Below are 56907 nucleotides of genomic sequence, written 5' to 3'. Positions count from 1 at the left end.
GGGGCCGGCAGCGACACGCTGGACGGCGGCGCGGGAAGCGACACGGTCAGCTACGAAGACGCCGATCCCGTGGGGGCGATGAGCTTCCTGATGATCCATCTTGGCGGCTCGGCCTGGGAGCTTGGTCCGACCCCCAGTCCATGGTCGGACAAGCTGGTGTCGATCGAGAACGCCATCGGCTCGACGGGCGTGGACTGGATGGTCGGCACGACCGGCGACAACAAGCTCTATGGCGGCGCGGGCAATGACAAGCTGGAAGGCAAGGGCGGCGCCGATGTGCTGGACGGTGGCGACGGCAATGACGCGTTGAGCACCGACAGCTACTTCGATCCGACGCAGCCGGGCTCGTTGATGATCGGCGGCGATGGCGACGACAGCCTGGGCAGCGGCAATTCCAACGACACCATGCTGGGCGGCGCCGGCAATGACAGTCTGAGCGTCAGGAACTATGCGACGATCCGCGTCGTCGACGGCGGGGCGGGCGTGGACACGCTGTCCTTTACCGACGACATCTTCAAGAGCTTCTCCGGCGGCGTTGTCGTCGACCTGGGCAAGACGGGTAGCCAGACGGTCGCCTCGGGCGTGGCGCTGACGATCAGCAACGTCGAGAACCTGACCGGCTCCAACGCCGGCGACACCCTGATCGGCGACGCCAACGACAATGTGCTGAACGGCGGAGCGGGGGCCGATACGCTGCTCGGCCGTGACGGCGATGACAGCCTGCAAGGCGGTGACGGCGACGACCTGCTGATTGGCGGCGCCGGCTACGACACGTTGGACGGCGGCGCCGGTAGCGACACGGTGAGCTACGCCGAAGCCGGGCCGCCGCCTATGTTTGGCTACCTGTTGATCAACCTGGCGGGCCAATACGTCTCGACCATCGGGCCGGGCGGCGCGCCGGTGGACATCCTGGCCTCGATCGAGAACGCGATCGGCTCGAACTATGACGACTGGATGGTCGGCGACGGCGGCGACAACCATCTGTCCGGCGGCGCGGGCAACGACGTGCTCGACGGCAAGGGCGGCGTCGACGTGCTGGATGGCGGCGACGGCAACGACAATATCGTGACGGGCGGCGTCTTCGGCGCCGCGGCGCCGGGCTCGTTGTTGATCGGCGGCGATGGCGACGACAGCCTGGGCAGCGGCAATTCCAACGACACCATGCTGGGTGGGGCTGGCGACGACGCCCTGTCGGTCACCAACTACGCAACGACCCGCATCATCGACGGCGGCGCCGGGACCGACCTCTTGGCATTCTCTTCGCCCAGCTTCACCGGCGGCGTGATCGTTGACCTGAGCAAGACCACCCAGACCATCGCGCCGGGTGTCGTGATCACCCTGACCAATGTCGAGAACCTCAACGGCTCCGAGGCCGGGGACGTCTTGATCGGCGATGCCAACGCCAACGTCATGTATGGTTGGGGCGGCGACGACTGGCTGTACGGCGGTGACGGAAACGATGCGCTCAACGGCGTTGAAGGCGACGACCATCTCGTTGGCGGCGCCGGCCAGGACGGACTGTATGGCGACGTAGGGGCTGACGCCTTCGTGTTCGCCGCGGGCGATAGCGTCTACGGCGCGTCGGATGTGATCCGCGACTTCACGGCCGAGGATCACATCGTGTTCGCGGACGGCCCTGCGGGAACCAGTGGCAACTATCTCGAGCTGGAGACGATCGATTTCCTCGCCGTCGACGCCGCGTTCGCCAGCAGCGGCGTCCGCTATGTGGCGATGCAGGTGTTCTCCGACATCTACCTGTTCGCCGACGACGGTGAGGAGGGGATGGCCTACGACCAGATGGTCATCCTGACCGGGGCCGACCTTTCCTCGATCGACGCCGGTTCGATCCTGGGGCTCTAGCTCCACCTGCGCGCGTGGTGTCGCGGTGGTCCGAAAAGGGCCGATATCGCGCGCCACGCGCTTTTCTCGAAATGCGCCAACCTGTAGGTGAGCGCCTTGCGTTGTAAGGTCTTGCTGTGCCGAAGCGGCACAGTTCGCGCCGCGCGCGACCGCTTTCATCGTTAATTCTCGCCAAAAGGCTGAAAGGCATTCGGCGCCGGGCTTGCAGTCCCTAGGTCACGCTTCGGTTGTGTTCAGGTTTGGGGACGTTCGACGATGGATCTGCAAGGCACGCAAAACGGCGACACCCTGACGGGCGGCGCGGACAGCGACACGATCTACGGCTTCGGCGGCAATGACACGCTCAAGGGCCTGGCGGGCGACGATGTCCTGGCCGGGCACGATGGCGCCGACACCCTGCAGGGCGGGGCGGGCGACGACTACCTGCTGGGCGGCGCGGGCAACGACACGATCGACGGCGGCGCCGGCAACGACTGGGCGGCCTACGAGGACGCCACGGCGGGCGTGAAGGTCGACCTGAACCTGACCGGCGCGCAGAACACCCTCGGCGGCGGGACCGACAAGCTGACCGGCATCGAGAACGTCTACGGCTCGGCCTTCAACGACACCCTGACCGGCGACGCCGGCGACAACATGCTGGTCGGCGACGCCGGCAACGACGCTATCAGCGGCGGCAAGGGCAACGACACCCTGTGGGGCGACGCCGGCAATGACGTCCTCGATGGGGGCGACGGCGACGACTACATGGTCGGCGGCGCGGGCGACGACATCATCACAGGCGGCGCGGGCGACGACTGGAGTTCCTACGAGAACGCCACGGCCGGCGTCACGGTGGACCTGGCCAAGACCACGGCCCAGGACACGATCGGCGCGGGCAAGGACACCATCACTGGCGTCGAGCTGCTGTACGGGTCGAAGTTCGACGACGTGCTGACCGGCGACGCCAAGGACAACTACCTGTGGGGCTCGGACGGTAACGACAAGCTGTACGGCGGCGCGGGCGACGACCACCTGTCGGGCGGCGCGGGCGCCAATATCATCGATGGCGGCGACGGCTTCGACACGGTCGACTATTCGTTCAGCGACAAGGGCGTCCGGATCGACCTGGGCCAGGGCCCCGCGCCGGTGGGCGTTCCGGTGGCCAGCGACTGGCTGGTCTCGATCGAGGCGGTGATGGGCTCGGCCTATAACGACGAGATCATCGCCAACGGCTTTGAGAACTATCTGTTCGGTGACGCCGGCGACGACATCATCCGCGCCTTCGGCGGCCACGACACGGTGGATGGCGGCGACGGGAACGACGTGATCTACAGCAGCGGGCTGGTGGGCGTCGGCGATGATCTGCTGCTGGGCGGCGCGGGCGATGACCGCTTCGTGAAGAGCGGGGGCTCGGCTGTCATCGACGGGGGCGAAGGCGTCGACACCTTCCAGGTCGATACGACCGAGGCCGTCACGATCGACCTCAATATCACGGGCATGCAGACGATCTCGTCCAGGGCGCTGCTGAACCTGCCGCCCCTGATCCTGATGACCGCCGACCTGAGCAACATCGAGAACCTGGCCGGCGGCGGCGGCAACGATCATCTGATCGGCGACGGCAAGGACAACGTCCTGTCCGGCGGCTTCGGCAGCGACATCCTGGACGGTCGCGGCGGCTCGGACACCGTGTCCTACGCCGAGGAAAACTACCTGGGCGTGGTCATCGACCTGGGCAAGAGCGTCCAGGTCCTGAGCGGCAATCGCGGCAGTGACACGCTCATGTCGATCGAGAACGTGATCGGCTCGACGGCTGATGACGAGATCACCGGCAGCGCCGACGTGAACCGCTTGCAAGGCGGCGCCGGCAACGACAAGCTGATCGCGGTCGGCGGCGGCGACGTGCTGGAAGGCGAGGCGGGCAACGACATCCTGACCGCCAACAAGGACAACAAGGCCGGCGACCGCCTGTTTGGCGGCGCGGGCGACGACACCCTGATCAGCCAGAAGGCCGCGGCTACCCTGGACGGCGGCGACGGCGACGATCTCTTCGTCGTGACCCACGTCCCGGCCATGACCGGCACGACCGTCGTCAGCGGCGGAACCGGGGTCGACACCCTGAACCTGGGCGCGGCGACCGCCAGCCTGAAGGTCGATCTGTCGCTGACCGGGCGGCAGGACATCGGTGGCGGCCACTTCCTCGACATCAAGGGCGTCGAGAAGGTTCTGGGCGGGGCCGGTAACGACGTCCTGAAGGGCGACGCCGCCGACAACTGGCTGCAGGGCGGCGCGGGCGACGATACGCTGGACGGCGGCGTGGGCTTCGACTTCGTCAGCTATGACGACGCGGCGTTCCAGACGGGCGTCAAGGTCGACCTGCGCAACGCGCTCCAGACCGAGCTGGGCGGTCGCGGCAAGGACACTCTGATCTCGATCGAGGGCGTGCGCGGCACGGCCTATGCCGACACGCTGATCGGCGACGCCAAGGACAACATCTTCGTCATGGGCCTCGGCGACGACAAGGTCGATGGCGGCGCCGGGTTCGACTACATCAGCTACCTGAACGACGGCGCCGAACAGGGGGCCAATGTCAGCCTCCGCGTCCAGGACATGAGCCAGCTCACCCTGCGCGGGACCAAGACGCTCGTGTCGATTGAGGGCGTCATCGGCTCGAACTACAGCGACGGCTTCCTGGGTTCAGCCGGCGCGAACATCCTCAGGGGCGGGCTGGGCAACGACAGCCTGAGCGGTGGCGGCGGGGCCGACATCCTGGACGGCGGCGATGGCGATGACGTCCTGACCGCCTACTACGTCGACCAGACGGATGGGAACAAGGTGGTGTCTTCCACGGGCACGACGCTGCTGGGCGGCGACGGCGCGGACTGGCTAGAGCTTGGGCTCGGCGACAACCGCGCCGAAGGCGGCGCGGGCGTCGACTGGTTCTTCATCAACAACCTGGCGGGCGACAAGATCGTCGACGGCGGCGCCAACCGCGACATGATCCAGTTCCACTATCGCGTGGACATGGGGATGGACTTCCTGTCAGGCGTTACGGTCGACCTGAGCCGGACCGACAAGCAGCAGGTGGCGGCCGGCGTGACCATGACGCTGACCTCGGTCGAGGACATCAATGGCAGCCTGGGTGACGATACGCTCACCGGCAACGCCGAGATCAATGTGCTGAACGGCGGCAAGGGCGTCGACGTCCTGCGCGGCGGTGGCGGCGACGACATCCTCTTCGGCGACGAGGGCGCGGATATCCTGGTCGGCGGCCGCGGGGCCGACACCCTGATCGGCGGCGAGGGCGCGGACACCTTCGTCTTCAGAGCCCGCGACGCTTCCTCCTGGGGTTTCGGCTACGGCAATTCCATCGACACGATCCAGGACTGGCAGGTGGAGGACCGTCTGCTGTTCACGACGTCCGATCCCATCAGCTACGCGGAAAAGACGGCGGCGAGCTTGAAAGCGGCCATGGAACTGGCGTCGCAGATGGTCGAACAAAAGCTGACCCACCTGGCCGTGCAGGTTGGCGGCAGCGTCTACCTCTTCTCCGTCACGCTGGATGGGTTGGGTTGGAACCAGGACGTCGTCCAGCTGAGCGGCGCGACGCTGGACCAGATCAGCCTGGCGAACTTCCAGTCGGTCGGCTCGACGGTCACCGGCGATGGCGCCGCCAACGTCCTGGTCGGCACGACCGGTGACGACACCATCAGCGGCGGCGGCGGAAACGACGTCATCACCGGTGGCTGGGGCAAGGACACGCTGACCGGCGGCGCGGGCGCGGACGTCTTCAAGTTCCTGGCCGGCGAAGGGACGTTCAATCCCGGGCTGACCACGGCCGACGTCATCACCGACTTCGGCGCCGGCGACAAGCTGGCCTTCGCCGGCGGGCCGGCGGTGTTCAAGGAGGGCGACTTCCTGCGTCTGGGGGATGTCGGGCCGGTCAACCCGAACACGGGCGCTGTCTCCGCGGCGGCGCAACTGACGATCCAGGCTTACGAGAACCAGATCCAGACCGGCGCCATGAGCCAGAAGTACGTGATCGTCGGGGCGGGCGCGGACACCTATGTCGTCGCCGACACCGATGGCGTCGGCGGCTTCGACCAGGTGGTGCTGCTGAAGAACGTCGTCTCGACCCTGGTGACGGCCGACCTGTTCACGGCGGCCTGACCCCTTCCGCAACCTCCACCGCGCCCCCACGTTGACGTTCAGTCAGTGTGGGGGCGTGCATTGCTTCCGCCAGAACGCCGGCGTTCAGACCGGCTCCATCGGAGGGAAGCGTATGAGATCGATCCTGCCTGTCGTGGCGCTGCTGGCCTTGGCCGCCTGTTCGCCCCAGACCGCCGAGAAGAAGGCCGAGACGCCCGCCGCCGCCGCGACGCCGACGGCCACTGCGTCCAAGCCGCCCAAGGCCGACATCCCGGCGGGCGACTACACCCTGGACAAGGCCCACTCGACGCTCGTGTTCCGCGTCAGCCACCTGGGCTTCTCGAACTACACCGCCGCCTTCGCCAATTTCGACGCCAAGCTGAAGTTCGACCAGAACAACGCCGGCGTCAGCGCGCTGGAGGCGACGATCGATCCCAAGTCGCTGACCCTGCCGGCCCCGCCCGAGGGCTTCCTCGCCGAGCTGACCGGGAACAACTGGCTGAACACGGCGACCTATCCGGCCATCACCTTCAAGTCGACCAAGGTCGAGACCACTGGTCCTGACACCGGCAAGGTCACCGGCGACCTGACCCTGCACGGCGTCACCAAGCCCGTCGTGCTGGATGTCACCTACAACGGCGGCTATGCCGGCCATCCGATGGACCCGCACGCCCGCGTCGGCTTCTCGGCCAAGGGCACGTTCAAGCGCTCGGACTTCGGCATCGCCTACGGCGTGCCGGCCCCGGGCACGACCATGGGCGTCAGCGACGAGGTCCAGGTGATCATCGAGTCGGAGTTCAGCGGTCCGGCCCTGGCGACCGCGCCGGCTCCGGCGACCCCGCCCGCGACCTAGCGCGCGCCGCGCGTGAGATAGCCTTCGAGCAAGGCCAGGGCGTGGTCCAGCCGCGCCCTGCGCCACTCGGGGGCGCCCATGTCGGTGTCCAGCGTCGCCGACAGCGAATAGCCGTTGGCCAGGTGAAAGCGGCTCATGGCCGCGATGGTCACGTAGATCTGCACCGGATCCAGGTCCGGCCCGAACACGCCCTGCTTCTGACCGCTCTCGATCAGTCGCTCCATGGTGTGGCGCAGGGGGAAGGCCGTCTCGGTCACCACCTTGGACTGGGCGGCGAACTTGCCGTGCTGCAGGTTCTCGTTGCGCAGCAGGCCCTCGAAACGCGGGTTCTTCTCGAAATAGTCAAAGGTGAAGCGCTGTAGTTCGAAGAAGCCTTCCAGCGGCTTGTCGAAGTCGATCTTCAGCTCGGCCTCACGCGCCCGCAGGTCCATGTAGGCGCTTTCGAGGACGGCCATGTACAGGCCCTTCTTGTCCCCGAAGTAGTGGTACAGCATCCGGATGTTGCACTTGGCGGCCTTGACGATCTTCTCGATCCGGGCCCCGGCGAAGCCGGCTTGGGCGAACTCCCTCAGAGCCGCGGCGAGAATGGCCTTGCGGGTCCGCTCGGCGTTCCGCTTGCGCGGTGCGCTATCGTTTTCGGTCTTGTTCGCGTCCAGGACGGCGTCGGTCACGGGATCTTGGCTCCCTGATTGATCCAGGCGCCCAGCTGGGCTCGCTCCTCTACGGTCATGCCGGTCTCGTTGCCAAGGGGCATGCTGGTGGAAGTCACCGCGCGTTCGCGAATTTTGTCCGCATAGGTGCGGATATGCTCAGGGTTGTCGAAGCTCGCGCCCAGCGGCGGCGCCGCGAAGCCGGGGTGAGTCGGCGCGGCGCTGTGGCAGGTCACGCAGTGCTTCTGGACGATGGCCTGGGCGGTGGTGAAGGGCACCGTGGTGGTGATCTCGACCTTGTCCTTCGGCTTCATGCTGGCCACGACCGTGGCGGCGAAGATCAGCATCGCGCCATAGAACAGGAAGTCGTGGCGGATCTTGCCGTGGTGCTTGAGCAGGAAGAACTGTCGGATCGAGATCCCGCCGGCGCTGATCATCGCCAGCAGCAGCCAGCTCAGCGGATGGCCGGTTACCAGCGGATAGTGGTTGCTGATCATGATGAAGATGACCGGCAGGGTCATGTAGGTGTTGTGCACCGACCGCTGCTTGCCCATCGCGCCCAGGCGCGGATCGACGGGCCGGCCGGCCAGCATGTCGGCGACGATCCGGCGCTGGTTGGGGATGATCACCAGGAAGACGTTGGCGACCATCGCCGTGCCGATGATCGCGCCCACGTGGATGAAGGCGCCGCGGTCGCTGAACAGCTTCGACAGCGCATAGGCGGCGCCGGTCAGCGCGCCGAACCAGACGATCCCGAACCACAGGCCGCGCTGGCCTAGCGGCGAGCGGCACAGGGCCTCGTAGATCGCCAGCCCGCCGAAGATGAAAGCCAGGCCCGTGCCGATGGCGGCCGGCTGGCTGAAGGCGTGCTTGGCCGCGTCGATCAGATAGACCGGCGCCTGCCAGTAGTAGAGCACGATCAACAGCGCGAAGCCCGACAGCCAGGTGGTGTAGGCCTCCCATTTGAACCAGTGCAGGTGGTCGGGCATGTGCGCCGGAGCCACCATGTACTTCTGCGAATGGTAGAAGCCGCCGCCGTGCACGGCCCACAGTTCGCCCTTCACGCCGTCCTTCTCGGGGACCGGCGCACGCAGGTTGTTGTCCAGCCAGACGAAGTAGAACGAGGCCCCGATCCAGGCGACGCCGGCGATCACGTGCAGCCAGCGAAGCGAGAGGTTCAGCCAGCCGGGAAGGTCGTAGTCCATCAGTCAGGTCACCGCGTCGCGCAGTCGAAGCTTTGAGATCAGGCCGATCTGCTTGATCGCCTCGGCGATCTCGGCCGGTTCGTCGTGGGCCAGGCGCGCCTGCATGGCGGCCAGGATCGAGGTCTTGTCGTTCAGCCGCACGGCGATGATGAACGGGAAGCCGAAGCGCTCGCCATAGGCGGCGTTCAGCTCGTGGAAGCGGGCGTATTCTTCCGGCGTCAGGCGGTTGAGGCCGGCGCTGGCCTGTTCGGCGTTGCTCTCGGCGGTCAGTTGCTTGGCGATCGCGGCCTTGCCAGCCAGCTCAGGGTGAGCGCGGATCAGGGCCAGCTTGTCGGCCAGGGGCGCGGCGTCGAGCACGGCCATCATCGCCTGGTGCATGGCCTCGAGGTCGGCGAAGGGCCGCTCGTCCCAGGCGCGCTCGACCACCCAGGGCGACAGCTCGAAGGCGAACCCCAGGGCGGTGGTGAAGCCCGTCTGGTTCATGCTGTTCAGGCGCGACAGCGTCAGGGGCGGGGCGCCGCTCATGCCTTCACCTCGTAGGGATGCTGCTCGATCCAGTGGCGGGCGATGTCGATGCGCTTGGCCACCCACACACGATCGTGCTGGGTGATGTGCTCCAGGAACCGCCGCAGGGCGCCGATGCGTCCCGGCTTGCCGACGACGCGGCAGTGCAAACCGACGCTCATCATCTTCGGCGCGGTCTCACCCTCCAGGTACAGAGCGTCGAAGGCGTCGCGCAGATAGGTGAAGAACTGCTCGCCGGTATTGAAGCCTTGCGCCGCCGTGAAGCGCATGTCGTTGGCTTCCAGGGTGTAGGGCACGATCAGCTGAGCGTGGCCGTGCTGATCGTCCCAGTACGGAAGATCGTCGGCATAGCTGTCGGCGTCGTAGACGAAGCCGCCTTCCTGCGCGACCAGGCGAGCGGTGTTGGGGCTGGTGCGGCCTTGGTACCAGCCGAGCGGTCTTTCTCCAGTAAGACGTTTCTGGATCTCGATGGCCTGCTGGATGTGCTCCAGCTCCTGCTCGGGCGTGAAGTGCTGGTAGTCGATCCAGCGATAGCCGTGGGTGGCGATCTCCCAGCCCGACGTCATCATCGCCTCGACGGCGTCCGGGTGGCGCTCCATGGCCTGGGCGACGCCGAACACGGTCAGCGGCAGCTGGTATTCCTCGAACAGCCGCCGGATGCGCCAGAAGCCGGCGCGCGAGCCATATTCGTACAGGCTCTCCATCGACATGTTGCGCATGCCCTGGATGGGCTGGGCCCCGACCATCTCCGACAGGAAGAACTCGGAGACCGGGTCGCCGTGCAGGATGGAGCGCTCGGCGCCTTCCTCGTAGTTCAGCACGAACTGCACGGCCACGCGGGCGCCGTTCGGCCAGTTGGCTTGGGGCGGATGCTCGCCGTAGCCGATCAGGTCCCTCGGATAGCTCATCCAAGCACCTTCGCCGCCGCGTCGACGCCGGCGCCGGCGGGGGCGTTGAAGCCTTCCCAACGCAGCACCGCCTCCAGCGCCGCGAGCGTCTGGAGAACCGCATGCTTGCGGGCGTTCACGCCCATGGTCCCGATGCGCCAGATCTTGCCGGCCAGGGGGCCGAACGCCGCGCCGATCTCGATCTCGAATTCGGTGCGCATGCGGGCTTTGACGCGGTCGTAGTCGACGCCGCTTGGGGCGATCACACCGGTCACGTTGGTCATCTTGTGAGCCTGGTCGCCGTAGACCTGGAGGCCAAGCGCCTCGATCCCGGCGACCATGGCCGCGCCGGCCTGCTTGTGACGGGCGAAGCGGGTTTCGAGGCCTTCCTCCAGCACGATCCGCGCGCACTCGCGGGCGGCGAACAGCATGCTGGCCGCCTCGGTATGGTGGTTCAGGCGCTTGTCGGACCAGTAGTCCATGATCATCGCCAGGTCGAAATAGTTGGAGGCGATGCGGCGACCCGCGCCGCTGGCCAAGCCCGCCGTGGCGATGCCTTTCTCGACGTGGCGGCGGCCGAAGATGTGGTCGGCGGCGCGGTCGCTGATGGTGATCGGGGCCGAGCCCGAGGGGCCACCCAGGCACTTCTGCAGGCCAGCGGTGACGATGTCGGCTTGCCAGGTGTCGACCGGCACGCTCATGCCGCCCAGCGTCGCGGTGGCGTCGACATAGAGCAGGGCGTCGTGGCGGCGGCAGATCTCGCCGATGGCCTCGATCGGCTGGGCGATGGTGGTCGAGGTGTCGCCGTGCACGCAGGCGACCAGGCGCGGCTTGACGCGAGCGACGGCGTCCTCGACCGCCTGCGGATCGACGACCTTGCCCCACTCGCCCTCGACGAAGGTGACCTCGGCGTCGCAGCGCTCGGCGATCTCGGCCAGCAGCAGACCAAAGCGCCCGGCGTTGATGACCACCACGTCGTCGCCCGGCGATAGCGTCGAGACCAGCGCCGCCTCGATCCCGGCGCGCGAGGTGCCGTCGATCAGGAACGTCCATTGGTTCTTCGTCTCGAACACGCCGCGATAGAGCGCCATGACCTCGTTCATGTAGCCGGTGAACTCGGGATCGAACTGGCCCAGCAGCTGCACCGACATGGCCCGCAGCACGCGCGGATGGACGTTGATCGGGCCGGGACCCATCAGCAGGCGGGCGGGGTGGTCCAGTTCTTTGAAAGTCTCGGTCATGCGCGTTCGCGTCGTTCTAGCTTGTCGATGAAAAGGAGCATGGCCTGGGCCGCCAAGGCGCAGTCGGCCTCGGCGACGGCCTCGGCCGGATTGTGGCTGATCCCGCCCTCACAGCGCACGAACAACATGGCGACGGGGCACAGGTCGGCCATCACCATGGCGTCGTGGCCCGCGCCCGAGGGCAGGCGGCGCAGGGGCAGGGAAAGGTCCCTGAGGGCCTGTTCCAGCAGGTCCATCAGCGACGGATCGCAGGGACTTTCGGCCAGGCTCTGCATCAGGGTGACGCTGGCCGAAAGACCGCGCTTGGCGGCGATGGCGTGGATCTCGGCGCCGATGGTCAGCTCGGCCTCGTCGCGCGTCGCCGAGGTCTCGGCGCGGATGTCCATCGAGAACTCGATCGCGCCAGGGATGACGTTGAAGGCGCCGGGCAGGGCGGTCATGCGGCCGACCGTGCCCACCAGGCCATCGGTCCCGGCGCGGCAGATCCGCTCCAGGGCCAGGATCGACTCGGCGGCGGCGGGGCCGGGGTCCTTGCGCAGGTGCATCGGTGTCGTGCCGGCATGGCCCGCCATGCCTTCGATCCGCACCATCAGGCGCTTCTGGGCGGCGATGGCGGTGACGACGCCCAGGGCCAGGCCCTCGGCCTCCAGCACCGGCCCCTGCTCGATATGCGTCTCCAAGAAGGCCAGCACCTGCTCGGGCTTGCGCGCCGCGCTCGCGATGTTCGTGGGATCGCCGCCGAACGACGCCAGGGCCTCGGCCACCGACACGCCGTCGGCGTCCTTCATCGTCAGCGCGTTGGCGTTCAGCGTCCCGGCGATGGCCCGGCTGCAGCTCATCGAGGCGGGGAAGCGCGAGCCTTCCTCGTCGCCGAACGCGACCACTTCGATCGCGAACGGCAGCCGGCGGCCGGCGCGGTTCAGGGCCTCGACCACGTCGATGCCCAGCATGATCCCCAGCGGCCCGTCATAACGTCCGCCGTTGCGGACACTGTCGATATGCGAGCCGATGATCAGCGCCTTGGCGTTGGGGAACTCACCTTCGTAGCGGCCGATCAGATTGGCGGCGGCGTCGCGGCGCACGCTCATGCCGGCTTCCAGCATCCAGCCTGTCAACGCGACCAGGGCGGCCTCGTGCGCGGGCGTCAGGAACCGGCGCGTCAGCTGGCCCTCGACCTCGCTGTAGGGCGGGACGCCCAGCGCATCGCAGCGGGCCTTCGCCCGAACGCCGATGTCGAAACCCACGGTCACGTCCGCTTCCATCCCAAGACCCTAGCAGGCTGCGCCCGCCATTCATCCGCGACAAGCGCCGAAGGGAAAGGATCCGCCCAGGCGCCCGCGTGCGCGCCATGTCGAGACGGCGGCGCCTCCTGTTAAGTCATAATTCGCTTACTTGAGGAAGGGTTGGCGCGCGGAAGGGCGAGCCGTTCAGGCTTCGCCGGCCGCCAGGGCCAGTCGCCGCTTCGGGAAGGCTTCCGGCAACTCGTCGCGCAGGAAGGCCATCATCTTCTCGCGGACCTCGCAACGCAGGTCGAAGGTCTTGGGCGCGTTGCGGGCGCTGACCAGGCAGCGGACTTCCATGACCTCGGCGGTCAGGTCAGTGACGGCCAGGTTGACCACCTTGCCGTCCCAGAGGGGCGAGGCCTTGGCGATCTCTTCCAGCTTCGCGCGCAGCCGATCGACCGGCGCTGCGGGGTCGACATACAGCATGGCCGTGCCGATCAGGGCGGCGCTCTCGCGGGTCCAGTTCTGGAACGGCGTCTGGATGAAGTAGCTGAGCGGCAGCACCATCCGCCGCCAGTCCCACAGGCGCACGACCACGTAGGTGGCGTTGATCTCCTCGATGTTCCCCCACTCCTTCTCGACGATCACGGCGTCGTCGATGCGGATCGGTTGGGTGACGGCGATCTGGATGCCGGCGATCAGGTTGGTGAGCAGCGGCTGCAGGGCCAAGCCAACGATCAGCGACGCCGCGCCGCCGGCCGCCAGCAGGCTGACGCCCCACTGCCGCACGCCGGGAATGGTCATCAGCGCCAGGGCCAGGGTGAAGATGCCGACCAGGATGGCCACGGCCCGCCGCAGGATCCGCACCTGGGTGACGTGCTTGCGGGCCAGCAGGTTGTCCTCGACGTCGACCTTGAAGCCTCGGAGATAGAGCGCCGCGCCGATATCGAGCGCGGTCATGGCCATCCAGCCCAGCAGCAGGATGAACAGCACCAGCAGCACGTGCTTGGCGCCCGCGGCTTGAGCGACGGTGAGGGGCGCCACGGAGACGGTGGGGCCCAGGGCGGCGGCGATGAAGGCCAGCCGCGTCGGCCGCCGCGTGCGGGCGATCAGCGGCTGCCAGAAGTCGCTGTGGCGCGAGATGGTGTGTCGGACGATCCGCACGACGACAGCGTGGACCGTCATGGCCACGACGACGGCCACGGTGATCAGCACCGTGCTGACCAACCAGGGCGGCGCCCAGCTGAAAGTGGCGATCCAGGTCTGGAGTTGCGTCATCCCCGCCCGAACGTCTCGCAACCGCGAAAGGCTCCCCTTTTGGATTTGGCCAAAAAGAAAGGGCCGCGCCGGTGATCCGGCGCGGCCCAAGTCAAGCGTTGGGAGGAAATAACGCTTTGGGAGGAAACTTTGCTTGGTCGCGTGGCGGCCGCCGAAACCGGTGGCCACCTTCGGCTGCCACGCTCCTAGTAGACGAACCGGATGCCCGCGAAGATCGAGCGGCCCACGGCGGCGTAGCGCGTGGTGACCGGGTCGTTCTGGTAGGCCCAGCGGTTCTCGGCCTGGTTCGTCAGGTTCAGGGCGTCGACCGACAGGGTCAGGTACTTGTTGAACTTGTAGGTCGCCGAGCCGTCCAGGTTGAACGTGCTGCTGTTGCCCAGGAAGTCGTTGACCAGCGGGCTGTCGCAGAAGCCCGGCTCGCAGGTGCCGGTCGCGATCGGGTACTGCGTGCGGTACTTGGCGCGGTAGGCCGACGACAGGCGCACGCTGAACTTCTCGACTTCATAGAAGACGGTGAAGTTGAACGCGTCCGGCGAGGCGCCCGTGAACGGACCCTTGGCCGTGACCGCCGCCTGGTTCAGGCGAGCGTTGGCCGGGGTCACGATGTACTCCAGCTCCGACTCCAGGTGCGTGGCGTTGAACTGGACGCCCAGGTTCTTGAAGTACCAGGGCAGGAACGTCAGGTTCTGCTGGTAGTTGAACTCGATGCCGCGGATGTAGCCGCCCGGCGCGTTGCCGAACTGGCGGACGTCGAACGGGTTGTTGTTGTCGATATAGGCCACGGCCAGGGCGTTGGTCTGGGCCGCGCGCAGGGCCGCGATGGCGTCGGCGTCCATCAAAGAGCTCAGGCTGGCCGACGACACCAGGGTCTGCGGGAAGCTCGAGATGTCCTTGTTGAACACGGCCACCGAGACCAGGGCGCCCGGCGCGAAGTACCACTCCAGGCTCAGGTCCAGGTTGGTGGCGCGGAACGGATCCAGCTTCGGGTTACCGACCGTCAGCGAGCCGCCGACCGTGGCGCCGTTGGTCGGCACGCTGATGGCGGTGACGTTCGGGGCCAAGTTGGCCAGCAGCGGACGGGCCATGACCTTGGCCGCGCCGAAGCGCAGCAGCACGTCGTCATAGACCTCGTACGACACGTTCAGCGACGGCAGGATGTCGTGGTACTTGTTCGAGCCCGAGATCGGACGCGAGGTGTTGGTCAGGCCGTCCGAATTGACCTCGGTCAGGGCGTAGCGCGTGCCGACATTGCCGCGCAGCTCGCGACCCAGGAACTCGGTGTCGAAGTCGAACTGGACGTAGGCGCTGGTGTCCTTCTCGTCGACCGAATAGCGGTTGGCCGCGCTGGCCAGGTACGACAGACGCCAGTCGCCGTACTTGTTGATGCAGTTGCAGTCGAAGCCGAACAGCTCGGTCATCTTCTTCAGGTCGGGGGCCAGGAAGGCGGTCGTCGTGCCTTCCGGGACCTTCAGGCCGGTGCCCCAGTTGATGACCTTGCTGACGGCCGCGACGTTCGAGCCGGCTTCCTTCAGGCTGGGGTTCAGGGTCTCGCCGGTCAGGCGGCGATATTCCGAGGTGCCGAAGCCGTACTTGCGCTGGCTGATGCCGAACTTGACGTCCGTGCTGTTGTCCAGGTGGTACTTGAAGTCGACGCGCATCGTCTCGTAGTCGTTGCGCGTGTAGCGCTGGTAGTTGCGCAGGGCTGAGTAGCCCTTCACGAAGTCCCAGGCATTGGCTTGGGTGGCGTCGAAGCCGAGGTTCAGCACCGGCATGTCGCCGCCGCCGCGCGCGTCATAGGTGACGTAGTCGTTGCCGGCCACGCCCTGGCCGCTGTCCAGGCGGATGAAGTCGGCCAGCAGGCCTTGCGTCTTGTTGTTCGACGAGGACTTACCGTAGACGGCGGTCATCGACAGGTTGTCGTTGAACTCGTGTTCCAGCTTCAGCGACGACTGGCGGAAGTAGGTCGTGAAGAACGACGCGTCGGCGGCCGAGCGCAGGTCGACATTGCCCAGCTTCAGATAGTCGGCATTGGCGCCGCTGGGCGACAGGGCGGCGTCGATCAGGCGCACCGAGGGACGGCCGATGAACTGCGTCAGCATGGCCGTGCCGGTCGGATCGGCCACGTAACCCACTGAACCCGGATTGTTGTAGTAGTCGTACGGATCCAGGTTGTTGGGGTTGTAGCTGTTGGTCATGCCGGCGACGAGGCCGCCGCCGTTCATGGACTGGCCGCAGTCGATGGCGTCCTGGATCGCGCTGGCGGCGCGGGCCGTGCAGCTGGCGTACAGGGCGCGCTTGGCCGCGGCGGTGTCGCCGGCGGTGATCGTGTTCAGGGCGGCGTTGGTGTTGTTACGGTTCAGGCCGACGGTCTGGACCTGATAGTTCACCGACGACTGCTCGAGTTCCGAATAGACCCAGTCCAGCGAGATCGTGGTGCGGCTGGTCGGACGCCATTGCACGGCGCCGGTCAGGCCCGTGCGCTTCTGGTCCAGGTCCTGCTGGTTCAGCGTGGCCAGGGCCGGGATGCGGGTCAGGGCGCCGGGGGCGGTGATGCCCGAGCCGACGACCGTGGCGCTGGAGGGGTTGTTGATCAGGTTGTAGGCGGTCGGGTTCGAACCCGTCAGCGCCGAGCAGACGGCGGCGTTGGTGATGTTGACGCCCGGGATCACGCCGTTGTTGCACGAGGTGCCGGTCGGGGCGGCGAAGCCCTGGCGACGCGGGGTGGCTGTGGTCGAACCCGTGCCCAGGAACGTGGCCTGGCGATAGGTGTAGTCCGACTGGCCAGCCTGGCGCTGATAGCTGTCGATGATCTGGTTGCGCTTGTTGTAGGCGACCGAGAACAGTGCCCCGAAGTCACCCCAGTTGGTTTCCCAGCGGTCCGAGACCAGGCCGGCGAAACGCGGCGAGTGGGTGCCGCCGTTCTTGTAGTAGGCGTCCTGCACCGACAGGGCCAGACGACGGCCCTTGAAGTTCAGGGGCTTGCCGGTTTCCAGGTCGACCGTGGCGCCCAGCGAGCCTTCGTCGGTCTCGGCCGAGGCGGTCTTCTGGACCTTCAGGGCGCTGAACAGCTCCGAGGCGAAGGTGTTGAAGTCGAAGCCGCGCGAGCGGTTGGCGCTGTCGCCCGAGTTGGACGGACCGGCCGTCGACAGGGCTTCCAGGCCGTTCAGGCGGACGCGGGTGAAGTCGCTGCCCAGGCCGCGAACGGTGATGGTGCGGCCTTCGCCGTTCTCGCGGTCGATCGAGACGCCCGGCAGGCGCTGCAGGGACTCGGCGAGGTTGGCGTCCGGGAAGTCGGCGATGTCGTCGGCGTTGATCGCGTCGACCATCGTGTTGGAGTTGCGCTTCAGGTTCAGCGCGCTCTGCACGGCGGCGCGGTAGCCGGTGACGACGATGGCCTCGACCGAGCTGTCTTCGGCGGCGGGCTCGGCGGCCGGGGCGGGTTCAGCGGCCGGCGCGGGCTGCGGTGCGGCCTGCTCCTGGGCGAAGGCGGCGCCGGCGGTCAGCGACAGCGCGGCGGCGACCGTCAGGGCGCCCAGCGAGGCCTGAGTCAGAAGCGCACAGGCGCGGCTATGCTTGGAATGATTTTGCACGGTTCCCTCCCGGAAAGTTGGAAAAGGGCCCGGCTCTTATTGATGGTCGGCCGGTCCCAGAAATCGCTGGTACCGCTAACTGCGACCGGTGTCATACGCAAGAGAAACCGGTGTCATTTGAAACTTTGTCAGTTTTGTCGAAAAATGAGCGCCGTAATCCGGCCGCGTTCGGAACGGTGGAAATAACCGGTTGTTAGGTGGTCAACGGGTTGAAACTTCTAATGGAAGCCGGCGAGGGGCCGTGATACCCGGAATTCGAATGAGGTGGTTTTGGGCCCGTGGGCGGCGAAGGCCCTTAAGGGGTTGTATTGCCGATTATTCGGCCCGAACCCGTCCAAAGACATCCATCATTCCTGCCGCGCGGCCATCAAGTCCTCACCGCGTGCCAACCTCGGATCATGAAGGCCTGGAAGAATGGTACCGGCTTCTGGAAGCCGGCGGCCTTCCACAGAGTCTCCGTCTCCGCTGGAGGCAGAACCCCCAGCACGTCATGCATCATGCCGCCGAGCTTCTCCAGTGACTCTGGCGTTGCGCCCATGAGCGTTTGGATTCGCTTCCAGTCCTCCAGCATCTCCGGGAACGCTGGGGCGTCCAGGTCGCCGCTGATCTCGGCGCTGACAAAACGGCCTCCCGGCTTCAGGCGATCATGAATGGCCGCGTAGAAGGCGGGGCGGTCTTCGCGCTTGATGAAATGGGCGACCAGCAAGCTGACCGCGCCGTCAAATCCGTCGCGGGGAGCGTCCTGGGCATAGCCCTGCAGCAGCTCGCAACGTTGCAGCGCGCCGGCCTGTTCGAGCCGGTGTCGCCCCACCGCCAGCATCTCCTCGGACGGATCGACGCCGACGAACGACCAGCCCGGATAGGCCTTGGCCAAGGACAGGATTTCAGCGCCAGTCCCAACGCCGACGCACAGTACGCGCGCATCGGCCGGCAGGTCCGCCAGAACCAGCCGCAGCAGGAAATGCAGGTTGTCGGAGATGGGGGCGAGCGCGCTGTTCCGCCGATCGTAGGCGTCGGCGATCTCTTGACTGAAGAAGTTGGCGGCGGCGGCGGACTTTGGCTGTTTCATTGTTATAATGTAACGGAAAGTTTGAGGCGCGCCAGCCGCCCTGTCTCTTCTACAGCCCCGCCCAAGCCTCCAGATCCTTCAACGCCCGGATGCTCATCAGCCGCTTCTTGGCCCGGCCGCGTTCCTTGAGCGGGATCTTCTTGCCCTCTTCGTCGACTTTCGGGGCCTCGAGCGGCGGCAGCAGGCCGTAGTTGATGTTCATCGGCTGGAAGCTGCCCGGGCCGTTGCCGGCTTCCAGGTGGCCGCCGGTGATGTGCTCGACCAGCGCGCCCAGGGCGGTGGTCGGCGGCGGGGCGTCGATCGGCGCGCCCTTGCGGTCGGCGGCGGCGAAGCGGCCGGTCAGCAGGCCCATGGCGGCGCTCTCGACATAACCCTCGACGCCCGTGACCTGGCCGGCGAAGCGCAGGCGCGGCTGCACCTTCATGCGCAGCGAGCGGTCCAGCAGCTTGGGCGAGTTGATGAAGGTGTTGCGGTGCAGGCCGCCCAGGCGGGCGAACTGGGCGTTCTCCAGCCCCGGGATCATCCGGAAGGTCTCGGCCTGGACGCCGTGCTTCAGCTTGGTCTGGAAGCCGACCATGTTCCACAGCGTAGCCAGGGCGTTGTCCTGGCGCAGCTGGACGATGGCGTAGGACTTCACGGTCGGGTCGCGCGGATTGGTCAGGCCGACCGGCTTCATCGGACCGTGGCGCAGGGTCTCGCGGCCGCGCTCGGCCATCACCTCGATCGGCAGGCAGCCGTCGAAGTAGGGGACGTTCTCCCACTCCTTGAACTCAGACTTGGGACCGGCCAGCAGGGCGTCGATGAAGGCCTCGTACTGCTCCTTGTTCATAGGCAGGTTGATGTAGGCGGCCGCGTCGCCGCCGGGGCCTTCCTTGTCGTAGCGCGACTGGCGCCAGGCGACGTCCATGTTGATGGACTCGAAGTGAATGATCGGCGCGATGGCGTCGAAGAAGCTGAGCTGACCTTCGCCGGTCATGTCCAGGATCGCCTGGGCCAGGGCCGGCGAGGTGAGGGGGCCGGTGGCGACGATGACGTTGTCCCAGGCTTCCGGCGGCAGGCCGGCGATCTCCTCGCGGACGATGGTGACCAGCGGATGGGCTTCCAGGCGGCGGGTGACCTCGCCCGAGAAGCCGTCGCGGTCGACGGCCAGGGCGCCGCCGGCCGGCACCTGGTGCTGGTCGGCGCAGGCCATGATCAGGCTGTCCAGCTTGCGCATCTCGGCGTGCAGCAGGCCCACGGCGTTGAACTGCCAGTCGTCCGAACGGAACGAGTTGGAGCACACCATCTCGGCCAGGCCGTCGGTATGGTGGGCGTCGGTGATGACTTTGCCGGTGGCGTCGTCCTTGCGCATCTCGTGCAGGATGACGGGCACGCCGCTCTGGGCGATCTGCCAGGCGGCTTCGGAGCCGGCCAGGCCCCCGCCGATGACGTGGACGGGCTGATAGGTCGAGTTCGTGGTCATGGGGCGCCCTATACCCCCGGCTGTCGCTCGGCGAAACCTGCGTGTAGGCTCACGATAGGGGACTGTTGCTTCGCGTTTCGCGAGCATGGGAGGGAGCATGGCGAGGTTTTCCGTAGCCGACGCGGCCACCGCGGGGTTTGGCGTCATCGGGCGCAACCCATTGGCGGTGCTGGGCTGGGGGCTGGTGATGTTCGTCGCGACGGCGGCGCCGATGTATTTCCTGCTGCTGCTGATGCGACCCGACTTCGCGCTGCTGATGCAGATGGGGGCGCAAGCGAGCCCGGCGAACGATCCCGAGATGTTCGGCCGCCTGATGCGGATGCAGTCGGGGATGATGCTGTTCCAGCTGCTGTTCTGGATGTGGTCGACGGCCGTGAAGGCGGTGATCTGCTGCGCGGTGTTCCGCGCCGTGCTGGAGCCGCAGGACTCGCGCTTCGGCTATCTGCGGCTGGGAGCGCGCGAGGGCTGGCTGACCCTGCTGTTCCTGGTCGAGTACGTGCTGGCCTACATCGCCTTCTTCGTCGTCGCCCTGCTGGCCATGGTGCTGGTGGCGATCGTCGGGGTCGGGGCCGGCGGCAATTCGGCGAGCGCCATGGTCGGGACCGGGCTGGTGATCGGCCTGCTGGTGCTGGTCCTCTTCCTGTGGCTGGCCCTGAAGCTGTCGATGGCCGCGCCGATGACCTTCGCCGACCGTCAGTTCCGGCTGTTCGAGTCGTGGAATTTCACCAAGGGCCATGTCGGCAAGCTGCTGGGCGTGTCCCTGCTGCTGTTCGTCTTCCTGATCGGCATCGAGGTGCTGTTCGTCGGGATGGTGATCGGTGGGGTGTTCGCCCTGGGCGGCCAGCTGAGCTGGCTGTTCGAGCCGGGCGCGGCCCAGGCGCTGCTGCGCGAGCCGCCGCTGGAGATCGTCCGCAAGCTGGGCCCGGCCATCGCCGTCGCCGGCGCGCTGTGGGTGGTGTTCTCGACGGTGGTCGTGACGGTGTTCTGCGCCCCGTGGGCGGCGTCCTACCGGGCGCTGCGCGATGCGGCGCCGGCGGAGGCTTAAATCCGGTTGCGTCCGCGCGACGCCATCGCCAGAACCGCGGTCAGGCCATAGATTGCCAAGGCTCGCGGCGACTCGTGGCGCGGCCAGCGTAAGAGGGACTTGATCGGATGGCGGACGGATCGGCGAGCATCGGCGCGACCTTGCGCGCGGGCCTTTCCGACGTGACGAACGCGGCCCGCGACTGCTGGGGCGCCCTGGCGCTGGCGGCCGTGATCAGCGTCGCCGGCGGTCTGCTGCCGCCGGGCCTGCGCTTCGTCGCCACGCTGCTGGCCGGGGTGATCGCCCAGGGCGCGCTGTTTCGCCGGGCGTTCGATCGCCAGGGCGGATTCAAGGGCCTGCGCTGGGGCCGTGACGAGTGGCGGTTGCTGGCCGCCCAGCTGATGATCCTGGGCCTGCTGTTCCTGATCGGCGCGATCCTGATGGTCATTGTCGGCGCCATCGCCCTGGGCGTGGCCCGCACCGCGTCTCCGGACTTCAACGCCGGCACGACCGAGGGCTGGAAGGCCGCCTTCGCCAGCGCCGGTCCGGCCGGTTTCCTCGTGGGCCTGGCGCCGCTGGCCAGCTTCGCGGTCCTGGTCTGGCTGGGCCTGCGCCTGTCGCTGTCGGCCCCGGCCACGGTCGAGCAGTCGGGCGTGCGGGTGCTGAGCGCCTTTCCGCTGACGCGCGGCCATGTGCCGACCCTGCTGGTCGTCGGTCTGGCCGTGGCCGTGCCGGTGCTGGTCGTCAGCGCGGGGCTGAGCCTGGCGCCGCAAGGGCCGGTCACCGCTGCGGTGCTGGCGCTGTGCACCTATTTCTACGCCATGCCGGCCTGGACCGGCGCCCTGGCCCACTTCTACCGCCGCCACGCGGTCTCGCAGGAAGTCTAGATGTCCGTCCGTCCCGTCGACGCCGCCCTCGAGGGTCTTCGCACCATGCGGCGCAAGCCGCTGCCGGTGCTGGCCTGGGCGACCTTCTCGCTGGTCATGCTGCCGATCCTGGGCCTGTTCGCCAAGATCGTGCTGGGCGACGAAGGCCGCGCGGCCCTGGCCGGACGCGCCGGCTCGGCCGACCCGCGCGAGATCCTCGACCTGATCACCCACCTGGGCGGGGTCATGGTGCTGCTGATCGCCGTGGCCCTGGTCCTGGCCTCGGTGCTGCAGGCGGCGATCATCCGCTCGGTGATCGAGCCCAACAACAACCGCTTCGCCTATCTGCGCCTGGGCAAGGAAGAGCTGCAGCTGCTGGTCGTGTCGCTGATCACCTGGGCCGCGGCCCTGGGCGTGACGGTGATTCCGTCCGGCGCGGTGGTGCTGGGCACGTCGTTGCTGTCGGGCGCGGCGGCCGGCTGGTTTGGCACCCTGGGCGCCCTGGCGGTGATCGGCCTGTCCCTATGGGTGGCCGTGCGCCTGTCGCTGCTGGGCCCGCACGCCTTCTCGCACCATCACATCGACATCCGGGAAGCGTGGGTCCAGACCCACGGCCAATTCCTGCGCCTGCTGGGCATGTATGTGATGGCCATCATCCTGGCGGCGCTGGTCTCGCTGATCGGGACGACGATCTCCAGCATCATCGGCAATGTGGTCGGCGGTGGCGTCGACCCCTTGAGCGGCGGCGACGTGGTCGCCAGCCACCCGCGCCTGATCCTGGTGCTGCTGGCCAACCTGCTGCTGGCCCCGGTGTTCCTGACCCTGCAGACCGTGATCCTGGTCGCCGCCCCGGCCCGCGCCTTCGCCCAGCTGAACCAGGACGAGATCGACGCGGGCCTGCACGACTAGGCTGACGCGGAGGGTCTCGCCGCCATCCGCTCACGCCAGGCGATCACGTGCTTGGCCTCGGCCGGCGTGTGCAGCCCGGTGAAGTCGGCGAAGTCCAGGGTCGTCTGCCCGGTGATGTCGGCCATCGTGTAGGTGTCGCCGGTCAGGTAAGGACGGCCATCGGCCAGCTCCTTGTCCAGCCACAGCTGGGCCCGTTCGACGACCTCGCGGTTGGACTCGCCGAACTCGACGTTCTGCTTGAGCAGGCGCGCGGTCAGCGGATGGGCGTGACGCCAGAACATCCCGACCGGCACCATCAGCCGAAACTCGGCCCGGCGGATCCACATCTCGACATGGGCCTGCTCCAGCGCCGTGACCCCGAACAGGGGCGGGGAGGGGTGCAGCACTTCGAAGTAGCGGCAGATGGCGACGGTCTCGCTGATCGTGGTCCCGTCCTCCAGCTCCAGCGTCGGCACCTGGCCCAGGCTGTTGCGCGCGAGGTGTTCAGGACTGCGGTGTCCGCCCTGGCGCATGCCGATCTGGATCTCGGGCACCTCGAGGCCCTTTTCGGCCAGGAAGATCCGCACGCGACGCGGATTGGGCGCCGGCATGGCCTCGCCATAGAGCTTCATAGTCGCCTCCCGTGAGACGGCGCTGATGGCCGTCTTTCAAACAGATGTTAGAGGCGGGTTCGCCGTCGCCGCAACCCCGGCGAATAAAGCCGCGTTCGGCACTGTCGAAGGGGCGCGAACCTTGTTAGGGCTGTCGCTCTGCACGCCAGCCTCAAGAGCCCGACATGTCAAAGTTCTCCGCCTCCGACGCGGCCTTCTCCGGTTTCCGCCTGGTGCGGGAGAACCTGAAGACCGTCGGCGTCTGGGCGGGCGCCATGACGGTGCTGTCGATCATCTCCAATGTGCTGGCCATCGCGTTCTTCGGTCCGCAGCTGGAAGCCTTCATCAGCTACACCTCCGAGAACAACACGCCGGACATCAGCGAGATGGCGCGCCTGATGTCGGACCTGGCGCCGCTGGCGCTGTGGTCGCTGCCCTACAGCCTGCTGCTGAACGGCATCATCTTCGCCACCCTGAACCGCGTGGTGCTGCGTCATGACGAAAGCCGCTTCGCTTACTTGCGCATCGGCGCGGCCGAACTGCGTCAGGCCGCCGTGTGGCTGCTGCTCTGCCTGGTGCTGATCGGCGTGCTGTTCCTGGGCTCGGCCCTGGGCGGTTTCCTGGGCGCTCTGGGCGGCCCGACGGGGGCGTTCCTGGCGCTGCTGTGCGTCGTCGGTTCGATGTGCGCCATGGTCTGGCTGGCCGTGCGCCTGTCCTTCGCCTCGTCGGTCACCTTCGACACCGGCAAGGTCACCCTGTTCCGCGCCATGCCCAAGACCGAGGGCCTCTTCTGGCCGCTGCTGGGCGCCTATCTGCTGGCGGGGGTGATGAGCGTGATCGTGGTGCTGCTGATCTGGACGATCGTCTCGGCCGTCGGCCTGATCGCCTCGGGCGACTTCGCCGCCACCGGCAAGATGATGCGCGCCGACACCAGTTCGCTGCAGGCCTATTTCACGCCCGCCGGCATCGTCCAGGCGCTGTTTTCGGGCCTGATCTCGGTGCTGACCACCCTGATCGTCTTCGGCCCGGCCCCGACCATCTATCGCGAACTGAAGGAGCGCGAGAGCGGCGTCTCCAGCGAGGGTAACGGCGGCTGGTAAGCCTTCGAAGTATCCAAGGAAAAGGCCCCGGAGATCGCTCTCCGGGGCCTTTTTGTTTCTAGGCCCGCTTGGCCTTCTTCAGCTCGGCCACTCGCGCCTTGCGGCGCTCCTCGTGGCGGTCCAGCAGCTCCTTGAGGTAGCGGCCGGTCCAGCTGGCCTCGACCTTGGCCACGTCCTGGGGCGAGCCGGTGGCGACGATCTCGCCGCCGCCGTCGCCGCCCTCGGGACCGAAGTCGATCAGCCAGTCGGCGGTCTTCACCACGTCCAGGTTATGCTCGATGACGACCACGGTGTTGCCCTGGTCGACCAGCTCGTGCAGCACCTCGAGCAGCTTCTTGGTGTCCTCGAAATGCAGGCCGGTGGTCGGCTCGTCCAGGATGTACAGCGTGCGGCCGGTGGCGCGCTTGCTGAGCTCCTTGGACAGCTTCACCCGCTGGGCCTCGCCGCCCGACAGGGTCGTGGCCTGCTGGCCGACCTTGATGTAGCTGAGGCCCACGCGCTTGAGGGTCTCCATCTTGTCGCGGATCGGCGGCACGGCCTTGAAGAAGTCGGCGGCCTCCTCGACGGTCATGTCCAGGACGTCGGCGATCGTCTTGCCCTTGAACAGCACGTCCAGGGTCTCGCGGTTGTAGCGCTTGCCCTTGCAGATATCGCAGGTGACGTAGACGTCGGGCAGGAAGTGCATCTCGATCTTGATGACGCCGTCGCCCTGGCAGGCCTCGCAGCGGCCGCCCTTGACGTTGAAGCTGAAGCGCCCAGGGCCATAGCCGCGCGCCTTGCTCTCGGGCAGACCCGCGAACCAGTCACGGATCGGACCGAAGGCGCCGGTATAGGTCGCCGGGTTCGAGCGCGGGGTGCGGCCGATCGGCGACTGGTCGATGTCGATGACCTTGTCGAACTGCTCCAGGCCCTCGATCCGCTCGTGCGGGGCAGGGGCGTCGCTGGCGTTGTTCAGGCGGCGCGCGGCGGCCTTGTACAGGGTCTCGATCGTGAAGGTCGACTTGCCGCCGCCTGACACGCCGGTGATGCAGGTGAAGGTCCCGACCGGGATCTCGGCCGTGACGTTCTTGAGGTTGTTGCCGGTGGCGCCGATGACGCGCAGCATCTTCTTCTTGCTGATCGGCCGGCGCTCTTCCGGCACCTCGATCTCGCGCGCGCCGGTCAGGTACATGCCGGTGACGCTCTTGGGGTTGGCCATGATGTCGGCCGGCTTGCCCTCGGCGACGATCTCGCCGCCATGGACGCCGGCGGCCGGGCCCATGTCGATGACGTAGTCGGCGGTGAGGATGGCCTCCTCGTCGTGCTCGACGACCAGCACCGAATTGCCCAGGTCCCGCAGGCCCTGCAGCGAGGTCAGCAGGCGGGTGTTGTCGCGCTGGTGCAGGCCGATCGACGGCTCGTCCAGCACGTACAGCACGCCGGTCAGGCCCGAGCCAATCTGACTGGCCAGGCGGATGCGCTGGCTCTCGCCGCCCGACAGGGTGCCCGAACCGCGTGAGAGGTTGAGGTAGTCCAGGCCGACATCGACCAGGAACCGCAGGCGATCATTGATCTCCTTCAGGATCCGCCGGGCGATCTCCATGTGCTTGTCGGAGAGCTTGCCTTCCAGGCTGGCGAACCAGTCGCGCGCCGGACGGATGGCCAGCATCGACACCTCGGCGATGTCCATGGCGTCGATCTTGACGGCTAGGGCTTCGGGCTTCAGGCGCTTGCCGTGGCAGGTCTCGCACGGGGTGTCGGACTGGTAGCGGCCCAGCTCTTCACGGACCCAGCTCGAGTCCGTCTCACGCCAACGGCGCTCCAGGTTCGGCAGCACGCCCTCGAAGGGCTTCTCGACCTCGTACTTCCGGGCGTTGTCGTCGTAGGTGAACTTGATCTTCACGCCTTTGGAGCCTTGCAGCACCACGTCACGCGCGTCGGCCGACAGCTTGTACCAGGGCTCGTCCATCGAGAAGCCGTAGTGACGGGCCAAAGCCTGCAGAGTCTGGGTGTAGAGTGGCGAAGGACCTTTGGCCCATGGGGCGACGGCGCCCTTGTGCAGGCTCTTGTCCTTGTCGGGGATCACCAGGTCGGCGTCGAAGGCCAGCTTGGCGCCCAGGCCGTCGCAAACCGGGCAGGCGCCCGCCGGATTGTTGAACGAGAACAGGCGCGGCTCGATCTCGGCGATGGTGAAGCCGCTGACCGGACAGGCGAAGCGTTCCGAGAACAGGATGCGCCTCGGCTCCTTCTCGCCCTCTTCGATATTGGCGAACTCGGCCACGGCCAAGCCATCGGCCAGGCGCAGGGCCTGCTCGATGGAGTCGGCCAGGCGCTGCTCCATCTCGGGCTTGGTCACCACGCGATCCACGACCACGTCGATGTCGTGCTTGAACTTCTTGTCGAGCGCCGGGGCGTCCTCGATCGGATAGTACTCGCCGTCGATCTTCAGCCGCTGGAAGCCGGCCTTCTGCCACTCGGCGATCTCCTTGCGGTACTCGCCCTTGCGGTCGCGCACGACGGGGGCCAGCAGGTAGAGACGCGTGCCTTCGGGCAGGGCGGTGATCTTGTCGACCATCTGGCTGATGGTCTGGCTTTCGATCGGCAGGCCGGTGGCCGGCGAATAGGGGATCCCGACCCGCGCCCACAGCAGGCGCATGTAATCGTGGATCTCGGTCACCGTGCCGACCGTCGAGCGCGGGTTGCGCGACGTGGTCTTCTGCTCGATCGAGATCGCGGGCGACAGGCCCTCGATCAGGTCGACGTCGGGCTTGCTCATCAGCTCCAGGAACTGACGGGCATAGGCCGACAGGCTTTCCACGTAGCGGCGCTGGCCCTCGGCATAGATCGTGTCGAAGGCCAGGGACGACTTGCCCGACCCCGACAGGCCGGTCAGCACGACCAGCTCGCCGCGCGGAATGTCGACGCTGACGTTCTTCAGATTGTGCTCACGGGCGCCGCGAACGCGGATGAAGTTCAGTTGCTCAGCCATGTTTTCCGGAACGTTGGGCCGCGACATTGGTCGCAGCGCAGCGGCTATATGTAGGGCTCGACGCGCGAATTAACACAAGAACAAGGTGTGAACAAATGTCGCGCCCGCGAGGGGCCGTTTCTGCTGACAGTCAGTGTCAGCAGACCTGCCGCCAATAAGGCGCCGCTTGGACACTTGCCAGCCATCGCGCGGCCCCGAAAGCGGCGCCATCCGCGCGCGTCGTCCTCTCCCAGCTTAACCAGAGGTGGCGGGATGGGGCGGGGCGTGTGGACCAGGCGGTGGCTCGCCGCCTCGGGCGGGGTGCTGGTCAACGGTCTGATCCTAGGCGCCTTGGTGCTGATCGAGGAACCGCCGCCGCTGCTGGAAGAGCCGCCGGTCATTGTCCTGGAGCTGGACAAGCCGGAGAAGCGGGCCTCGCCGCAACGCCAGGCGGCGGCCGGAGCGCGATCGGCGGCGCGGGCGGCGCCGGCTCAGGCGACGACGTCGGAAGACGAGGGACCGCCGGTCGTCTCAGCTCCGACAGCGCCGTCTGCACCCGTCGTCGATCCCGCGTGGACGGTCGATCCCAAAGTCGTCGACCGTTGGCGGCTTATCGAGGGTAACGCCTCCATGGGGACCGGCCGGCTCAAGCGCGCGTGCCTGGGCCTCAGCAACGAGCACATGACGTCGGAGGAGAAGGAGGCCTGCTACAACAGCTGGGGCCACAGGCCCGACAAGCGTCCGTCGCCCAACTTCATCGGCCCGATCGACGAGACCAAGTGGGAGACGCCCGAGCCCAAGCCGCCGCCGCGTTACGACGAGCAACGCCGGCAACGCTGCCGCGACTACCGTCGGGGCCGTACGCCGGGCTTCGCCGAGCGGAACCTGTCCACCGGCGGCCCGGCGCCCAGGCTGAGCGAAGGCGGCTGCTTCTGACCTTGGCCGTTCGGATTCCCTAAACCCTGTTTGGAAGCGGGTTCTTCAGTCCACGCATGATTAAACCGCCACGATCGGGCGGGGGCTCGACGTCAGAAGGACCGAGCCATGGCCAAGAAGGCCGCCGCCGAAAGTAGCAAGCAGGAAGCCAAGCAGGACGCGTTCGACGCGTTGAAGGGCCCCAAGCCGCGTTCGATCATCATCGACATGATGGTGTTCTGCGGCGGGATCGGCTCGCTGGTCTGGGTCCTGCGGAACATGGCTCCCTAGCCTCAGGCCCGGTCGATCCGCGCCGCGTAGCAGCCCCACTTGGCGTAGTGGGCGTGCAGATAGGCGATCTTCGGATCCTCGAACAACGTCGCGATCAGGGCGTCGGCCGCCGCGCCCTCGGTGATGTCGGCGGCGATCATCATGTCGGTTTCGTCGAAGGCCCGCAGCGACAGCAGGCGACGGCGCAGGGCTGGCGGCATCGCGTCGACGGTCGCGACCGGTTCGACATTCTCCCGCACGAAGACGGCATGGCTGGCGCGGAACGGCGTCGGGGCCGGCTGGTGCTCGTAATTGACCAGGATCAGGGTCTCGCCGGGCTCGGCGTCATCCAGGCTGACGCGGCAGGGAAAGCCGCGCGCCACGTCGGCGACCACGCGGCGGGCGCCGTGCGCGGCCAGGGTTTCGTCGTCCATCGCAAACAGCGGGGCGAACGGTTCGGCGGGCAGGCTGGTTACGGCGTAGGCCATGGAGAACTCCTCTATTGAGGCGTTTTCCCTCTTCTCAATCGGCGACGACACCCGATCCTTGCGGTCTTGCCGAACCGCGTTCGCGGGCGTAGAAGCCGCGCTCTCAACTGATGGAGGCCCTCATGATCAGCAAGACGGAAGACCGCTTCGTCCTTCCCGTTTCCCTGACCGTGAGTTCGCATGTCCTTCGTCACTCTGGACGCCGTTTCCGCCGCCACGCCTGACGGCCGGCTGCTCTTCGAAAATCTGAACCTGTCCATCGGGGCCGAGCGCATCGGCCTCGTCGGGCGCAACGGCGCGGGCAAGTCGACCTTGCTGGCGCTGATCGCCGGCCTGCGTCCGCCGCTGGCCGGGACCGTCGCGCGGACGGGGACGGTCGCGACCCTGGACCAGACGCCGGACGTCTCGGACGGCGCGCGGCTGGTCGACCTGCTGGGCGTCGGCCGCGACTGGGATCGCCTGTCGCGCATCGAGCGCGGGGAGGGCGACGAGACCGACCTCTCCGAGGCCGACTGGGACCTGCCGGCGCGGCTGGACCAGGCCTTGGGCGACGTCGGTCTTTCAGGCTTCGATCCTGAGCGACCCGCGGCGGCGCTGTCGGGCGGCCAGGCGACGCGGGCGGGGCTGGCTAGGCTGCTGATCGCGCGACCTGACGTGCTGCTGCTGGACGAGCCGACCAACAACCTGGACGTCGAGGCCAAGGCGATCGTGGCCCGCGTGTTGTCGCGCTGGCGCGGCGGGGCGGTGGTGGTCAGCCACGACCGCGCCTTGCTGCGCGGCATGGACCGGATCGTCGAGCTGTCGTCCCTGGGCGCGCGCTCGTACGGCGGCGGCTGGGACCTCTATGCCGAGCGCAAGGCCGAGGAGGCCCAGGCCGCCCAGCGCGACCTCGACCACGCCGAGAAGGAGGTCCGCCGCGTCGCCCGCGAGGCCCAGGTCGCCCGCGAGCGCAAGGACCGCCGCGACGCCGCCGGTCGCAAGTTCGCCGATCGCGGCGGCACGCCCAAGATCGTGCTCGGCATGATGGCCGAGCGCGCCGAGATGAGCGGCGCGCGCGAGGGCAAGCTCGCCGACAAGCTGGCGACCCAGGCGGCGGAGGCAAAGGCGAGCGCGGAAGCCCGTGTCGAACGCGCCCGGACCCTGGGTTTCGACCTGCCATCGTCCGGATTGCCGGATGGGCGGACAGTGCTGAGCTTCGACGACGTCGGCTTCGCCTGGCCGGACGGAACACGGGTGATCGACGGCCTGTCGTTCCGCCTCGCCGGGCCCGAGCGCGTGGCGGTGTCGGGGCCGAACGGGACGGGCAAGACGACCCTGATCCGCCTGGCGACCGGAGACCTGACAGCAACTGTCGGTGAGGTCCGCCTGGGCGTCCCCGTCGCCCTGCTGGACCAGCGGGCGGCGCTGCTGAACGACGACGAGACCATCCTGGAGAACTTCCGCCGCCTGAACCCCGGCGCCACCCAGAACGACGCCCATGCGGCCCTGGCCCGGTTCCTGTTCCGCAATACCGCCGCGCACCAGGTGGCCGGAACCCTGAGCGGCGGCGAGCGTCTGCGGGCGGCCCTGGCTTGCGTGCTCAGCGCCGCCGCGCCGCCGCAGCTGCTGATCCTGGACGAGCCGACCAACCACCTGGACCTGGCCTCGATCGAGGCCGTCGAGGCGGCGCTGTCGGGTTATGACGGCGCGCTGCTGGTCGTCAGCCACGACGCCGACTTCCTGGAAGCGATCGGCATTGAACGACGGATCGCCCTCGGTTAAGTCTATGTGACCGGTAACATTGAGCCTGACTCGATGACCCGGCAACGCAGGGCGAGGATGATATGGACGGCGGTCGGGACCACCCGCTTCGGGTGACATTGAGCGAACTGATGCACCTGCGGGCCTTGCCGCTGGACCGCGCGCCGGTCCGGCTGCGCCAGTGGGTCTATCTGGTCGAGCCCGACATGCGGGCGGCGGAGGCGGGTTTCGTCTCCCTGTTCGCTCCGGGGCAGGACTCCGCGCTGGGCCGTGTTGTCGTCGCGAACGAAGACGGCGGCTGGCTGTGGGAGCGTCACCAGGAGTTCTCGACCTGGACCTGGTTCGCCTACGGGCCGCTGGGGCGCGACCTTGGTTTCCAGCCTCAGCCCGAGGCGAGCGCCTTCTGGCTGGACGGCGCGCCTGGCCAGGTGTTCCGGGGCGTCGAGATCTCGGTCTCGGCCCCCGGCGCCGAGCCGCCCACGCAGACGGACCTGGGCCGCCATATCGACCTGGCCCGCTGCGTCTCGTGCGAGGTGTTCGACGGGGCGGCGCGGATCTGGACCGACTTCCGGCTGCGCGAGGGCGGCACGGGCCGCATCCACGTCCAGAACCTGACCCTGGCCAATGACGAGGTCTCGCGCCTTGTCCAGACCCTGCTGGAGATCGGCAACTATCGGAAGCTGGCCCTGATCGGCTTCCCGCCGGCCCGCGAGCTGTTGGCCTGGCTGGACGGGGCCGAGGCGCGGCTGGCGGCGATCACCAGTGGTCTGGCGGCCGGCGAGGACAGCCAGAGCGTTCTGGACCACCTGCTGGCCCTGTCGGCCGAGGTCGAGTTGCGCGCGGCCAAGAGCCGGTTCCGGCGCGGGGCGACGGAGTCCTACCACCGCCTGACCCTGGATCGTTTGGAAGCCCTGCGCGAACGCCGCGTGCCCGGCCACTCGACCATGAGCGAGTTCATCGCCCGGCGCCTTCTGCCGGCCATGCGCACGCGGGAAGCGGCCGACCGGCGACTGGACGACCTGTCCCTGCGCATCGCCCGCAGCGGCGACCTGCTGCGCACCAAGCTGGGCCTGGCCCAGGACCGCCAGAACCAGGAGACCCTGCGCGGCATGGACGCCAGCCTGCAGCTGCAGACCAAGCTGCAGGGCCTGGTCGAGGGGCTGTCGATCTTCGCGGTCGGCTACTACGTGCTCGGCCTGCTGGGCTATCTGCTTAAGCCCTGGCTGCACGGTGTGGCCGAGCTCCTGCTATCGGGCCTGGTCCCGCTGGTGCTGATCGCCGTCGCCGCCAGCCTGCATCGGCGCAAGAAGCGGTTGATCGACGGCGCTCACTGACGCTTACGTCCGCGCGTGGACCTCGAAGCCTTCATCCAGCAGCGCCTGCCGCTCGAACCCGTGCCCGGCGTGTCGGAGATCCGCCTGCATCGTGCAGGGCCCAGCAGCGGCTTGATGCGACTGGCCGACGCCGACCCGGACTTCGCTTCGCCCTACTGGGCGCGGCCGTGGGGCGGAGGTCTGGCTTTGGCGCGGCACGTCCTGGATCACCCGGAAGTCGTCGCCGGCAAGCGGGTGCTGGATCTCGGCGCGGGCTCGGGCCTCGTCGCCATCGCCGCCGCTCTAGCCGGCGCGGGCGAGGTGAGGGCGGTCGACGTCGATCCGTATGCGATCACCGCTACGCGCCTGAACGCCGACGCCAACGGCGTGGCGATCGCGGTGGAGCAGGCCGACCTGCTGGACGGCGATCCGCCGGGCGTCGACCTGATGCTGGTGGGGGATCTGTTCTACGACCCGCACCTGGCGACGCGGGTCGAGGCCTTCCTGCGGCGCTGCGTGGCGGCGGGGATCTTGGTGCTGATCGGCGACCCGTTCCGCGCGCCCCTGCCGACAGACCGCCTGGCGGTCGTGGCCGAGTATCCGGTGGCCGACTTCGGGGATCCGGACGGGGCGACCAGGGCTGCCGCCGTCTTCGAACTGAAGCCCTAGGCCTTGCGGTTCAGCGTGATCGCCGAGCCCATGGCCGGACGGTCGTTGACCATGCCGCCGGCGCCGTAGGTCGTGGAGGGCGCGGCGCGCTGGTTGGCGATTTCCGAGGCCACGGCGTGGACCAGGCCCTCGGTCACCGTCTTGGCGGCGTTCACGGCGCGGGCCTGACGGGCCAGCACGGCGTCGAAGGCCTCGGTGGCGCGCAGCAGGCGCTGGCGCAGTTCGGGCTTGGCGGCCTCGACCAGGGCCACGTTGTGGCGGACCCGCATCGACTCGTGTCGATAGACATTGGCCAGCTTGGCGGTCTCTTCGACGTACTGCGCCGCCTCGTGTGGGCGGTGGTTCTCGAAGGCCGTGGCTTCCTTGGCGATCAGGTCTGTCAGGCGCTCGGTCAGCAGGGTCAGCTGGTGGACGCGGTCGTCGGCGTCGAGGGCGGCGATGGCCATGCTTATTGTTCCTTCAGACCCTGCATCTTCAGCATTTCGCGCTGGACGGTGGACGCCAGACCGATGCCGCCGGACTTGGTCACTTCCTTGGACATCGCGTCGGTCAGGACCGACTTGAACATCTCTTCGCCGTTGCCGCCGCCGAACGGTTCGGAGGTTTTCACGCCCTCGAACATCTGCTGCATCATCACCGACATGAACGAGGCCTCGAAGGTCTTGGCCGTCTCGGCGATCTTCTTGCGGGTGGCGGTTTCCTTGGTGGTGTCCTCGACCGCGCCCTGGATGGCGGCGCCGGCGGTCTGCACCGCCTTGGCGGCGGTCTTGACCGTGGCGGCGGCCGCGCCGAACTGCGGGACGAAGGTGGAGATCGTGTCGAGCGCGCTCATCACATCACCTCGATGTCGGCTTGCAGGGCGCCCGCGGCCTTCACGGCCTGCAGGATCGAGATCATGTCGCGGGGCGTGACGCCCAGGGCGTTCAGGCCGCCGATCAGGCTCTTCAGCGAGGGCGAACCGCCCAGGGTGACCAGCTTCTTGCCCTTCTCCTCGTCGACATTGACGGTCGACTGCGGGACGACGGCGGTCTGGCCCTGGCTGAACGGGGCCGGCTGGCTGACGGCCGGGCTCTCCTGGACCGAGATGGTCAGGTTGCCTTGAGCGATGGCGACCTGGCTGATGCGGACGTCGTCGCCCATGACGATCACGCCGGCCACTTCGTCGATCACCACCTTGGCCGGGCCGTCCGGCTCGACTTCCAGGTTCTCGATGTTGGTCATGAAGGTGATCATGTCCGTGCCGGGAGGAGCGCGGGTGGCGATGACGGTGGGGTTCTGGGCCTGGGCGCAGCCGGGGAACTTGGCGTTGATGGCGTCGGCGATGCGGCGGGCGGTGGTGAAGTCCGGATTGCGCAGGGTCAGGCGCATGATGTCCATATTGACCATCTGGAAGCCGGTCTCGCGCTCGATGACGCCGCCGCCGGCGATCCGACCCGCGGTCGGGACGCCCTTGGTGACCGAACTGCCCGAAGCGCCGCCGGCCGAGACCGAACCGGTCTGGACGGTGCCTTGGGCCACGGCATAGGTCTGGCCGTCCGCGCCTTGCAGGCTGGTGACCAGCAGGGTGCCGCCCAGCAGGCTCTTGGCGTCGCCCATGGTCGAGACGGTGACGTCCAGCTTCGAGCCGGCGGCCGAGAACGGCGGCAGGCTGGCGGTGACCATGACGGCCGCGGTGTTCTTGGTGTTGAGATTGCCGTCGCGGACGTTGACGCCCTGACGCTCCAGCATCGCCTCCAGGCTCTGCTTGGTCATCGGCGCGTTGCGCAGGCTGTCGCCCGTGCCGTTCAGGCCGACGACGATGCCGTAGCCGATCAACTGGTTCTCGCGGACGCCCTCGAAGGCGACGATGTCCTTGATGCGCGACTTGCCGATCGCCGGCGCGGCGACGAAGGCCGAGGCGACGGCGAGGGCGGTCAGAAGGGTGCGAAAGAATGAACGCGACATGGCAATCTCGTAGCGGGGGAGGATCCCCGCGCCGCCTCTTGCCAGAAGCGGGCCACTTTGAAGGCCTTATGACTCAAGGGATTCCGCATTCGGCGGTGGTCCGCCCGGCGCCCGGCGGCAGAATCTGCCCGGCATTAACCATACTTCAAGCGCGCGGGCTCACTATGTTTCGTGCGATGAGAAGAGTGACTCGCGCATGAGAGCTTTTGGAGCGGTCGGATGAAGGTTTCCAGCACGGGAGGCGTCTCCTCGACCGGCGCGTCGCGGGCCAAGCCCGCCGGCGGACAGTCGAGCTTTTCGCTGCCTTCGGTCAACGCCGCCAGCGGCGCGGCCAGCACCGCTTCGGTCGGCGGCCTGTCGGGGGTCGGCTCGGTCGACGCCCTTCTGGCCCTGCAGGAGACCGGCGCCGTCGGCAGCCCCCTGGAACGCAAGAAGCGCGCAGTGCGCCGCGCCGACCAGATCCTGGACATTCTGGGTGAGGTCCGTGTCGCCCTGATCGACGGCGACATCTCGACCAGCACCCTAGAGCGCCTGAGCCGCGCCATCCGCGAGCAGCGCGAAAATACCGACGACCCCAAACTGGAAGGGGTCCTCAACGAAATCGAGACGCGCGCCGCCGTCGAGCTGGCCAAGCTTCAGACCCGGGGCGGCTGATATGGCGCGGGCAGGGAGCAAGAACGTCGTTCTTCCCTGCCACGCTTGGCCATTTCGCGCGTTTTACACCCGTCCATGTCGTGGAAGTGACCCTTTCGAGCGAGGGGCGCCACCTGAACGCGCCACTCACGCGAGGTTCATTGAACGCGGCTCACCTTTTGATATAAGCACGCAGCCTTTTAGGGCTGAGTTCATTGGGGCGTGAGGCGTTGATGCAAACGGCCACTGTTCTTGTTGAGAAGTCTGGTTACCGTCCTTCCGAGGACGAGCCTTTTATGAACGAACGGCAGCTTGAGTATTTCAAGCAAAAGCTGCTGGCATGGAAAGAAGAGATCCTCCGCGAATCTCGCGAGACGGTCACCCATCTCCAGAAAGAAACCGAGAACCACGCCGATCTGGCCGATCGCGCGTCCTCGGAAACCGATCGGGCTCTTGAGCTCCGCACTCGCGATCGTCAACGGAAGCTGATCTCCAAGATCGACCAGGCCCTGCGCCGCGTCGAGGACGGCTCCTACGGCTATTGCGAGGAGACGGGGGAGCCCATCGGCCTGGCTCGACTGGATGCTCGCCCCACGGCGACCATGAGCGTCGAAGCCCAGGAACGGCATGAGCGCCGCGAACGCGTCCATCGCGACGACTAAGCGGCCCTCCACGGGGGACTGATGTGTTTTCGAGCGGCCCTGGAGGAGACTCCGGGGCCGCTTTTGTCTTCCTGGCGAACTTTGTTGTGTGATTAAGCTCGGTCATCTTTGCAGGGATGACCTCTTGAGCTTCTTCGAAAGCCTTCTGGCGCTGGTGGCCGCGGCGGTGCTGCTGTTGCAGGTGTCGCGCCGCATCAAGGCGCCGTATCCGACCATGCTGGCGGCGGCGGGCGTGTGCTTTGCCCTGCTGCCGGGCGCGCCGAAGATCTCGATCGAGCCGCACACGGCCTTGGCCCTGTTCCTGGCCCCGGCCCTGGTCGACGCGGCCTTCGACTTCCCGATCGCCGACGTGCGCAAGCTGTGGCGGCCGCTGTTCGCCCTGGTCGTGGTGGCCGTGCTGCTCAGCGCCGGGGCGGTGGCCTGGCTGGGCGTGACCATGGCCGGCCTGCCGATCGCCGCCGCCATCGCCCTGGGGGCCATCGTCGCCCCGCCGGATGCGGCCGCCGCCACCGCCGTGCTCAGCAGCGTGCGCATGCCGCGCGGCTCGATCGCGGTGCTGAAGGGAGAGAGCCTGCTGAACGACGCCTCGGCCCTGCTGCTGTTCTCGGCGGCCCTGGCCTTCCAGGCGCAAGGCGGCATCGACCAGGCCCTGGCGGTGAAGCTGACCCTGGCCGCGCCGGGCGGGGTGCTGATGGGCATCGTGCTGGCCCGCGTGCTGCGCTACCTCAGCCCGTTTGTGACCGGCACCCTGGGCGGCAACCTGATGGAGTTCGTCACCGCCTTCGGGGCCTGGGTAATCGCCGAGCGACTGGGCGTGTCGCCGGTGCTGTGCCTGGTGGCTTTCGCCATGACCGTCGCCAGCACGGCCGCCATGCGCACGCCGCCGCGCATGCGCATCCACAGCTTCGCCGTCTGGACCTCGGCGGTGTTCCTGCTGAACGTCGTCGCATTCCTGCTGATGGGCCTGCAGGCCCGCACCATCGTCGCGACCATGGACCATGGCCGACTGATGGAGGCGGCCGCCTTCGCCGGGGCGGTGGTGGCCTGTCTGATCGTGGTGCGGATGGTCTGGGTGCTGGTCTATATCCGCACGGCCCAGAGCGTGCCCAGCCTGCGCGGCGGCTATCCGGCGCCGAACCTCAAGCACGCCGTGCTGGTCGGCTGGTGCGGCATGCGCGGCCTGGTCACCCTGGCCACGGCCTTCGCCCTGCCGGCCAATTTCCCGCAGCGCGACCTGGTGGTGCTGACCGCCTTCGCCGTGGTGCTGGCCACCCTGGTCCTGCAAGGCCTGACCCTGTCGCCGCTGGTCCGCCTGCTGGGCCTTGATCGCGAGGATGGGCTGGACGAGGAGCTGGTCCGCCTGCGCGCCGACCTGGCCGCCGCCGCCCTGCGTGCTCTGGACGGCAAGAGCGGCGAGGCCGTCGACCACTGGCGCTACCGCTTCGCCGCCGTGCCCACGGGTGTCCCGCCCGCGACCGGCCCGCTGGAGGCCCGCCGCACCATCGGCCTCAAGGCCATCCGCCACGAGCGCCTGCGCCTGGAGGAGCTGCGCCGCGACGGCGACGTCGGCGCCGACGCCTTCCTGATCCTGCAGGAGGAGCTGGACTTCGAGGAGGTCTCTATCAGCCGCGAGGACGAGCGCCAGATCGAGGAGAGCTAGGCGCGCTCACCACATCGTCTTCGCGGCGCGGCCGGGCCATTCGCGATCATAGGTTTCGCCGCCGACCTCGCCGGCGGTGACGGCGGCCAGCATCGCGCCGGGCGTCGGCAGGGCGGCCGGGTCGACGTGGCTCTCGGGCTTCCATAGGCCCGAGCGGACGATGGCGCGGGCGCACTGGAAATAGGCTTCGTCGACGGTCACGACCGTCACCGTACGTGGCGGCTTGCCGTCGACGGCGAAGCTGTCCAGCAGGGCCGGTTCGGCGCTCAGCACCGCGCGGCCGTTGACGCGGAAGGTGGTGCCCGAGCCCGGGATCAGGAACAGCAGCGCCACACGCGGGTCGCGGACGATGTTGCGCAGGCTGTCGATGCGGTTGTTGCCGCGCCGGTCGGGCAGTATCAGCGTCTTGGGATCGGCGATGCGGACAAAGCCCGGCAGGTCGCCGCGCGGGCTGCAGTCCAGGCCCTCGGGACCCACGGTGGCCAGGGCGATGAACGGCGAGGCCTCGATCAGGGCCGCATAGTGCGGGGTGATGTGGTCGGTGACCTTGACGGTCGAGGCCGCGACAGGCTGGGGCTGGTACAGCGCCTCAAGCGCCTCGACGGTGGTGATCTCGTGCATCGCGTCCTCCCGTGCCTGGGCTTCTAGGCGCTGGACGGGGAGGGGACAACCTCTAGGACGTGGCCGCTCTGGCGCAGGCCTCGGCCAGCACCCGCGGCGAGATCGGCTTGTCGACGATCGGCTGGACGCGTCCACGCAGCTGGTCGGCGTTGCCGGTGACATAGACGACGGGAATGCGCCCCAGCCGGCTCTCGATGGCCTCGACAGCCTCCAGCCCGGTGCCACCCACGATGCGGTAGTCGGCGGTTATGAGATCTGGAGGATTGGCGATGGCCAGCTGCAGCGCGTCAGCGGCGCTGTCGGCTATATCGAAACTTGTGAAGCCCATCTCCGCCAGAAGAGCTTCGACCTCGAACGCGACGAGGATTTCATCCTCGATAATCAACACGTGTCGGGCCTTCGCGTGCTCGGTCATTCGCCGCAGCCTCGTCATCGTCCCAGAAGTCATTTCAATGTCGGGTCGAGCCGCCGCGCCAATCGCGTTTTCGTGATCGCCCCGATCGGCTCGGTCGCGGAGCCGGCTTCGGCTGTGCGGCGGCGGAAAGCAGGCTATGGAAGGGGAAAATCAAAAGAAGCACAGCAGGAGCGTCCTTTGTCCCTCATCCTCACCGAGAAACGCGGCCACGTCGCCATCCTCACCCTGAACCGCCCCGAGGCGATGAACGCCCTGGGCGCGCCGGGCGACGGCGACCAGGTGGCGGCCGCCTGCGAGGCGATCAACGACGACCAGGACATCCGCTGCGTGATCCTGACGGGCGCGGGCAAGGCCTTCTCGGCCGGCGGCGACGTCAAGGCGATGAAGGCCCGCGAGGGCGCATTCGGCGGAAACGGCGTGGCCGTCCGCGACGGCTATCGCAAGAACATCCACCGCGTGGTCCGGGCCATCTACGGCCTGGAGGTCCCGTCGATCGCGGCGGTGAACGGCGCGGCGATCGGCCTGGGCTGCGACGTGGCCTGCATGACCGACATCCGCATCGCCGCCGACACCGCCAAATTCGGGGTCACCTTCCTGAAGCTGGGCTTGATCCCCGGCGACGGCGGCGCCTGGTTGATGCCGCGCACCGTGGGCATGAGCCGCGCGGCTGAACTCCTCTTCACCGGCGACGTCATCGATGCGGCCAAGGCTGCCGACTGGGGCCTGATCAGCAAGGCCGTCCCCGCCGAGACGCTGATGGACGAGGCCCTGACGCTCGCCAATCGCATCGCCCAGCAGCCGCCGCACGCCCTGCGCATGGCCAAGAGCCTGCTCAAGCACGGCCAGACCGCCAGCTACGACACGCTGATGGAAATGAGCGCGGCCGCCCAGGCCATCGCTCACCACACCGAAGACCACATGGAAGGCGTCGACGCGATCCTCGAGAAGCGCCAGCCGACGTTCAAGGGCAAGTAAGAATGGGCAAGGAAGCAAGCGGCGTCTGGGGTCAGCTGTCCGACGGCGATAGCGAGGGCAAGCTGCTGTGGGAGCCGCCCAAGCTGATCTTCCGCGGGGCCTATCGCGGCATCTATCAGGGCCACGCCCTGCGCAACCTGCGTGTCGAGAGCGACGATCTGGTCCTGAGCGACGGCACGCGCTTCACGCTCGAGCCCGGCCAGGCCGAGAAGTGGCTGCACGCCATCCAGAACCCGCCCTCGCGCCTGGACAAGCTGGGCGTGAAGCCGGGCATGACCGTGGTCGTCGACGGCGTCGAGGACGAGGCCTTCATCGCCGAGCTGGAAACCCGCGTCGAGCTGGGCGAGGCCGAGGAGGGCGTCGACCTGCTGTTCCTGGGTGTCGAGGATCTGGCCGACTTCGACCGCATCGAGGACTGGCAAGGCGCGCTGGGGCCCAAGGGCGCGATCTGGATCGTGGCCCAGAAGGGCAAGGGCGCGCCGCTGAAGGACGTCGAGATCCTGGAAGCCGTGCGCGGCCTGGGCTTCGTCGACACCAAGGTCTGCGCGTTCTCTCAGAGCCACACGGCCCTGCGGTTCGTGAAGCGCAAGGCGGCGAAGGTCGCGGCCAAGCCGGCGGCCGAACCTGACGAACCATTCGACGACGAAGACTAACCAACCACCGCTCATCCCCGCTTTCGCGGGGATGAGCGGATTTCGAGGTCTCCGGTTGAGCGGTTGCCAGCCGCCGACCAAGGGTTAAGCTCGCCGCCTGCAAACCAACGGGGGACGGCGATGAAGCTTCGTTCGATGTCGATCGCGCTGTGCGCGGCGCTGCTGATGGGCGGCGTCGCTCCGGCGGCCCTGGCGCAGGTGAAGACCTATTCGGCCAAGACCTTCTACGAGACGACCACCTACCGGACCGCGCCCGATGCGGGCTTCGCGTTCTCGGCGGACGGCAAGACCCTGCTGATCTCCAGCGACCAGACCGGGGTCTACAACGTCTATGCCCTGCCCGTGGCGGGCGGGGCGGCGACGCCGTTGACCACCTCGACCACCAACGCCACCTTCGCGGTCAGCTGGTTCCCCAAGGACGGCCGGGTGCTGTTCAGCGCCGACGGCGGCGGCAACGAGCTGAGCCACGTCTATGTGCGCGGGCTGGACGGGGCGGTGAAGGACCTGACGCCGGGCGACAAGGTCAAGGCCGGTTTCGTCGGCTGGAACGCCTCGGGCGACCACTTCTGGCTCTACACCAACGAGCGCGACGCCAAGACCTTCGACGTCTACGCCTATGACGCCAAGACCTATGCCCGCACGCTTGTGTTCCAGAACTCGGGCTACGAACTGGGCGACATCTCGCCCGACGGCGCGACCCTGGCCCTGTCCAAGCCGCGCACCAGCGCCGACGGCAATCTCTATCTGGTCAATCTGCGGGGCAAGGGCGAGCCCCGGATGATCACGCCGCACACCGGCAACGTCTCCTATAACGTCTACGGCTTCACGCCGGACGGAAAGGCGCTGGTCTTCGCCACCGACGAGCATGGCGAGTTCAACCAGGCCTGGACCTACGCCCTGGCCGGCGGCGCCAAGGCCCCGTTGATCAAGGCCGACTGGGACGTCCAGGACGTCAGCTATTCCAAGTCGGGCCGCTATCGCGTCTCGGCCCTGAACGCCGACGCGTCGACGCAGCTGACCCTGCTCGACCAGAAGACCGGCCAGGCGGTGAAGCTCACCGGCCTGCCGGACGGCGATATCGGCGCGGTGCGCTTCAATCGCGACGAAAGCGCCATCGCCGTGTCGGTGGCGTCCGACACCTCGCCCAACGACATCTTCGTGGCCGACCTCAAGACCGGCCAGGCCAAGCGCCTGACCAAGGCCCAGAACCCGGCCATCGCCGAGAGCGACCTGGTCGAGGCCAGCGTGGCGCGGTTCAAGAGCTATGACGGGCTGGAGGTGCCGGGCGTGCTGTACCGGCCCAAGGACGCCTCGGCCGCCAAGCCGGTGCCGGCGATCGTGCTGGTCCACGGCGGCCCCGGCGGTCAGAGCCGCAAGGGCTACAACCCGATGGTCCAGCACCTGGTGAACCACGGCTACGCGGTCTATGCGATCAACAACCGGGGCTCGTCGGGCTACGGCAAGACCTTCTTCCACCTCGACGACAAGAAGCACGGCGACGTCGACCTGAAGGACGTGGTGGCCTCCAAGGGCTGGCTGCAGGGCATGGACTGGATCGCCGACGACGGCATCGCGGTGGTCGGCGGCTCGTACGGCGGCTACATGACCGCCGCGGCCCTGGCCTTCCAGCCGAACGTGTTCGACGCGGGCATCGACATCTTCGGCGTCACCAACTGGGTACGGACCCTGACCTCGATCCCGCCGTGGTGGGCCTCGTTCAAGGAGTCGCTCTATGACGAGATGGGCGACCCGGCCACCGACGGCGTGCGCCACCGCGCCATCTCGCCGCTGTTCCACGCCAAGAACATCAAGAAGCCGCTGCTGGTCATCCAGGGCGCCAACGACCCGCGCGTGCTCAAGGTCGAGAGCGACGAGCTGGTCGCCGAGGTGAAGGCGGGCGGCACGCCGGTCGAGTACGTGGTGTTCCCCGACGAGGGCCACGGCTTCCTCAAGCGCGACAACCGCATCAAGGCGTCGGATGCGTATGTGGCGTTCCTGGATAAGTACCTGAAGAAGTAACCCCTCATCCGCTCATCCCCGCGAAAGCGGGGACCCAATCGGCGCGTCAGATCTGGCGCGGTCGGGATTTGATCTTCTGACTCGGCTTGGGTCCCCGCTTTCGCGGGGATGAGCGGTGGTGGGTTTAGGCCACCGGGGCCATGGTCTGCTCGGTCCCGGGTCCTCGTTCCGCCAACAACCTCCGTTGCTCGGCCCGGCCGCGGTACAGGAAGTCGTACGGCAGCCCCAGGCGCACGCTGGCCTGGCTGGGCGGGGAGCTCTTCACCGGGATCTTCTCGGCCAGCCGGCCGGCGGCCTTCAGGGCCAGGCGGTCGAAGGTCGTCAGGTCGTACTCGCGGCCAAGGGCCAGCTTCTCGCGCACGATCGGCGGCAGCAGCGACACCGACGCCCGCGCCAGGGCCTTGTGCAGGAATTTGGGCGCATTGGGCGCGGCCTTGCCCGACTGGATGATGGCCAGGAACTCCTCGACGATCGGATGCGGCTCGAAGCGGGGCGCCAGCTTGTCCATCATCGCCATGAAGTCGGCTTGGGAAGAGGGCGAATATTTCACGCCGTAGAGCCGGGCAATCGGATGGGCCTCTTCGTAGAAGCGGGTCTTCTCGGCCTCGGTCAGGGGCTCGACGAAACGATCATAGGCGTTGAGGAAGCCGTAGCCAGCCGTGGCGCTGACCCAGTCCAGCAGCTCCACGTCCAACGCCTTGTAGGCCTCGCCGGTCGGTGTCTGGCCCACCACACGCGTGTGCATGTTGGTAACGCCCTGGATCACCCGCCGCGCGGCGGCCTGGGGGCCATAGACCCCGACCATGGCGGCGATGCCGGTGCGCTTGGAGCGGCCGATCGGGTCGGCCTTGTAGGTCGAGTGGTCCCAGACGCCCGACCGGATCCGCGCGTCGGCGAACTCCAGCAGCACGGCGGCCACGCCCCCCACGGCTAGCGCAATGGGGTTCTTGTAGACCCGCCAGTGCATCGAGCCCGGATCCAGATAGGCCGGCTCGCCCAGCGGGTTGGCATAGTCGATCTTCCAGCCCAGATAGGTGTCGGCCATGGGGATCTCCTTCCCGAGGAAAGGTCGGGGGCATGGCCGGCGCTCGCAACCTATCGAATCCGATAGGGAAGCTTCAGGCGGCCTCCATCGCCTTCACCGGCTGGGCCTTCACCCCGGTCTTGCGCCCGAATTCCATCACCCCGTCCTCGACCTTGCCGAAGCGCAGGGCGACCAGGTCCAGGGCGTAGTTCTGGTGCACCTTCCACGGCTTGCGCAGGCCCTGCTTGGGGAACTGATCCATCGAGCGGGTGACGTAGCCCGAGGAGAAGTCCAGCCACGGCGCGACCTCCATCGCTCCGTCGATGCGCGGGACGCAGTAGTCGGCGCCGGCGCGGTCCAGGCTGTTGAGCAGGCGGCAGACATATTCGCTGGTCAGGTCGGCCTTCAGGGTCCAACTGGCGTTGGTGTAGCCGAAGGCCGAGGCCAGGTTCGGCACGTCGCTGAACATCATGCCCTTGTAGCTCATCGACTCCGACAGCTGGGCTTTCTTGCCGTCGACCACGACCTCCATGCCGCCGATCAGCTGCAACTGCAGGCCGGTGGCGGTGACGACGACGTCGGCGTCCAGCGTCTTGCCTGACTTCAGCTGGATGCCGGTCTCGGTGAAGGTCTCGATATGGTCGGTGACCACCGAACTCGAGCCCGCCTTGATCGAGGCGAACAGGTCGGCGTCCGGCACCAGGCACAGGCGTTGGTCCCACGGATTGTAGCGCGGCGTGAAGTGGGTGCCGATGTCGTAGTCCGGGCCCAGGTGCTCGCGCACCATGCCCAGCAGCCGCTCCTTGACCTTCTCCGGCTTCTTGCGCGCCATGTTGAAGAACAGCATCTGGAACAGGACGTTCTTCCAGCGGGTCAGGCCATAGGCGGTCATGGCCGGCAGCTTGGCGCGCAGCCAGTTGGCCACCCCATCCTCGGCCGGGCGCGAGACCACATAGGTCGGCGAGCGCTGCAGCATGGTGACGTGGCTGGCGGTCTTGGCCATTTCGGGCACGAGCGTCACGGCGGTGGCGCCGCTGCCGATCACCACGACCTTCTTGCCGACATAGTCCAGGTTTTCCGGCCAGTGCTGCGGGTGGACCATCCGCCCCTTGAAGCGGTCGGCGCCGGGGAAGTCGGGCGTGTAGCCGGCCGAATAGCGATAGTAGCCGGCGCACATATAGAGGAAGCCGCAGGTGAACTTGACGGTCTGGCCGTCGTGCTCGGCCTCGACCGTCCAGGTCGCCGTCTCGGTCGACCAGCTGGCGCGCTTGACCAGGTGCTTGAAGTGAATGTGGCGGTCGACATCGTGTTCGCGGGCGGTCTCGCGGACGTAGCCCAGGATCGACGGGCCGTCGGCGATGGCCTTGGCGGCCTTCCACGGCTTGAAACTGTAGCCCAGGGTGTACATGTCGCTGTCGGAGCGGATGCCGGGATAGCGGAACAGGTCCCAAGTGCCGCCGATCGCCTCGCGCCCTTCCAGGATCGCGTAGGTCTTGCCGGGGCAGTGCTTCTTCAGGTGATAGGCCGCGCCGATCCCCGAAAGCCCCGCGCCCACGATCAGGACGTCGACATGTTCGATGGTCATCCGTTTCCGCCCGTTTGTCTTGCCCGCCGGTTGACCCGGCGTGGCTCTATGTGAACAGTGTTCACCAACAAACGACCGTTTTGACCGAACGTCAACTGCGGCCTATCGGATACCTCATGTCCCTTCGCGACTTCGGCGTCCTGGTCCTGATCTGTCTGGTCTGGGCCGGGAACAATATCATCTCCAAGATCGTGGTCGCCCATTGGGGCGTGCCGCCGCTGTTCTATGCGGCCGTGCGTTTCAGCCTGGTGGCGCTGGCGACCCTGCCGTGGCTGCTGCCCGCGCCGCGGCCGACCTGGCGGATCGTGGCCGTGGCTTTGCTGATGGGAGCGGGCAACTTCGCCCTGCTGTTCATGGGCTTCAAGACTGCCTCGCCGTCGGCCGCCTCGGTGGTGATCCAGCTGGGCGTGCCGTTCACGACCCTGCTGTCGATGCTGATGCTGGGCGAGAAGATCCGCTGGCGGCGGGGCCTCGGCATCGCCCTGACCCTGGCCGGCGCGGTGACGGTGATGTGGAGCCCGCACGGCTTCGTGCTGTCGCCCGGCCTCTGGCTGATCGTCGCGGCGGCCTTCGCCGGTTCGCTGGGGGCGGTGATGATGAAGCAGGTCGAGGGCGTGAAGCCCCTGCAGTTCCAGGCCTGGGTGGGCTTCTGCTCGATCTGGCCGCTGGCGGGCTTAAGCGCCTTCACCGAGCCGGGCCAGGTCTCGGCGGCGATAGGCGCGGGCTGGCCGTTCGTGGCGGCGGTGGTGTTCTCGGCCCTGGTGGTTTCGGTCGTGGCCCATACGGCCTATTACGGGCTGATCCAGCGTTACGAGGCCAACCTGATCGCTCCGCTCACCCTGCTGACGCCGCTCTTCACCATCATGCTGGGCGTGCTTGTCACCCACGACCACTTCGATCTGCGGATGGGGATCGGCGCGGCGCTGGCCTTGCTGGGTGTTCTGATCATCGCGCTTCGGCGGAATCAGGTCATGCCGCTACTGATGTCGATCCGGAACCGCGCCCAATGAGCCTATCCATCATCGAGGCCCCGTCGCCCAATTTCGACGCCCGCAAGGCCGTGCCCGATACGATCGTCCTGCACTACACGGGCATGGAGACCGGCGAGGCGGCCATCGAGCGCCTGCGTGATCCCGAGGCCAAGGTCTCGGCCCACTACTGCGTGGAAGAAGACGGCCGCATCTTCCGCCTGGTGGCCGAGGAGCGCCGCGCCTGGCACGCGGGCGCCGCCTTCTGGAAGGGCGTCAAGGACATCAACTCGGCTTCGATCGGCATCGAGATCGTCAATCCCGGCCACGAGTTCGGCTATCGCCCGTTCCCCGAGGCCCAGATCGCGTCGGTGATCAACCTGCTGGCCGACGTACGCTCGCGCTGGATGATCCCCGACAGCCGTATCCTGGGCCATTCCGACATCGCGCCCGCCCGCAAGATCGATCCGGGCGAGCTCTTCCCGTGGAAGCGCCTGGCCGAGAGCGGTCACGGTCTGTGGATCGAGCCGGCCCCGTCGCCCGGCGCGCCGCTGGGCCAGGGCGAGGAGGGCACCGGCGTCTTCGCCCTGCAGGCCGGCCTGACCCGCCTGGGCTTCGACTGCGCCCCGACCGGCAAGTACGACGAGTGGACCACGACCGTGGTCGGCGCCTTCCAGCGCCACTGGCTGCAGAGCCGCTTCGACGGCATCGCCGACGGCGAGACCCGAGCCCGACTGGTGGGCCTGCTGCGCGCGGCGGCCGAGTAATGCATCCCGACAGCCGTTTCCGGGTCGAGGATCGCGCGGTCCTGCTCGCCTTCATCGCCGCCCATCCGTTCGTGACCTTCGCCGCATCCGTCGGTGGTCGGCCGTTCGTGGCGCAGAGCCCGGTCGTGATCCGCGACCTGGACGGCGAGATCGCCCTCGACTTCCACCTGTCGCGCGGCAACCTGCTGACGCCGCACCTGACGCAAGGCTTTCGGGCGGTGGCGCTGGCCACGGGCCTGGACGCCTATATCAGCCCCGACTGGTACGAGAGCGCCGACCAGGTGCCGACCTGGAACTACCAGTCCGTCGAGGCCGAGGGCTCGGTCGCGCCGCTGAACGACGAAGAGCTGATCGCGCTGCTCGACGACCTCTCGACCCAGGAAGAGGCGCGGCTTCTCCCGAAGAAGTCCTGGACCCGTCACAAGATGAAGCCCGGCAAGTTCGAGAACCTGCTGCGCGGCATCCAGGGCGGCCGGCTGTTCGTCGAGCGGCTGGAAGGCACGTTCAAGCTCTCGCAGAACAAGACCGACGCCGATCGCCTGGGCGCGGCCAAGGGCCTGGGCGATCATCCGATCGCTGAGAGGATGCGCAACGCTTGAGGCGTTGACCTTTGGGCTCCGTCCCGTCAAACACCGTCCCGGACCAGATGGTCGGGCGGTCGCGTCGTCTTCGGACGCCGAGGAAAGTCCGGGCTCCACGGTGACAAGGCGGTGGGTAACGCCCACCGGGAGCGATCCCAGGGAAAGCGCCACAGAAAGCAAACCTCCTCCCTACGGGGCGGGAAGGGTGAAAGGGTGGGGTAAGAGCCCACCGCGGACCTGGCGACAGGGACGGCATGGCAAGCCCCGCCTGGAGCAAGACCGAATAGGGACCCCGCGCCGGCCTCGCGTCGGATAGGCCGTCACTGGCTGAGAGGGTCCGGGTAGGTCGCGAGAGCCGTCCAGCAATGGCCGGCCTAGAGGAATGATCGTCGCCATCCTTCGGGATGGAACAGAACCCGGCTTACAGACTGTCTGGTCCGCACCTCCCCCTGGCGGGGGAGGGCGCGCGCCTGCGCGCACCGTCCCCAAAACTGACCTTCGATGGGCTGCGATGACACCGCGCCGCATCTGCACTCAATCAGTTCTGTGTATGTTCTGTGGATTAACTATCACGCCCCGTGAACAAGGGGTGCGACACCTTTGAATTCTCGATGAAACCGGCCTTGGTGTCATTGTCTCCCAATTCATCCCATGTTAACCCAATTGCCATCGGGGCGATGTGTTGGGTCGCCGACCGACTTGGGTTTGGCGGGGTTCGGCTTCAGTGTTTCTCTCGACGTTCGAGAAACAGCTCGACAGCAAGCGGCGCATCGTTGTGCCGCAGGAATTCCGCGCGGCTGTCTCCGGCATGTTCGACGGCATCTTCTGCTTCCCCGCGATCGAGGCCGATTGCCTGGAAGCTGGCGGAAAAGCCTTGTTCGACCGTTACTTGGGCGTGATCGAGGAGCTGCCGTTTGGCGATCCGACGCGCTCGGCCCTGGAGGTCAGCATCCTGGGCGGCATGTCCAAGCTGTCGTTTGATACAGCTGGTCGCATTACGCTCCCGGATCACCTGTGCGAAATGTGCGGTCTCACGGATTGGGTGACCGTCGTCGGTATGGGTGAGCGTTTTCAGATCTGGTCCCGCGAGGCCTTCCAGGCCCATCGCGCGGCCCAGCGTGATCTGGCCCGGGAAGGCCTGGCCGCTCTGCGCGTCCAGCAGCGCCAGGCCAAGCTGGGGAGCGCCTCGTGAGCGACGCCCCGCACGTCTCGGTCCTGCTGGATGAAGTGGTCGAGGCCCTGGGTGCGGCCCCGGGCGAGACCATCATCGACGGCACCTTCGGGGCCGGGGGCTACACGCGCGCGATCCTGGCCACCGGCGCGACCGTCGTCGGCTTCGATCGCGATCCCACCGTGCAGCGCTTCACCGAAGGCCTGCCGACCGACCGCTTCCGCCTGATCCTGGACCGCTTCTCGCAGATGGCCGAGCATTTCGCGCCGCAGTCGGTCGACGGCGTGGTGCTGGATATCGGCGTGTCGTCCATGCAGCTGGACGAGGCCGAGCGCGGCTTTTCGTTCATGCGCGACGGTCCGCTGGACATGCGGATGAGCGACACCGGCCCGACCGCCGCCGACCTCGTCAACGAGCTGGACCACACCGAGCTGGCGCGCATTCTTTATGTCTACGGCGAGGAGCATGCCTCCCGCCGGATCGCCAGTTTCCTGGTGCGTCGTCGCGAAGAGCGCAAGTTCGAGCGCACCCTGGACCTGGCCCACGTGATCGAGCGCGCCCTGGGCGGCCGCAAGGGCGCGAAGGTCCATCCGGCCACGCGCTCGTTCCAGGGCTTGCGCATCGCGGTCAATGACGAGCTGGGCGAACTGGAGGCCGGTCTGGCCGCCGCCGAGCGGATCCTGAAGCCGGGCGGCCGTCTGGCGGTGGTGACCTTCCACTCGCTGGAGGACCGCATCGTGAAGAATTACCTGGCCGAGCGGGCAGGGCGTACGCCCGGCGGTTCGCGCCACCTGCCGCAGATGGCCGCCGGCGCGCCGGCCAGCTTCCAGCTGATCGCCAACAAGGCCATCGCGCCCAGCGAAGCCGAGCTGGCCGTCAATCCGCGTGCGCGTTCGTCGAAGCTGCGCGCCGCCGTCCGCACCGAGGCCCCCGTCTGGGAGGTTTCGGCATGAGCGTCTCGGGCGTCTTCAATCGCCGGGTCCGGGGCTTCCGTGTCGTCGAGGTCGTCGGCCTGGGCATCCTGCTGACCCTGTTCACCAGCGTCTACCTGGCCAAGACCTTCGCCGGTCGCGAGCTGCAGGAGATCGGCCGGATCGAGCAGGAGATCGACAACGAAGGCGTGCGCAAGCGCCTGCTGGAAGCCGAGGTCGCTCACCTGGAGCAACCGCGCCGCATCGAACAGCTGGCGCAGATGATGCAGCTGAAGCCGATCGCGCCCGACCACGAGATCAGCGAGGACGCCCTGATCGACGTCGCGCGTCGCCGCGAACTGCCACGCGCGCCGATCGTCGCCGCGCCGGTCGCGCCCGAGGACCTGGCCGCCGACGGCCCCGAAGCCCTGCCGGACGACGCCTCGCTGCCCCCGCCGCCTCCGCCCCCGCCGCCGCCCCAGATCCCGAGGGCGCCGCGATGAGCCTCTCGAACCTCGGTCCCGGCGGTTTCCAGTCGCCGTTCTGGCGTTGGCTGATCGAGCGCGTCTGGCGCCTGGAGCACGCCTTCGAGCGCTCGCGCGCCCAGGCCAAGCCCGAAGACGACACCCGTATCCGCATCTTCCTGGTCATGGGTTTCTTTGGCCTGTGCTTCGTCGGCGTGGGCCTGGGCGCGGGCTGGGCGGCGCTGTTCTCGAACGCCGGGCGCGGCAACGGCTATGCCCAAGGCGCTGAAGGCGCGCGCGGCGACCTGGTCGACCGCAACGGCAAGCTGCTGGCCGTCGACCTGGCCCACTACGCTCTCTACGTCGACCCGCGCGAGGTCTGGGACGCCAAGGAAGTGCGCCGGGCGCTGGGCAAGGCCCTGCCGCAGGTGCCGGCCAAGCGCCTGGACAAGGCCGTGTTCGGCGACCACCGCGCCTTCGTGCTGGGCGGCCTGACGCCCGACGAGAAGGACGACATCTTCAATCTCGGTTTGCCCGGCATCTCGTTCGAGGAACAGGAGCGGCGGATGTATCCGCTGGGTCCGACGGCCGCGCACCTGATCGGTTTCGTCGACAGCGGCGGCAAGGGCCTGGCCGGCGCCGAGCGCGCCCTGGACGATCCCATCCGTAAAGCGGCTGGTGGGGAAGGCGGCCCGACCCCGCTGTCGATCGACGTGCGCGTGCAGGCGGCGCTCGAGGACGAGCTGCGCAAGGCTGTCGCCGACTTTACGCCGAAGGGCGCCGTGGGCCTGGTCACCAACGTCCACACCGGCGAGATCCTGGGCATGGCCAGCTGGCCGGACTACGACGCCAACAAGGCCGGCGACGCCAGCGACGAGCAGCGCCTGAACCGCGCCGCCGCCTCGGTCTATGAGATGGGCTCGACCTTCAAGACCTTCACCGTAGCGATCGGCCTGGACACCGGCGTGGCGACCCCCGCCTCGACCTTCGACGCGCGCGAGCCCTACAAGCTGGGCTACCGCACGATCCACGACTACCACGCCGCCAAGGCCATCCTGAACCTGATCGAGGTCTTCCAGCACTCGTCCAACATCGGCACGGCCATGCTGGCCGAGCGGGTCGGCGGCGAGCGACTGAGCAAGTATTTCACGGCCCTGGGCCTGACCAAGCCGGCCAAGGTCGAGCTGATGGAGTCGGCCCGTCCGCTGACCCCGCGCAAGTGGGACATGGACGCGGTGGCCTCCACCTCGTTCGGTCACGGCATCAATGTCAGCCCGCTGGCCCTGGCCCAGGCGATGGGCGCGCTGCTGAACGGCGGCGAGTCGATCCCCCTGACCATCCGGAAGCTGCCCACGGGCGTGCGCCCGGAAGGCGTGCGGGTGGTCTCCGAGAACACCTCGGCCGAGATGCTGAAGATCATGCGGGCCAACGTCATCCCCGGCCAGGGCGGCAGCGGCGGCAAGGCCGACGTGCCCGGCCTGTCGGTCGGCGGCAAGACCGGCACCGGCGAGAAGTACGACCCCTCGATCCGCGGCTACAACCACCAGCGCCAGGTCTCGTCGTTCGCGGCGGTGTTCCCGACCGACGGTCCGCTGGAGGCCGACCGCTACTTCGTGCTGATCCTGATGGACGAGCCGCATGGCAACGCCAAGTCGTTCGGCTTCTCGACCGGCGGCTGGGTCGGCGCGCCGCCGGCCGGCAAGGTGATCGAACGCATCGCGCCGTTCCTCGGCGTGCAACGCAAGACGCAGCTGGTGACCATCGCCAGCCCAACGAAAAACGCCGTACCGGAGGCGGGGCTATGACCAGGCAGCTGTCGGAACTGTTCAACCGTCGTTTCGAGACCGACCCGGTGATCGCCGGCGTCACCGCCGACAGCCGCAAGGTCACGGCCGGCTGGCTGTTCGCCGCCCTGCCGGGGACCAAGGTCGACGGCCGCGACTTCGCGCCGGGCGCGGTGGCCAAGGGCGCCGCCGCCGTGCTGGCCCCCGAGGGCGGGCTGGAAGGCCTGGGCGTGCCGGTGGTCCGTTCGGAAGACGCCCGCCGCGCCTACGCCCTGGCCTCGGCCGCCTTCTGGGGCAAGCAGCCGGCCATGTGCGTGGCCGTCACCGGCACCAACGGCAAGACCTCGGTCGCCGGCTTCGCCCGCCAGATCTTCGCCAAGCTGGGCCACAAGGCCGCCAGCATGGGCACCTTGGGCGTGGTGGTCAGCGAGAAGGGCCAGCCCGACCAGCAGCTGACCCCGCCAGGCCTGACCACGCCGGACGCCGGCGACGTGGCCGAGATGGTCGCGCGCCTAGCCGACATGGGCGTCACCCACCTGGCCCTGGAAGCCAGCTCGCATGGCGTCGACCAGCGCCGCGTCGATGGCGTCAAGCTGCGCGCCGCCGGCTTCACCAACTTCACCCAGGACCACCTCGACTATCACGGCTCGATGGAAGAATACCGGGCCGCCAAGCTGCGCCTGTTCGACACCCTGACGCCCGGTGGCGCGACGGCGGTGCTGAACGCCGACAGCGAGGCCTTCCCGAACTTCGCCGCCGCCGCCGTCACCTCTGGCCAGAGCGTGTTCTCGGTGGGCGAGGACGGCCAGGGCCTGCGCCTGATCTCGCGCACCCCGACCCCGGCCGGCCAGGACATGGCGGTGGAGATCGACGGCGACGTGCACCACATCCAGCTTCCGCTGGCCGGGGCCTTCCAGGCTTCGAACGTGCTGGTCGCCGCCGGCCTGTGCATCGCCGCCGGTGAGGATCCCGCATCCGTGCTGAAGGCCCTTGAGGCCCTGGAAGGCGCCGCTGGCCGCCTGCAGCGCGTCGGTCGCGGTCCCAAGGGCGGCGAGGCCTATGTCGACTACGCCCATACGCCGGACGGTCTGGAGACCGTGCTGGAAGCCCTGCGCCCGCACACGCGCGGCAAGCTGATCGCCGTGTTCGGCGCCGGCGGCGACCGCGATCGCGGCAAGCGCCCGCTGATGGGCGCCATCGCCGCGCGCCTGGCCGACATCGCCATCGTCACCGACGACAATCCGCGTTCGGAAGAGCCCGCGTCGATCCGCGCCGCCATCCTGGAAGCCGCGCCGGGCGCCCGCGAGATCGGCGACCGCCGCGCCGCCATCCGCGCCGCCGTTCAGTTGATGGGCGACGGAGACGTGCTGGTCATCGCCGGCAAGGGTCACGAGCAGGGCCAGATCGTCGCCGGCGTCGTCCACCCGTTCGACGACGTGGCCGAGGCCCTGGAAGCGCTGGAGGGCGTCGATGCCTGAAGCCCTCTGGACCGCTGAGGAAATCGCCAAGGCTGTCGGCGGCAAGGTCGCCGGCGACTTCGCCGTGACCGGCGTCTCGATCGACACCCGCAGCGTCGAGCCGGGCGACCTGTTCGTGCCGCTGGTCGGCGTGCGCGACGGCCATGACTTCGTCGCCCAGGCCGTGGCCAACGGCGCGACCGGTGTCCTGGCCGCCAAGGCCGTCGATGCGCCGGCCGTGATGGTCGAGGACACCTTCAAGGCGCTGGAACTGCTGGGCGTCGCCGCCCGCGAACGCGCCCCACAGTGCAAGCGCGGCGCGGTGACGGGGTCGGTCGGCAAGACCAGCGTCACCCGCGCCGTCGAGGCCGGCCTGCGCCTGGCGGGCAAGGCCCACGCCTCGGTGAAGAGCTACAACAACCACATCGGCGTGCCCCTGACCCTGGCCCGGATGCCGCGCGACACGCAGCGCGCCGTGTTCGAGGTCGGCATGAACCACGCCGACGAGATCACCCCGCTCAGCCAGTTCGTCCGTCCGCACGCCGTGGCCATCACCACGGTCGGCCCGGTCCACCTGGAGAACTTCCCGAACGAAGAGGGCGTGGCGCTCGCCAAGGCCGAGATCTTCGCGGGGCTTGAGCCCGGCGGGATCGCCGTGCTCAACGCCGACAACAAGTGGTTCGAGCTGCTGAAGGCTGAGGCCGAGAAGGCCGGCGCCACCGTGTGGAGCTTTGGCGAAGCCGAAGGCGCCAGCGCGCGCCTTACCGGTTTCGCGGTCGACGGCGAGGGCGCGATCGTCTCGGTCAATCTGCGCGGCGAGCCCTTGAGCTTCCCGATCCGCCAGACCGGCGTGCACTGGGGCCCCAACAGCCTGTGCGTCCTCTTGATGCTGGAAGCCCTGGACGTGCCGCGCGAAACGGCGCTGGCGGCCCTGGCCGCCTTCGCCCCGATCGAGGGGCGCGGGGCCGAGAAGACGGTCCGTATCGACGGCGGCGCCTTCACCCTGGTGGACGAGAGCTACAACGCCAATCCGGTCTCGATGCAGGCCGCCTTGAAGACCCTGGGCGCGCGCAAGGTCGCCGGTCGCCGGGTCGCGGTGCTGACCGACATGCTCGAACTGGGCGAGGGCAGCGCGGCGTTTCACGCCGAGCTTGCAGGCCCTCTGGAGCGTGCAAACGTTGACGTGGTTTTTCTCGCAGGCGTCCACATGAAATCGCTGTGGGAGCAGCTTCCGCCGACTCGGCGAGGCGGCTACGCGGAAGTTACTGAAAAGTTAACGGCGCAGCTGGCGGGGGCAATCCGTCCTGGCGACGTGGTGATGGTGAAGGGGTCGAATGGCTCCAGGGCCGGCGTTCTCGCCGGGGCCCTGGCCGCGCTCGACCTTGGGGAACAGGGCTGATGCTGTACTTCCTGTACGAATGGCTGGCGCGCTCGCAAGAGCATGTCCCGGCGCTGAACCTCTTGAAATACCTGACCTTCCGGTCGGGCATGGCGATGCTGACCGCCTATGTCGTCGCCGTGGCGATGGGCTCGCGCTTCATCCGCTGGATGAAGGCCAAGCAGGGCAAGGGCCAGCCGATCCGCACGGACGGCATCGCCCGTCACGTGACCGAAAAGGCGGGCACGCCCACCATGGGCGGCTTCATGATCCTGGCCGGCCTGTTCGTCGGCTCGCTGCTGTGGGCCGACCTGCGCAACATCCACGTCTGGGTCGTGCTGCTGATCACCGGCAGCTACGGCATCCTGGGCTTCATGGACGACTACGCCAAGGTCACCAAGCAGACCACGGCCGGCCTCTCCAGCGTGCAGAAGCTGGTCGCCCAGTTCGCGGTGGCCATCATCGCCGCCGTCATCCTGATCGTCTTCGCGCCCAAGTCGCCGATGACCCCGGGGATGGAGACCAGCGTGGTCTTCCCGATCTTCAAGGCGCTGGTGATCAATCTGGGCTGGTTCTACGTGGTGTTCGCCGCGGTCACGATCGCCGGCTTCTCCAACGCGGTGAACCTGACCGACGGCCTGGACGGCCTGGCCATCGTGCCGGTGATGTTCGCCGCCTCGACCTTCGGCCTGATCGCCTACCTCGTCGGCAACTACAAGTTCGCCGACTATCTGAACCTGCACTTCGCGCCGGGCGTGGGCGAGCTGGCGGTGCTGTGCGGCGCCATCATCGGCGGCGGCATGGGCTTCCTCTGGTACAACGCCCCGCCGGCCAAGATCTTCATGGGCGACACCGGCTCGCTGGCCCTGGGCGGCGCGCTGGGCGCGATCGCCGTCTGCGCCAAGCACGAGTTGGTCCTGGGCATCGTCGGCGGCCTGTTCGTGGCCGAGGCGCTGAGCGTCATGATCCAGGTCGCCTACTTCAAGAAGACCGGCAAGCGGGTCTTCCTGATGGCGCCGATCCACCACCATTTCGAGAAGCTGGGCTGGGCTGAATCCACCGTCGTGATCCGGTTCTGGATCGTGGCGATGATGCTGTCCTTCGTCGGCCTCGCCACCCTGAAGCTGCGCTAGGAGCCCTGAGAGCATGATCCCCGTCCGCGGATTCGAGGACAAGACCGTCGCGGTGTTCGGCCTGGGCCGCACCGGACTGACGGCCGCGCGCGCCTTGATCGCGGGTGGGGCGAAGGTCGCCCTATGGGACGAGAAGCCGGAGAGCCGCGAAGCCGCGGCCGCCGAGGGCTTCCCCGTCGTCGACCTGCAGACCGCCGATTGGAGCCAGTTCGCCGCCCTGATGCTGTCGCCGGGCGTGCCGCTGACCCATCCCAAGCCCCACTGGACCGTCGACAAGGCCAAGGCCGCCGGCGTCGAGATCCTGGGCGACGTCGAGCTCTTCGCCCGCACGGTCAACGCCGCGCCGGCCCACAAGCGCCCGAAGATCATCGCCATCACCGGCACCAACGGCAAGTCGACCACGACCGCCCTGATCGGCCACCTGTGCGCCACGGCCGGCCGCGACACCCGCATCGGCGGCAATATCGGTCAGGGTGTTCTGGGCCTGGAAGACATGCACGGCGGCGCGGTCTACGTGCTGGAGCTGTCGTCCTACCAGCTGGACCTGACCTCCAGCCTGCATCCCGACGCGGTGGTGCTGCTGAACATCTCGCCCGACCACCTGGACCGTCACGGCGGCATGGAAGGCTACATCGCCGCCAAGCGCCGGATCTTCCTGAACCAGGGCAAGGGCGACACCGCGATCATCGGCGTCGACGACGCCTGGTGCCAGCAGATCTGCACCGAGATCACCGCCGCCAACCGCCGCACGATCTGGCCGATCAGCGCCGGCAAGGCGATGGGCCGGGGCGTCTACGCCCTGCAAGGCGTGCTGTACGACGCCACCGGCGAGCGCGTGGTCGAGGTCGCTGACTTGCTGCGCGCCCGCAGCCTGCCGGGCCGCCACAACTGGCAGAACGCCGCCGCCGCCTACGCCGCCGCGCGCGCCATCGGCATCCCGACCCACGACGCCGTCGACGGCCTGATGACCTTCCCGGGCCTGGCCCACCGGATGGAGACGGTCGGCAAGATCGGCAAGGTCCGCTTCGTCAACGACAGCAAGGCCACCAATGCCGACGCCGCCCGCCAGGCGATGTCGTCCTATCCGAAGTTCTACTGGATCGCCGGGGGCGTCGCCAAAGCCGGCGGCATCGACGACCTGAAGGACCTCTTCCCGCGCATCGCCAAGGCCTATCTGATCGGCGAGGCGGCCCAGCCGTTCTCCTGGACCCTGGCCGGCAAGGCCGAGATCTCGTTGAGCGTGACCTTGGAGAAGGCCGTGCAGCAGGCCTATGCCGACGCGCAGGCCAGCGGCGAGGACGCC

The 56907-nt window shown here is 67.9% G+C and carries 50 protein-coding genes and 1 other RNA gene (2 of these 51 running past the window's edge); 31 read left to right on the top strand and 20 right to left on the bottom strand.

The features are described from left to right. The 3 genes from AC1RR5_RS25960 to AC1RR5_RS25950 form a co-directional block, all read left to right on the top strand. Window positions 1-1860 carry the 3' portion of a calcium-binding protein gene (locus tag AC1RR5_RS25960; RefSeq protein ID WP_492926522.1) on the top strand. The gene continues 123 nt to the left of window position 1, outside the view, so only the last 1860 of its 1983 coding nucleotides appear in the window; its start codon lies off the left edge, out of view; the stop codon is at window positions 1858-1860. A 255-nt stretch (window positions 1861-2115) separates the two neighbouring features. Beyond that, window positions 2116-6006 carry a beta strand repeat-containing protein gene (locus AC1RR5_RS25955; RefSeq protein ID WP_492926520.1) on the top strand — a complete coding sequence of 1297 codons (3891 nt, stop codon included), beginning with the start codon at window positions 2116-2118 and terminating at the stop codon, window positions 6004-6006. Between the two features lie 112 nt (window positions 6007-6118). Further along, the gene (locus tag AC1RR5_RS25950; RefSeq protein ID WP_492926518.1) at window positions 6119-6838 is read left to right on the top strand and encodes a YceI family protein; all 720 of its coding nucleotides are present in this window, start codon (window positions 6119-6121) and stop codon (window positions 6836-6838) included. Here AC1RR5_RS25950 and AC1RR5_RS25945 read toward each other — a convergent pair. The 10 genes from AC1RR5_RS25945 to trmFO all read right to left on the bottom strand — a co-directional run bounded on the left by AC1RR5_RS25945 (window position 6835) and on the right by trmFO (window position 19968). Next, window positions 6835-7536 (bottom strand): TetR/AcrR family transcriptional regulator, encoded by a 702-nt coding sequence (locus AC1RR5_RS25945; protein WP_492926546.1) that lies wholly within the window; start codon window positions 7534-7536, stop codon window positions 6835-6837. The genes AC1RR5_RS25950 and AC1RR5_RS25945 overlap by 4 nt on opposite strands. Beyond that, on the bottom strand, window positions 7506-8693 hold the full coding sequence (locus AC1RR5_RS25940) for a urate hydroxylase PuuD (protein ID WP_492926516.1): 1188 nt from the start codon (window positions 8691-8693) through the stop codon (window positions 7506-7508). The genes AC1RR5_RS25945 and AC1RR5_RS25940 overlap by 31 nt, the downstream gene beginning before the upstream one ends. Window positions 8694-8696: 3 nt before the next feature. Then, window positions 8697-9218 (bottom strand): 2-oxo-4-hydroxy-4-carboxy-5-ureidoimidazoline decarboxylase, encoded by a 522-nt coding sequence (uraD, locus tag AC1RR5_RS25935; protein ID WP_492926514.1) that lies wholly within the window; start codon window positions 9216-9218, stop codon window positions 8697-8699. After that, window positions 9215-10126 (bottom strand): allantoinase PuuE, encoded by a 912-nt coding sequence (puuE, locus tag AC1RR5_RS25930; protein ID WP_492926512.1) that lies wholly within the window; start codon window positions 10124-10126, stop codon window positions 9215-9217. Before puuE ends, uraD begins: the two co-directional genes overlap by 4 nt. Then, the gene (locus AC1RR5_RS25925) at window positions 10123-11346 is read right to left on the bottom strand and encodes a pyridoxal-phosphate-dependent aminotransferase family protein (protein WP_492926510.1); all 1224 of its coding nucleotides are present in this window, start codon (window positions 11344-11346) and stop codon (window positions 10123-10125) included. Before AC1RR5_RS25925 ends, puuE begins: the two co-directional genes overlap by 4 nt. Continuing rightward, on the bottom strand, window positions 11343-12596 hold the full coding sequence (locus AC1RR5_RS25920) for an allantoate amidohydrolase (RefSeq protein WP_492926508.1): 1254 nt from the start codon (window positions 12594-12596) through the stop codon (window positions 11343-11345). The genes AC1RR5_RS25925 and AC1RR5_RS25920 overlap by 4 nt, the downstream gene beginning before the upstream one ends. Before the next feature lie 177 nt (window positions 12597-12773). Next, window positions 12774-13847: a mechanosensitive ion channel family protein gene (locus tag AC1RR5_RS25915; protein ID WP_492926506.1), complete on the bottom strand. Its 1074-nt coding sequence runs from the start codon at window positions 13845-13847 to the stop codon at window positions 12774-12776. Between the two features lie 185 nt (window positions 13848-14032). Next, a complete protein-coding gene (locus tag AC1RR5_RS25910) occupies window positions 14033-17437 on the bottom strand; it encodes a TonB-dependent receptor (RefSeq protein WP_492926504.1) in 3405 nt (1134 codons plus the stop codon). Between the two features lie 367 nt (window positions 17438-17804). Further along, complete coding sequence (locus AC1RR5_RS25905; RefSeq protein ID WP_492926502.1) at window positions 17805-18506, bottom strand: class I SAM-dependent methyltransferase; 702 nt, start codon at window positions 18504-18506, stop codon at window positions 17805-17807. Window positions 18507-18555: 49 nt separating this feature from the next. Further along, window positions 18556-19968: a methylenetetrahydrofolate--tRNA-(uracil(54)-C(5))-methyltransferase (FADH(2)-oxidizing) TrmFO gene (gene trmFO, locus AC1RR5_RS25900; RefSeq protein WP_492926500.1), complete on the bottom strand. Its 1413-nt coding sequence runs from the start codon at window positions 19966-19968 to the stop codon at window positions 18556-18558. Between the two features lie 97 nt (window positions 19969-20065). On the opposite strand from trmFO, the gene AC1RR5_RS25895 reads away from it, so the two are divergent. The 3 genes from AC1RR5_RS25895 (at window position 20066) to AC1RR5_RS25885 (ending at window position 22767) form a co-directional block, all read left to right on the top strand. Next, the gene (locus AC1RR5_RS25895; RefSeq protein ID WP_492926498.1) at window positions 20066-21013 is read left to right on the top strand and encodes a hypothetical protein; all 948 of its coding nucleotides are present in this window, start codon (window positions 20066-20068) and stop codon (window positions 21011-21013) included. 107 nt (window positions 21014-21120) lie between these two features. Beyond that, a complete protein-coding gene (locus AC1RR5_RS25890) occupies window positions 21121-21879 on the top strand; it encodes a hypothetical protein (RefSeq protein ID WP_492926496.1) in 759 nt (252 codons plus the stop codon). Continuing rightward, window positions 21880-22767 (top strand): hypothetical protein, encoded by an 888-nt coding sequence (locus AC1RR5_RS25885; protein WP_492926495.1) that lies wholly within the window; start codon window positions 21880-21882, stop codon window positions 22765-22767. On the opposite strand, the gene AC1RR5_RS25880 is transcribed toward AC1RR5_RS25885, so the two are convergent. Beyond that, window positions 22764-23378, bottom strand: coding sequence for a glutathione S-transferase family protein (locus tag AC1RR5_RS25880; RefSeq protein ID WP_492926494.1), 615 nt, complete (start codon window positions 23376-23378; stop codon window positions 22764-22766). The two genes, AC1RR5_RS25885 and AC1RR5_RS25880, sit on opposite strands and share 4 nt — an antisense overlap. 164 nt (window positions 23379-23542) lie before the next feature. On the opposite strand from AC1RR5_RS25880, the gene AC1RR5_RS25875 reads away from it, so the two are divergent. Further along, entirely contained in the window at window positions 23543-24457 is a 915-nt protein-coding gene (locus tag AC1RR5_RS25875) for a hypothetical protein (RefSeq protein ID WP_492926492.1), read from the top strand. A 58-nt stretch (window positions 24458-24515) separates the two neighbouring features. Here the strand turns inward: AC1RR5_RS25875 and uvrA are convergent, their stop codons facing one another. Next, window positions 24516-27425: an excinuclease ABC subunit UvrA gene (gene uvrA, locus AC1RR5_RS25870; protein ID WP_492926490.1), complete on the bottom strand. Its 2910-nt coding sequence runs from the start codon at window positions 27423-27425 to the stop codon at window positions 24516-24518. A gap of 264 nt (window positions 27426-27689) precedes the next feature. On the opposite strand from uvrA, the gene AC1RR5_RS25865 reads away from it, so the two are divergent. Next, entirely contained in the window at window positions 27690-28340 is a 651-nt protein-coding gene (locus AC1RR5_RS25865; protein WP_492926488.1) for a hypothetical protein, read from the top strand. A 108-nt stretch (window positions 28341-28448) separates the two neighbouring features. Then, on the top strand, window positions 28449-28610 hold the full coding sequence (locus AC1RR5_RS25860) for a hypothetical protein (protein ID WP_492926486.1): 162 nt from the start codon (window positions 28449-28451) through the stop codon (window positions 28608-28610). A 2-nt stretch (window positions 28611-28612) separates the two neighbouring features. Here the strand turns inward: AC1RR5_RS25860 and AC1RR5_RS25855 are convergent, their stop codons facing one another. After that, window positions 28613-29077: a DUF1203 domain-containing protein gene (locus AC1RR5_RS25855; protein WP_492926484.1), complete on the bottom strand. Its 465-nt coding sequence runs from the start codon at window positions 29075-29077 to the stop codon at window positions 28613-28615. Window positions 29078-29187: 110 nt separating this feature from the next. Here AC1RR5_RS25855 and AC1RR5_RS25850 point away from each other — a divergent pair, with 110 nt between their 5' ends. The 4 genes from AC1RR5_RS25850 to AC1RR5_RS25835 all read left to right on the top strand — a co-directional run bounded on the left by AC1RR5_RS25850 (window position 29188) and on the right by AC1RR5_RS25835 (window position 32799). Continuing rightward, a complete protein-coding gene (locus AC1RR5_RS25850; protein WP_492926482.1) occupies window positions 29188-29301 on the top strand; it encodes a hypothetical protein in 114 nt (37 codons plus the stop codon). Then, window positions 29258-30838: an ABC-F family ATP-binding cassette domain-containing protein gene (locus AC1RR5_RS25845; RefSeq protein ID WP_492926480.1), complete on the top strand. Its 1581-nt coding sequence runs from the start codon at window positions 29258-29260 to the stop codon at window positions 30836-30838. Before AC1RR5_RS25850 ends, AC1RR5_RS25845 begins: the two co-directional genes overlap by 44 nt. 62 nt (window positions 30839-30900) lie before the next feature. Then, complete coding sequence (locus AC1RR5_RS25840) at window positions 30901-32151, top strand: DUF3422 domain-containing protein (RefSeq protein WP_492926478.1); 1251 nt, start codon at window positions 30901-30903, stop codon at window positions 32149-32151. Window positions 32152-32166: 15 nt separating this feature from the next. Next, a complete protein-coding gene (locus AC1RR5_RS25835; protein ID WP_492926476.1) occupies window positions 32167-32799 on the top strand; it encodes a class I SAM-dependent methyltransferase in 633 nt (210 codons plus the stop codon). On the opposite strand, the gene AC1RR5_RS25830 is transcribed toward AC1RR5_RS25835, so the two are convergent. Genes AC1RR5_RS25830 through AC1RR5_RS25820 form a run of 3 tightly spaced genes read right to left on the bottom strand, consistent with a single transcriptional unit; the run spans window position 32796 to window position 34743 of the window. Then, on the bottom strand, window positions 32796-33245 hold the full coding sequence (locus AC1RR5_RS25830) for a flagellar basal body protein (protein ID WP_492926475.1): 450 nt from the start codon (window positions 33243-33245) through the stop codon (window positions 32796-32798). The two genes, AC1RR5_RS25835 and AC1RR5_RS25830, sit on opposite strands and share 4 nt — an antisense overlap. A 2-nt stretch (window positions 33246-33247) precedes the next feature. Continuing rightward, on the bottom strand, window positions 33248-33631 hold the full coding sequence (locus AC1RR5_RS25825; protein WP_492926473.1) for a rod-binding protein: 384 nt from the start codon (window positions 33629-33631) through the stop codon (window positions 33248-33250). Further along, entirely contained in the window at window positions 33631-34743 is a 1113-nt protein-coding gene (locus tag AC1RR5_RS25820) for a flagellar basal body P-ring protein FlgI (protein WP_492926471.1), read from the bottom strand. Before AC1RR5_RS25820 ends, AC1RR5_RS25825 begins: the two co-directional genes overlap by 1 nt. Before the next feature lie 219 nt (window positions 34744-34962). Between AC1RR5_RS25820 and fliX the strand changes: the two genes are divergently transcribed. The 3 genes from fliX to AC1RR5_RS25805 all read left to right on the top strand — a co-directional run bounded on the left by fliX (window position 34963) and on the right by AC1RR5_RS25805 (window position 37698). Further along, window positions 34963-35397 (top strand): flagellar assembly regulator FliX, encoded by a 435-nt coding sequence (gene fliX / locus AC1RR5_RS25815; protein WP_492926469.1) that lies wholly within the window; start codon window positions 34963-34965, stop codon window positions 35395-35397. Between the two features lie 212 nt (window positions 35398-35609). Continuing rightward, complete coding sequence (gene dksA, locus AC1RR5_RS25810) at window positions 35610-36038, top strand: RNA polymerase-binding protein DksA (protein ID WP_291877972.1); 429 nt, start codon at window positions 35610-35612, stop codon at window positions 36036-36038. Between the two features lie 124 nt (window positions 36039-36162). Beyond that, window positions 36163-37698, top strand: a complete 1536-nt coding sequence (locus AC1RR5_RS25805; protein ID WP_492926467.1) for a cation:proton antiporter — start codon at window positions 36163-36165, stop codon at window positions 37696-37698. Window positions 37699-37704: 6 nt separating this feature from the next. Here AC1RR5_RS25805 and AC1RR5_RS25800 read toward each other — a convergent pair whose 3' ends face one another. Together AC1RR5_RS25800 and AC1RR5_RS25795 are read right to left on the bottom strand one after the other, a co-directional pair. Beyond that, entirely contained in the window at window positions 37705-38319 is a 615-nt protein-coding gene (locus tag AC1RR5_RS25800) for a pyridoxamine 5'-phosphate oxidase family protein (protein ID WP_492926465.1), read from the bottom strand. A 52-nt stretch (window positions 38320-38371) separates the two neighbouring features. Continuing rightward, window positions 38372-38734 carry a response regulator gene (locus AC1RR5_RS25795; RefSeq protein ID WP_492926463.1) on the bottom strand — a complete coding sequence of 121 codons (363 nt, stop codon included), beginning with the start codon at window positions 38732-38734 and terminating at the stop codon, window positions 38372-38374. A 177-nt stretch (window positions 38735-38911) separates the two neighbouring features. On the opposite strand from AC1RR5_RS25795, the gene AC1RR5_RS25790 reads away from it, so the two are divergent. The 3 genes from AC1RR5_RS25790 (at window position 38912) to AC1RR5_RS25780 (ending at window position 42381) form a co-directional block, all read left to right on the top strand. Beyond that, complete coding sequence (locus tag AC1RR5_RS25790; RefSeq protein ID WP_492926461.1) at window positions 38912-39709, top strand: crotonase/enoyl-CoA hydratase family protein; 798 nt, start codon at window positions 38912-38914, stop codon at window positions 39707-39709. A gap of 2 nt (window positions 39710-39711) precedes the next feature. Next, the gene (locus tag AC1RR5_RS25785; RefSeq protein ID WP_492926459.1) at window positions 39712-40362 is read left to right on the top strand and encodes a DUF3052 domain-containing protein; all 651 of its coding nucleotides are present in this window, start codon (window positions 39712-39714) and stop codon (window positions 40360-40362) included. A 120-nt stretch (window positions 40363-40482) separates the two neighbouring features. Then, window positions 40483-42381 carry a S9 family peptidase gene (locus tag AC1RR5_RS25780; RefSeq protein ID WP_492926457.1) on the top strand — a complete coding sequence of 633 codons (1899 nt, stop codon included), beginning with the start codon at window positions 40483-40485 and terminating at the stop codon, window positions 42379-42381. Between the two features lie 124 nt (window positions 42382-42505). On the opposite strand, the gene AC1RR5_RS25775 is transcribed toward AC1RR5_RS25780, so the two are convergent. Both AC1RR5_RS25775 and AC1RR5_RS25770 read right to left on the bottom strand, forming a co-directional pair. Continuing rightward, window positions 42506-43426 carry an oxygenase MpaB family protein gene (locus tag AC1RR5_RS25775; RefSeq protein WP_492926455.1) on the bottom strand — a complete coding sequence of 307 codons (921 nt, stop codon included), beginning with the start codon at window positions 43424-43426 and terminating at the stop codon, window positions 42506-42508. A gap of 73 nt (window positions 43427-43499) precedes the next feature. After that, on the bottom strand, window positions 43500-44990 hold the full coding sequence (locus tag AC1RR5_RS25770; RefSeq protein WP_492926453.1) for a flavin-containing monooxygenase: 1491 nt from the start codon (window positions 44988-44990) through the stop codon (window positions 43500-43502). A gap of 116 nt (window positions 44991-45106) precedes the next feature. Between AC1RR5_RS25770 and AC1RR5_RS25765 the strand changes: the two genes are divergently transcribed. The 12 genes from AC1RR5_RS25765 to murD form a co-directional block, all read left to right on the top strand. After that, on the top strand, window positions 45107-46000 hold the full coding sequence (locus tag AC1RR5_RS25765) for a DMT family transporter (protein WP_492926451.1): 894 nt from the start codon (window positions 45107-45109) through the stop codon (window positions 45998-46000). Beyond that, window positions 45997-46725 (top strand): N-acetylmuramoyl-L-alanine amidase, encoded by a 729-nt coding sequence (locus AC1RR5_RS25760; RefSeq protein ID WP_492926449.1) that lies wholly within the window; start codon window positions 45997-45999, stop codon window positions 46723-46725. The genes AC1RR5_RS25765 and AC1RR5_RS25760 overlap by 4 nt, the downstream gene beginning before the upstream one ends. Continuing rightward, on the top strand, window positions 46725-47324 hold the full coding sequence (locus tag AC1RR5_RS25755) for an FMN-binding negative transcriptional regulator (RefSeq protein WP_492926447.1): 600 nt from the start codon (window positions 46725-46727) through the stop codon (window positions 47322-47324). The genes AC1RR5_RS25760 and AC1RR5_RS25755 overlap by 1 nt, the downstream gene beginning before the upstream one ends. A 43-nt stretch (window positions 47325-47367) precedes the next feature. Then, window positions 47368-47746: RNase P RNA component class A (gene rnpB / locus AC1RR5_RS25750), an RNA gene on the top strand. A gap of 284 nt (window positions 47747-48030) precedes the next feature. Then, window positions 48031-48498: a division/cell wall cluster transcriptional repressor MraZ gene (locus tag AC1RR5_RS25745; protein WP_492926445.1), complete on the top strand. Its 468-nt coding sequence runs from the start codon at window positions 48031-48033 to the stop codon at window positions 48496-48498. Then, window positions 48495-49430, top strand: a complete 936-nt coding sequence (rsmH, locus tag AC1RR5_RS25740) for a 16S rRNA (cytosine(1402)-N(4))-methyltransferase RsmH (protein WP_492926443.1) — start codon at window positions 48495-48497, stop codon at window positions 49428-49430. The genes AC1RR5_RS25745 and rsmH overlap by 4 nt, the downstream gene beginning before the upstream one ends. Next, window positions 49427-49891, top strand: a complete 465-nt coding sequence (gene ftsL / locus AC1RR5_RS25735) for a cell division protein FtsL (RefSeq protein ID WP_492926441.1) — start codon at window positions 49427-49429, stop codon at window positions 49889-49891. Before rsmH ends, ftsL begins: the two co-directional genes overlap by 4 nt. Beyond that, window positions 49888-51657 (top strand): peptidoglycan D,D-transpeptidase FtsI family protein, encoded by a 1770-nt coding sequence (locus tag AC1RR5_RS25730; protein WP_492926439.1) that lies wholly within the window; start codon window positions 49888-49890, stop codon window positions 51655-51657. The genes ftsL and AC1RR5_RS25730 overlap by 4 nt, the downstream gene beginning before the upstream one ends. Next, the gene (locus AC1RR5_RS25725) at window positions 51654-53114 is read left to right on the top strand and encodes a UDP-N-acetylmuramoyl-L-alanyl-D-glutamate--2,6-diaminopimelate ligase (protein ID WP_492926437.1); all 1461 of its coding nucleotides are present in this window, start codon (window positions 51654-51656) and stop codon (window positions 53112-53114) included. Before AC1RR5_RS25730 ends, AC1RR5_RS25725 begins: the two co-directional genes overlap by 4 nt. Next, window positions 53107-54492, top strand: a complete 1386-nt coding sequence (locus tag AC1RR5_RS25720; RefSeq protein WP_492926435.1) for a UDP-N-acetylmuramoyl-tripeptide--D-alanyl-D-alanine ligase — start codon at window positions 53107-53109, stop codon at window positions 54490-54492. Before AC1RR5_RS25725 ends, AC1RR5_RS25720 begins: the two co-directional genes overlap by 8 nt. After that, complete coding sequence (gene mraY, locus AC1RR5_RS25715) at window positions 54492-55604, top strand: phospho-N-acetylmuramoyl-pentapeptide-transferase (RefSeq protein WP_492926433.1); 1113 nt, start codon at window positions 54492-54494, stop codon at window positions 55602-55604. Before AC1RR5_RS25720 ends, mraY begins: the two co-directional genes overlap by 1 nt. A gap of 13 nt (window positions 55605-55617) precedes the next feature. After that, window positions 55618-56907: the 5' portion of a UDP-N-acetylmuramoyl-L-alanine--D-glutamate ligase gene (murD, locus tag AC1RR5_RS25710; RefSeq protein WP_492926431.1), read on the top strand. The gene runs 126 nt beyond the window's last position; 1290 of the gene's 1416 nt are visible here — the first part of the coding sequence; the start codon lies at window positions 55618-55620; the stop codon falls past the right edge of the window.

The organism is Caulobacter sp. GW821-FHT11E11, assembly GCF_058808315.1.
The sequence above is the reverse complement of the archived record's forward strand: the minus strand, read 5'-3'. Positions and strand labels throughout refer to the sequence as shown.

Coding starts and splice junctions, on each gene's coding strand:
- AC1RR5_RS25955 (WP_492926520.1), top strand. CDS start 2,116: ATGGATCTGCAAGGCACGCAAAACGGCGACACCCTGACGGGCGGCGCG.
- dksA (WP_291877972.1), top strand. CDS start 35,610: ATGCAAACGGCCACTGTTCTTGTTGAGAAGTCTGGTTACCGTCCTTCC.
- AC1RR5_RS25725 (WP_492926437.1), top strand. CDS start 51,654: ATGACCAGGCAGCTGTCGGAACTGTTCAACCGTCGTTTCGAGACCGAC.
- AC1RR5_RS25880 (WP_492926494.1), bottom strand. CDS start 23,378: ATGAAGCTCTATGGCGAGGCCATGCCGGCGCCCAATCCGCGTCGCGTG.
- AC1RR5_RS25890 (WP_492926496.1), top strand. CDS start 21,121: ATGGCGGACGGATCGGCGAGCATCGGCGCGACCTTGCGCGCGGGCCTT.
- AC1RR5_RS25795 (WP_492926463.1), bottom strand. CDS start 38,734: ATGACCGAGCACGCGAAGGCCCGACACGTGTTGATTATCGAGGATGAA.
- trmFO (WP_492926500.1), bottom strand. CDS start 19,968: ATGACCACGAACTCGACCTATCAGCCCGTCCACGTCATCGGCGGGGGC.
- AC1RR5_RS25755 (WP_492926447.1), top strand. CDS start 46,725: ATGCATCCCGACAGCCGTTTCCGGGTCGAGGATCGCGCGGTCCTGCTC.
- AC1RR5_RS25760 (WP_492926449.1), top strand. CDS start 45,997: ATGAGCCTATCCATCATCGAGGCCCCGTCGCCCAATTTCGACGCCCGC.
- AC1RR5_RS25780 (WP_492926457.1), top strand. CDS start 40,483: ATGAAGCTTCGTTCGATGTCGATCGCGCTGTGCGCGGCGCTGCTGATG.
- AC1RR5_RS25850 (WP_492926482.1), top strand. CDS start 29,188: ATGGAGGCCCTCATGATCAGCAAGACGGAAGACCGCTTCGTCCTTCCC.
- AC1RR5_RS25905 (WP_492926502.1), bottom strand. CDS start 18,506: ATGAAACAGCCAAAGTCCGCCGCCGCCGCCAACTTCTTCAGTCAAGAG.
- AC1RR5_RS25820 (WP_492926471.1), bottom strand. CDS start 34,743: ATGTCGCGTTCATTCTTTCGCACCCTTCTGACCGCCCTCGCCGTCGCC.
- AC1RR5_RS25925 (WP_492926510.1), bottom strand. CDS start 11,346: ATGACCGAGACTTTCAAAGAACTGGACCACCCCGCCCGCCTGCTGATG.
- AC1RR5_RS25845 (WP_492926480.1), top strand. CDS start 29,258: ATGTCCTTCGTCACTCTGGACGCCGTTTCCGCCGCCACGCCTGACGGC.
- AC1RR5_RS25855 (WP_492926484.1), bottom strand. CDS start 29,077: ATGGCCTACGCCGTAACCAGCCTGCCCGCCGAACCGTTCGCCCCGCTG.
- uraD (WP_492926514.1), bottom strand. CDS start 9,218: ATGAGCGGCGCCCCGCCCCTGACGCTGTCGCGCCTGAACAGCATGAAC.
- AC1RR5_RS25825 (WP_492926473.1), bottom strand. CDS start 33,631: ATGAGCGCGCTCGACACGATCTCCACCTTCGTCCCGCAGTTCGGCGCG.
- AC1RR5_RS25785 (WP_492926459.1), top strand. CDS start 39,712: ATGGGCAAGGAAGCAAGCGGCGTCTGGGGTCAGCTGTCCGACGGCGAT.
- fliX (WP_492926469.1), top strand. CDS start 34,963: ATGAAGGTTTCCAGCACGGGAGGCGTCTCCTCGACCGGCGCGTCGCGG.
- AC1RR5_RS25885 (WP_492926495.1), top strand. CDS start 21,880: ATGTCCGTCCGTCCCGTCGACGCCGCCCTCGAGGGTCTTCGCACCATG.
- AC1RR5_RS25915 (WP_492926506.1), bottom strand. CDS start 13,847: ATGACGCAACTCCAGACCTGGATCGCCACTTTCAGCTGGGCGCCGCCC.
- AC1RR5_RS25950 (WP_492926518.1), top strand. CDS start 6,119: ATGAGATCGATCCTGCCTGTCGTGGCGCTGCTGGCCTTGGCCGCCTGT.
- AC1RR5_RS25940 (WP_492926516.1), bottom strand. CDS start 8,693: ATGGACTACGACCTTCCCGGCTGGCTGAACCTCTCGCTTCGCTGGCTG.
- AC1RR5_RS25770 (WP_492926453.1), bottom strand. CDS start 44,990: ATGACCATCGAACATGTCGACGTCCTGATCGTGGGCGCGGGGCTTTCG.
- AC1RR5_RS25720 (WP_492926435.1), top strand. CDS start 53,107: ATGCCTGAAGCCCTCTGGACCGCTGAGGAAATCGCCAAGGCTGTCGGC.
- AC1RR5_RS25895 (WP_492926498.1), top strand. CDS start 20,066: ATGGCGAGGTTTTCCGTAGCCGACGCGGCCACCGCGGGGTTTGGCGTC.
- AC1RR5_RS25860 (WP_492926486.1), top strand. CDS start 28,449: ATGGCCAAGAAGGCCGCCGCCGAAAGTAGCAAGCAGGAAGCCAAGCAG.
- AC1RR5_RS25775 (WP_492926455.1), bottom strand. CDS start 43,426: ATGGCCGACACCTATCTGGGCTGGAAGATCGACTATGCCAACCCGCTG.
- mraY (WP_492926433.1), top strand. CDS start 54,492: ATGCTGTACTTCCTGTACGAATGGCTGGCGCGCTCGCAAGAGCATGTC.
- puuE (WP_492926512.1), bottom strand. CDS start 10,126: ATGAGCTATCCGAGGGACCTGATCGGCTACGGCGAGCATCCGCCCCAA.
- AC1RR5_RS25765 (WP_492926451.1), top strand. CDS start 45,107: ATGTCCCTTCGCGACTTCGGCGTCCTGGTCCTGATCTGTCTGGTCTGG.
- AC1RR5_RS25875 (WP_492926492.1), top strand. CDS start 23,543: ATGTCAAAGTTCTCCGCCTCCGACGCGGCCTTCTCCGGTTTCCGCCTG.
- AC1RR5_RS25830 (WP_492926475.1), bottom strand. CDS start 33,245: ATGGCCATCGCCGCCCTCGACGCCGACGACCGCGTCCACCAGCTGACC.
- AC1RR5_RS25840 (WP_492926478.1), top strand. CDS start 30,901: ATGGACGGCGGTCGGGACCACCCGCTTCGGGTGACATTGAGCGAACTG.
- AC1RR5_RS25800 (WP_492926465.1), bottom strand. CDS start 38,319: ATGCACGAGATCACCACCGTCGAGGCGCTTGAGGCGCTGTACCAGCCC.
- ftsL (WP_492926441.1), top strand. CDS start 49,427: ATGAGCGTCTCGGGCGTCTTCAATCGCCGGGTCCGGGGCTTCCGTGTC.
- uvrA (WP_492926490.1), bottom strand. CDS start 27,425: ATGGCTGAGCAACTGAACTTCATCCGCGTTCGCGGCGCCCGTGAGCAC.
- AC1RR5_RS25730 (WP_492926439.1), top strand. CDS start 49,888: ATGAGCCTCTCGAACCTCGGTCCCGGCGGTTTCCAGTCGCCGTTCTGG.